The sequence below is a fragment of the Sphingomonas sp. Leaf10 genome (genome assembly GCF_001421245.1).
Taxonomy (GTDB): Bacteria; Pseudomonadota; Alphaproteobacteria; order Sphingomonadales; family Sphingomonadaceae; genus Sphingomonas.
The window spans coordinates 6252-55773 of sequence record NZ_LMKE01000003.1; the positions used below are offsets into that span (position 1 = coordinate 6252).

The 49522-nt window shown below is 61.9% G+C and carries 43 protein-coding genes, 2 tRNA genes and 3 pseudogenes; 29 read left to right on the forward strand and 19 right to left on the reverse strand.

The features are described 5' to 3' along the window. Complete coding sequence (locus ASE59_RS05860) at positions 1-735, reverse strand: MauE/DoxX family redox-associated membrane protein (RefSeq protein ID WP_056453597.1); 735 nt, start codon at positions 733-735, stop codon at positions 1-3. A gap of 383 nt (positions 736-1118) precedes the next feature. Continuing rightward, positions 1119-3794 (reverse strand): phosphoenolpyruvate carboxylase, encoded by a 2676-nt coding sequence (gene ppc, locus ASE59_RS05865; protein WP_056453600.1) that lies wholly within the window; start codon positions 3792-3794, stop codon positions 1119-1121. Positions 3795-3922: 128 nt separating this feature from the next. Between ppc and ASE59_RS05870 the strand changes: the two genes are divergently transcribed. Further along, positions 3923-4366, forward strand: coding sequence for a hypothetical protein (locus ASE59_RS05870; protein ID WP_056453603.1), 444 nt, complete (start codon positions 3923-3925; stop codon positions 4364-4366). 103 nt (positions 4367-4469) lie between these two features. Here ASE59_RS05870 and ASE59_RS05875 read toward each other — a convergent pair whose 3' ends face one another. Further along, a complete protein-coding gene (locus ASE59_RS05875) occupies positions 4470-5150 on the reverse strand; it encodes an HAD family hydrolase (protein WP_056453606.1) in 681 nt (226 codons plus the stop codon). Between the two features lie 56 nt (positions 5151-5206). Between ASE59_RS05875 and ASE59_RS05880 the strand changes: the two genes are divergently transcribed. Genes ASE59_RS05880 through ASE59_RS05900 form a run of 5 tightly spaced genes read left to right on the forward strand, consistent with a single transcriptional unit; the run spans position 5207 to position 9352 of the window. After that, positions 5207-6316, forward strand: a complete 1110-nt coding sequence (locus ASE59_RS05880) for an ABC transporter permease (protein ID WP_056453609.1) — start codon at positions 5207-5209, stop codon at positions 6314-6316. After that, entirely contained in the window at positions 6298-7158 is an 861-nt protein-coding gene (locus tag ASE59_RS05885; protein ID WP_056453612.1) for an ABC transporter ATP-binding protein, read from the forward strand. The genes ASE59_RS05880 and ASE59_RS05885 overlap by 19 nt, the downstream gene beginning before the upstream one ends. After that, positions 7158-8123, forward strand: coding sequence for an MlaD family protein (locus tag ASE59_RS05890; RefSeq protein WP_056453616.1), 966 nt, complete (start codon positions 7158-7160; stop codon positions 8121-8123). The genes ASE59_RS05885 and ASE59_RS05890 overlap by 1 nt, the downstream gene beginning before the upstream one ends. Before the next feature lie 23 nt (positions 8124-8146). After that, on the forward strand, positions 8147-8725 hold the full coding sequence (locus tag ASE59_RS05895; RefSeq protein WP_235515660.1) for an ABC-type transport auxiliary lipoprotein family protein: 579 nt from the start codon (positions 8147-8149) through the stop codon (positions 8723-8725). Between the two features lie 12 nt (positions 8726-8737). Then, entirely contained in the window at positions 8738-9352 is a 615-nt protein-coding gene (locus ASE59_RS05900) for a LysE family translocator (RefSeq protein WP_056453621.1), read from the forward strand. A gap of 3 nt (positions 9353-9355) precedes the next feature. Here the strand turns inward: ASE59_RS05900 and ASE59_RS05905 are convergent, their stop codons facing one another. After that, positions 9356-10228 carry a peptidylprolyl isomerase gene (locus ASE59_RS05905; protein ID WP_056453625.1) on the reverse strand — a complete coding sequence of 291 codons (873 nt, stop codon included), beginning with the start codon at positions 10226-10228 and terminating at the stop codon, positions 9356-9358. Between the two features lie 90 nt (positions 10229-10318). Here ASE59_RS05905 and ASE59_RS05910 point away from each other — a divergent pair. The 3 genes from ASE59_RS05910 to ASE59_RS05920 all read left to right on the forward strand — a co-directional run bounded on the left by ASE59_RS05910 (position 10319) and on the right by ASE59_RS05920 (position 12341). Then, positions 10319-10409, forward strand: a tRNA-Ser gene (locus tag ASE59_RS05910). Positions 10410-10737: 328 nt separating this feature from the next. Continuing rightward, entirely contained in the window at positions 10738-11475 is a 738-nt protein-coding gene (locus ASE59_RS05915; RefSeq protein ID WP_056453628.1) for an HNH endonuclease signature motif containing protein, read from the forward strand. 29 nt (positions 11476-11504) lie between these two features. Next, the gene (locus ASE59_RS05920) at positions 11505-12341 is read left to right on the forward strand and encodes a putative phage abortive infection protein (RefSeq protein ID WP_056453631.1); all 837 of its coding nucleotides are present in this window, start codon (positions 11505-11507) and stop codon (positions 12339-12341) included. Positions 12342-12356: 15 nt separating this feature from the next. On the opposite strand, the gene ASE59_RS19020 is transcribed toward ASE59_RS05920, so the two are convergent. The 5 genes and pseudogenes from ASE59_RS19020 to ASE59_RS05945 all read right to left on the reverse strand — a co-directional run bounded on the left by ASE59_RS19020 (position 12357) and on the right by ASE59_RS05945 (position 16419). Beyond that, complete coding sequence (locus ASE59_RS19020; RefSeq protein ID WP_200913166.1) at positions 12357-13586, reverse strand: type II restriction endonuclease; 1230 nt, start codon at positions 13584-13586, stop codon at positions 12357-12359. Then, the gene (locus ASE59_RS05930; protein WP_082458131.1) at positions 13579-14049 is read right to left on the reverse strand and encodes a very short patch repair endonuclease; all 471 of its coding nucleotides are present in this window, start codon (positions 14047-14049) and stop codon (positions 13579-13581) included. Before ASE59_RS05930 ends, ASE59_RS19020 begins: the two co-directional genes overlap by 8 nt. Beyond that, a complete protein-coding gene (dcm, locus tag ASE59_RS05935) occupies positions 14039-15301 on the reverse strand; it encodes a DNA (cytosine-5-)-methyltransferase (protein ID WP_056453634.1) in 1263 nt (420 codons plus the stop codon). The genes ASE59_RS05930 and dcm overlap by 11 nt, the downstream gene beginning before the upstream one ends. Positions 15302-15810: 509 nt before the next feature. After that, positions 15811-16011 (reverse strand): annotated as a pseudogene (locus ASE59_RS20975) (conjugal transfer protein TraG); the annotation flags it as partial. 108 nt (positions 16012-16119) lie between these two features. Continuing rightward, positions 16120-16419 (reverse strand): DNA -binding domain-containing protein, encoded by a 300-nt coding sequence (locus tag ASE59_RS05945; RefSeq protein ID WP_056453733.1) that lies wholly within the window; start codon positions 16417-16419, stop codon positions 16120-16122. 103 nt (positions 16420-16522) lie between these two features. Between ASE59_RS05945 and ASE59_RS05950 the strand changes: the two genes are divergently transcribed. Continuing rightward, a complete protein-coding gene (locus ASE59_RS05950) occupies positions 16523-16774 on the forward strand; it encodes a helix-turn-helix domain-containing protein (protein ID WP_056453641.1) in 252 nt (83 codons plus the stop codon). On the opposite strand, the gene ASE59_RS05955 is transcribed toward ASE59_RS05950, so the two are convergent. Next, positions 16746-17681 (reverse strand): LysR family transcriptional regulator, encoded by a 936-nt coding sequence (locus ASE59_RS05955; RefSeq protein ID WP_056453644.1) that lies wholly within the window; start codon positions 17679-17681, stop codon positions 16746-16748. The two genes, ASE59_RS05950 and ASE59_RS05955, sit on opposite strands and share 29 nt — an antisense overlap. A gap of 175 nt (positions 17682-17856) precedes the next feature. Between ASE59_RS05955 and ASE59_RS19025 the strand changes: the two genes are divergently transcribed. From ASE59_RS19025 to ASE59_RS19030, 8 genes are all read left to right on the forward strand, one after another. Continuing rightward, on the forward strand, positions 17857-18447 hold the full coding sequence (locus tag ASE59_RS19025) for a TetR/AcrR family transcriptional regulator (protein WP_082458132.1): 591 nt from the start codon (positions 17857-17859) through the stop codon (positions 18445-18447). 11 nt (positions 18448-18458) lie between these two features. Next, on the forward strand, positions 18459-19166 hold the full coding sequence (locus ASE59_RS05965) for a DUF4336 domain-containing protein (RefSeq protein WP_056453650.1): 708 nt from the start codon (positions 18459-18461) through the stop codon (positions 19164-19166). A 233-nt stretch (positions 19167-19399) separates the two neighbouring features. Further along, positions 19400-20560, forward strand: coding sequence for an ABC-three component system protein (locus tag ASE59_RS05970; RefSeq protein ID WP_056453652.1), 1161 nt, complete (start codon positions 19400-19402; stop codon positions 20558-20560). Further along, on the forward strand, positions 20557-21063 hold the full coding sequence (locus tag ASE59_RS19510) for a three component ABC system middle component (protein WP_156359895.1): 507 nt from the start codon (positions 20557-20559) through the stop codon (positions 21061-21063). The genes ASE59_RS05970 and ASE59_RS19510 overlap by 4 nt, the downstream gene beginning before the upstream one ends. After that, positions 21060-22997: a DUF3732 domain-containing protein gene (locus ASE59_RS05980; RefSeq protein WP_082458133.1), complete on the forward strand. Its 1938-nt coding sequence runs from the start codon at positions 21060-21062 to the stop codon at positions 22995-22997. Before ASE59_RS19510 ends, ASE59_RS05980 begins: the two co-directional genes overlap by 4 nt. Before the next feature lie 227 nt (positions 22998-23224). After that, a complete protein-coding gene (locus tag ASE59_RS05985) occupies positions 23225-23662 on the forward strand; it encodes a DNA-binding protein (protein ID WP_235515661.1) in 438 nt (145 codons plus the stop codon). Positions 23663-23693: 31 nt separating this feature from the next. After that, entirely contained in the window at positions 23694-25769 is a 2076-nt protein-coding gene (locus ASE59_RS05990; protein ID WP_056453664.1) for a RecQ family ATP-dependent DNA helicase, read from the forward strand. After that, positions 25766-27049, forward strand: coding sequence for a DNA-processing protein DprA (locus ASE59_RS19030; protein WP_082458134.1), 1284 nt, complete (start codon positions 25766-25768; stop codon positions 27047-27049). The genes ASE59_RS05990 and ASE59_RS19030 overlap by 4 nt, the downstream gene beginning before the upstream one ends. A 53-nt stretch (positions 27050-27102) precedes the next feature. Here the strand turns inward: ASE59_RS19030 and ASE59_RS06000 are convergent, their stop codons facing one another. After that, entirely contained in the window at positions 27103-28308 is a 1206-nt protein-coding gene (locus ASE59_RS06000) for a recombinase family protein (protein WP_082458135.1), read from the reverse strand. Between the two features lie 142 nt (positions 28309-28450). Between ASE59_RS06000 and ASE59_RS06005 the strand changes: the two genes are divergently transcribed. The 3 genes and pseudogenes from ASE59_RS06005 to ASE59_RS21020 all read left to right on the forward strand — a co-directional run. Next, entirely contained in the window at positions 28451-28837 is a 387-nt protein-coding gene (locus ASE59_RS06005; RefSeq protein WP_056453671.1) for a homeobox domain-containing protein, read from the forward strand. 649 nt (positions 28838-29486) lie between these two features. Beyond that, positions 29487-29560, forward strand: a tRNA-Gly gene (locus ASE59_RS06010). A gap of 144 nt (positions 29561-29704) precedes the next feature. Next, a pseudogene (locus ASE59_RS21020) lies at positions 29705-29857 on the forward strand (hypothetical protein); the annotation flags it as partial. 344 nt (positions 29858-30201) lie between these two features. Here the strand turns inward: ASE59_RS21020 and ASE59_RS06020 are convergent. The 5 genes and pseudogenes from ASE59_RS06020 to ASE59_RS06035 form a co-directional block, all read right to left on the reverse strand. Continuing rightward, positions 30202-30488: pseudogene (locus ASE59_RS06020) on the reverse strand (transposase); the annotation flags it as partial. A gap of 135 nt (positions 30489-30623) precedes the next feature. Continuing rightward, positions 30624-32117, reverse strand: coding sequence for a serine hydrolase domain-containing protein (locus tag ASE59_RS06025; protein WP_082458136.1), 1494 nt, complete (start codon positions 32115-32117; stop codon positions 30624-30626). An 81-nt stretch (positions 32118-32198) separates the two neighbouring features. Further along, the gene (locus ASE59_RS06030; protein WP_056453683.1) at positions 32199-32753 is read right to left on the reverse strand and encodes a hypothetical protein; all 555 of its coding nucleotides are present in this window, start codon (positions 32751-32753) and stop codon (positions 32199-32201) included. Between the two features lie 77 nt (positions 32754-32830). Continuing rightward, a complete protein-coding gene (locus ASE59_RS19035) occupies positions 32831-33103 on the reverse strand; it encodes a PadR family transcriptional regulator (protein WP_082458137.1) in 273 nt (90 codons plus the stop codon). Positions 33104-33403: 300 nt separating this feature from the next. Beyond that, positions 33404-34291, reverse strand: a complete 888-nt coding sequence (locus tag ASE59_RS06035; protein ID WP_056453685.1) for a LysR family transcriptional regulator — start codon at positions 34289-34291, stop codon at positions 33404-33406. A gap of 95 nt (positions 34292-34386) precedes the next feature. Here ASE59_RS06035 and ASE59_RS06040 point away from each other — a divergent pair, with 95 nt between their 5' ends. The 5 genes from ASE59_RS06040 (at position 34387) to ASE59_RS19040 (ending at position 42228) form a co-directional block, all read left to right on the forward strand. Next, on the forward strand, positions 34387-35490 hold the full coding sequence (locus ASE59_RS06040; RefSeq protein WP_056453689.1) for an aldo/keto reductase: 1104 nt from the start codon (positions 34387-34389) through the stop codon (positions 35488-35490). Positions 35491-35618: 128 nt separating this feature from the next. Next, positions 35619-36563, forward strand: a complete 945-nt coding sequence (locus ASE59_RS06045) for an NAD(P)/FAD-dependent oxidoreductase (RefSeq protein WP_056453690.1) — start codon at positions 35619-35621, stop codon at positions 36561-36563. Positions 36564-36836: 273 nt separating this feature from the next. Continuing rightward, a complete protein-coding gene (locus tag ASE59_RS06050; RefSeq protein ID WP_056453693.1) occupies positions 36837-39590 on the forward strand; it encodes a TonB-dependent receptor in 2754 nt (917 codons plus the stop codon). A gap of 47 nt (positions 39591-39637) precedes the next feature. Further along, positions 39638-41197 (forward strand): sulfatase, encoded by a 1560-nt coding sequence (locus tag ASE59_RS06055; RefSeq protein ID WP_056453696.1) that lies wholly within the window; start codon positions 39638-39640, stop codon positions 41195-41197. A gap of 279 nt (positions 41198-41476) precedes the next feature. Continuing rightward, positions 41477-42228 (forward strand): IS5 family transposase gene (locus ASE59_RS19040; RefSeq protein ID WP_156359897.1). Its coding sequence is split into 2 segments (ribosomal slippage): positions 41477-41807 and positions 41807-42228, totalling 753 coding nucleotides; the frame shifts between segments, so codons are not numbered across the junction. Between the two features lie 597 nt (positions 42229-42825). On the opposite strand, the gene ASE59_RS06070 is transcribed toward ASE59_RS19040, so the two are convergent. After that, positions 42826-43296 (reverse strand): group I truncated hemoglobin, encoded by a 471-nt coding sequence (locus ASE59_RS06070; RefSeq protein WP_056453705.1) that lies wholly within the window; start codon positions 43294-43296, stop codon positions 42826-42828. A gap of 1 nt (position 43297) precedes the next feature. Next, on the reverse strand, positions 43298-44170 hold the full coding sequence (locus ASE59_RS06075; protein ID WP_056453707.1) for a DUF3034 family protein: 873 nt from the start codon (positions 44168-44170) through the stop codon (positions 43298-43300). Between the two features lie 140 nt (positions 44171-44310). On the opposite strand from ASE59_RS06075, the gene ASE59_RS06080 reads away from it, so the two are divergent. After that, positions 44311-44844 (forward strand): methylamine utilization protein, encoded by a 534-nt coding sequence (locus ASE59_RS06080; protein WP_235515662.1) that lies wholly within the window; start codon positions 44311-44313, stop codon positions 44842-44844. Further along, complete coding sequence (locus tag ASE59_RS06085) at positions 44841-47150, forward strand: putative bifunctional diguanylate cyclase/phosphodiesterase (RefSeq protein ID WP_082458139.1); 2310 nt, start codon at positions 44841-44843, stop codon at positions 47148-47150. Before ASE59_RS06080 ends, ASE59_RS06085 begins: the two co-directional genes overlap by 4 nt. A gap of 110 nt (positions 47151-47260) precedes the next feature. On the opposite strand, the gene ASE59_RS06090 is transcribed toward ASE59_RS06085, so the two are convergent. Then, positions 47261-48127, reverse strand: coding sequence for an NAD(P)H-binding protein (locus ASE59_RS06090; protein ID WP_056453710.1), 867 nt, complete (start codon positions 48125-48127; stop codon positions 47261-47263). 86 nt (positions 48128-48213) lie between these two features. On the opposite strand from ASE59_RS06090, the gene ASE59_RS06095 reads away from it, so the two are divergent. Continuing rightward, a complete protein-coding gene (locus tag ASE59_RS06095; RefSeq protein ID WP_056453713.1) occupies positions 48214-49125 on the forward strand; it encodes a LysR family transcriptional regulator in 912 nt (303 codons plus the stop codon). Positions 49126-49522 lie beyond the last annotated feature (397 nt).

A 49522-nucleotide genomic window follows, 5' to 3' on the forward strand; every position in this document is an offset into this window, starting at 1 on the left:
TTAGATCCGCACCAGCATCCACAGCGCCATCGCCACCATCAGCAGATTCTCGGTCAGCGACACGAACCCAAGCGGCACGTTGCTGTTGCCACCCACGCACGCGCATTTGAGCGAGCGCTTGTCGATATAGACCGCCTTCACCACCGACACCGCGCCGACCGTCCCGATGACCAGCGCGACGGGAATCGCGATCCACAACAACGCCCCGGCGATCATCAGCACGCCCGCCAGCCCCTCCGCCCACGGATAGACCCACGCATAGCGCACGACTCGCTGCGCCAGCAGGTCATAGCCGAGAAAGCCATTGGCGAAGCCATCGATGTCACGCAGCTTCTGCAACGATAACAGGCACATGGCGATACCGACGAACCACTCCCCCGCCCGCATGGTCAGCGCGTCGCCGAACGCCGAATGGCTCGCCGCCAGCGCGATCGCCGCCGCCATGCCAAAGATTGCCGCGACCGGGGCATAGGTCGTCGCCCTGGGATCGGCGACCTTCAGCCCAAAGAAGCGCCGCAGATCGTCATGCCCGCCGATCCGCTGCCCGTCGATAAAGGTCTGCGGCGTCGTCCTGACGCCATGCTCGGCCTTGAACGCATCGACCTCTGCGCGCGTCGTCAGGTGCCGATCCTCGACCGCAAATCCATGCCGCCGAAGCAGATCGAGCGCCCGCCGCCCGAACGGGCAGACATGGTCGGGCATCACCATGCGGTACAGGGTAGCGGTCTTGGCCATCGCGGCTCCTTTCGCCCGCTATATGGGGAGGCGAGACACGCGCCGCACGCCCGGCTTTCCTACAGCCGGGACGGATGCCATGCTCGGCAGGTTCTTTGACATGGTCCGGCCAGCGGAACGTCGCCGGTAACCATCGTAACCCGGGCAGGCGGGAACCCTGCAAAAGTCACGCCTTCCATCCAAACGTCATCGTACCCCGGCGGAGGCCGGGGTCCAGTTGCCGAGGCTGTTCAGAAAATTACGAACGTCCCCCAACCGGGCCGCGGCCTTCGCCGGGGCACGGGAAAACAGTTTCGCCGAGGTCGCGCGCAGCCGAGGGTTCGGACTGACAGAAATGCAAACCGCACAAATAGCGCACGAGTGTGAACTTCGTGAACTTTGGCCTAGCCGCTGTTGCGCAGCGCCGTCGCTATGGCATTGATCGACAACAATATTCCCTCGCCGATCCGTGCATCGGCCTCGCCCGCGCGGTGCCGCTTGAGCAATTCGATCTGGAGCAGGTTCAGCGGCTCGATATAGGGCGTGCGCAGCCGGATCGACGCCTCGAGTGCCGGGCTTTTCTCCAGCAACCGCGTCTGGCGGGTCACCGACAGCAACCCGTCATGCGTCGCCCGCCAGCCGTCGCGAATCCGGCCGAAGATCGCCTCCGACAGCGCCTTGTCCTCGACAAGGCCCGCATAGCGCGCCGCGACGTCCATGTCGGACTTTGCGAGCACCATTTCCATATTGGCGAGCGTCGCGGCGAACAGCGGCCATGCGCTCGCCATCTCGCGCAGCAACCCCTTATCCTCGAACGATTGCAACGCCGCGCCGACCCCGTACCAGCCCGGCAGCATGATCCGCGCCTGTGCCCAGCTGAACACCCAGGGAATCGCGCGCAGATCCTCGATCGCGTCGGACTTCTTTCGGCTCGCCGGGCGCGACCCGATCTTCAGGCCGGCGATCTCGGCGATCGGCGTCGCCTGTCGGAAGAAAGTGGTGAAGCCGTCGGTGCCGTAGACGAGGCCGCGATAGGTCTTGAACGCCGTATCCGACAGCGCGTCCATCGCGGCGGCGAAGCGTGCGGCATCGGCGGGGTTCAGCGAATCGGGTTCGAGGCTGGCGAGCAACGTCGCCGAGGTCATCGCCTCCAGATTCGTCACCGCGCTGTCGCGCGTGCCGTATTTCGCCGCGATCACCTCACCCTGTTCGGTGATGCGGATGCGGCCCTGCACCGTGTCGTGCGGCTGCGCCCGGATCGCGGCGAAGGACGACCCGCCGCCACGCCCGACCGCGCCGCCGCGCCCGTGGAACAACTGCATCCCGATGCCGGCCTCTTCGAACACCGGCGCCAGCGCCGTTGACCCCTTCGACAATTGCCATGTCGAGGTCAGGTAGCCGCCATCCTTGTTCGAATCGGAATAGCCGATCATCACTTCCTGATGGCCGCGTGCCTGCGCGATGGCCGCCACTTCGGGCAGCGCCAGCCAGCGGGTCATGATCGCGGGCGCGGCCTCCAGATCGGCGACCGTCTCGAACAGCGGGATCGCCATGATATGCGCCTGTGGCGGCTCGCCCGGCACGTACAGGCCCGATTCCTTGAGCAGCAGATGCACTTCGAGCAGGTCGGACACCGACTGCGCCATCGACACGATATAGTGGCGGATGCATTCGCGGCCGTAGCGGACATGGGCGTCGGCGGCGGCGCGCAGGATCGCCAGTTCGGACGCGGTCTGCTCCGAATACTCGGCATAGGGGCTGGTGAGCGGGCGTGGGCTCTCCAGTTCGCGCCGCAGCAGCTCGACCCGCGCCTCCTCGTCCAGCGCCGTATAGTCCGCCTCGACCCCGGCGACCTTGAGCAGTTCGGCGACGACGCTCTCATGGATCACGCTGTTCTGACGCATGTCGAGCGTGGCGAGGTGGAAGCCGAACGTCTCGACCGCGCGGATCAGCCGGCCGAGCGCGCCGCCGGTCGACAGCGGGCCGTTGCCCTGCTGCACCAGCCCGCGCGCCAGTGTGGCGAGGTCGGCGCGGAACGCCGCCGGATCGGCATAGGGTTCGCCGGTCAGGTTGCCGGGGCGCGGCGCGACCTTCCCGGTCAGTTTCTGGTGGGTAGCGGCAAGGCGCGCATAGATGCCGCTGATCGCGCGGCGGAACGGTTCGTCGGCACGGGATGCGGCATTGTCGCCGCTCTTGTCGGCCAGCGCCGCGATCGCTTCGTCGACCGCGACATGCTCTGTCGAGATCGAGAGTTCCGCGCCGAGGCTGTGGAGCTGGTCGAGGTAATAGCCGAGCACCGCCTCGGCCGCCTTCGCCAGCGCCAGCCGCATCGCGTCGGCATCGACGAACGGATTGCCGTCGCGGTCGCCGCCGATCCAGCTGCCGGGCTTCAGGAACGAGGGCGGGCGCTGACCCAGCACCCGCTCCCACCGTGCGTAGAGCGCGGGCAGCGTCGGCAGGAACACGTCGCGCAGGTAGCTCAAGGCGGTCTCGACCTCGTCGGCGACGTACAGCCGCTCGCGCCGCAGGACGCGGGTCTGCCACAGCAAGGCGATCTGGCGCAGGATCGCCTCATCGACGCGGTCGCCCTCGGGCGTTTCGTCGGCGCCCTGATCCTTCAACAGCATCAGGTCGGCGATGCGGTTCTTGTGGTCGATCATCGACTTGCGTCGCACCTCGGTCGGGTGCGCGGTCAGCACCGGTGCGATCAGCGCATCGTCGAGCAGCGCCAGCACCGCGTCGCGACCGATGCCTTCGGCCTGAAGTTTCTCGATCGCGGTCGCGACATCGGCGCCCGGTTCGGCGGCGATGCCCTGCCGATCCTCGGCCAGATTGGCGAGCATCGAAAACATCATGAACCCGCGCACGAACGCGATGGTGTCGTCGAGGCTGAGGCTGTCGAGCCCGAGGTCGATCGTGTCGGCCCCCGCCACCCCGCGATGCCGGTCGACCGAGGTCGAACGGATATGCTCGATTCGTTTAAACAGTGCCTCCCCGCCATAGGTGCGGATGACGTCACCGAGCAGCCGGCCGAGAAAGCGGATGTCGGGATTGTTCGTGATCGGGGGCAGAGTCGTCATGGAAACACTTGCTGCAATGCGGCAGGATGCGGGTCAAGGCACGATGACACGCATGGTATAAAGACCTGCCATCGCGTAAGGGGCACGCGCTGCACCCGATCGCGGCGGACCGTTTGAAGGAAACACCGATGACGACGCCGATGACCCTGTGGTGGCAGATGTGGACCGACGCCGCGCAGACCGGACTGAGACTGTGGGAAACCATGGCCGCCTCCGCCGTGGTGATCGACCGGCGGATGCCGATGATCGATGCCGGGATGCGCAATCCATGGACCGCCGATCATGTCGAACTGACCGGCATGGTCACCGAAAAGGCGCAGGCGTTTTCGAAGGCCGGCGATTCGCTGGCAAAGGACATGGCGGCGATGCAGGGCATGTGGATGCAGGCGATGCAGGACGCATGGTCGCTCGGCACCGCCGGCCGCATGCCCTCCGCCCGCCGGATCGCCGCCGGACAGGACCGGGCGATGCGGCTGACGGCGGGCATGATCGGCGCGGGCGGCCGGGCACTGACGCCGATTCATGCCAAGGCGACCGCCAATGCCAAGCGGCTGGGCAGCCCGAAAAGATAGTCGGTACGAAATCGGCGTTGAACCGTTCGCCGCGCGTAACGTTTATCCCGGCGAACCGTCTTTCAGGACCATCGCCGTCATCTTGACCCAATCCGCCCCAGCGTCAGTTGCGCCAGTCGAGTACCGGCCAGCCCCGTTTGCGCGCCAGCGCCTTCAGCGGGGCGTGGGCGTTGACCGGAAACGGTTCGTCGGCCCAGTCGAACACCGGCGCGTCGGAGACATGGTCGCTGTAGAAGCGGACCGCGACGTCGCCGCGCGCGATTCCCTGTTCGGCAGTCCACGCCTCGATCGCGCGCAGCTTGGCCGCGCCATAGCAATTCTCGCCATCGATCCGCGCCAGCACGTTCCCGCCATTTTCCTCGGCGCAGTTGGTGGCAATGACTGCATCGAAGCCAAGCAACGCGGCGATCTCCTGCGCATAGAAACGATAGGATGCGGTGGCGAGTACCAGCATCCGCCCTTCGGCCCGGTCCGCCTCGATCCGCGCCCGCGCACCGTCCAGCAGCCCGGTCGCGACCGTCGCCCGCGCAAAGGCACGCGCGGTATCGGCCAGCCGCTCGCCCGGCACCGCGCGGCCCAGCACCAGCCGGTGGGTCATCTCCTTCAACCGGTCGCGACCATACAGGCGCAGGACATAGCCGGTGACCGCCACCCCCGCGATCGGCAACAGCCACAATGGACCCCGTCCGCGCTCCTTCAACGCATGGCGCAGGAACGGCGTCCAGGTCGCGACGCGGGTGATGGTCTTGTCCATGTCATAGATGGCGAGATCGCGGTGGCGCATGGCCCAAGCGCGTACCACCTTGCCGCGACGCCGCAAATCGCCGATGGATGTGCGCGATGAGCGCTTCCGCCGATTTTTCGCACGACCGGGCCGATGGCGGCGGCGTGCTGCGCTTCACCGGCAATCTGTCGCTCGCCCATGTCGGCGACCTGCCCGAACGACTGGGCGAGGTCGACGGACCGGTCAGCCGCATTGATCTGTCGCAGGTCGACCGCATCGACACGGTCGGCGCGTGGCTGGTGCACCGCTTCGCCCGCGACCGCGACGTCGCGATCGAGGGGCTGAACCCCGACAGCCAGCATCTCTTCGATCAGGTCGCTGCCGCCGACGATCCCATCGTCCGAAAGCAGAAGGCGCTCAGCCCGCCGCTTCGCGTGCTGGAGGAAATCGGCGACGCGGTATCGGGCAGCGCCCGGCAGATGGTCGGCCTGCTCGGCTTCATGGGCGCGACCGTCCTCGCCTTCATCAACGTCCTGCGCCACCCGCGCCGCTTCCGCTTCAACGCGACGGTACAGCGGTTCGAGGTGGTCGGCGTCTCGGCGCTCGGCATCATCGGATTGATGAGCTTCCTGATCGGCATGGTCATTGCGCAGCAGGGCGCGGTGCAGCTGCGCCAGTTCGGCGCGGAGGTGTTCACGATCAACCTGATCGGGCGCCTGACTTTCCGCGAGCTGGGCGTGCTGATGACCGCGATCATGGTCGCGGGCCGCTCCGGTTCGGCGTTCGCGGCCCAACTCGGCACGATGAAGCTGACCGAGGAGATCGATGCGATGCGCACGATCGGCGTGTCGCCGATGGAGGCGCTGGTCCTGCCACGCGTCATCGCCGCGATCGTGATGATGCTGTTGCTCGGCTTCTATGCATCGATCATCGCGATTATCGGCGGCGGCCTGCTCAGCTGGGCACAGCTCGGCATTCCGCCGATCACTTTCGTCACCCGCATCCGCGAAGTCGTGCCGATCACCGACCTGTATATCGGCCTCATCAAGGCGCCGGTGTTCGGCGCGATCATCGGCATGGCAGGCTGTTTCCACGGCATGCAGGTCGAAAGCGATGCCGAACAGGTCGGCAGCCGCACGACGGCGGCGGTGGTGCAGGCGATCTTCCTCGTGATCGTGCTCGACGCGTTCTTCGCGATCTTCTTCGCATGGATCGGCTGGATATGAGCGAGCGCGAATCCCTCATCCGCGTCCGTGGTCTCAAGAACCAGTTCGGCGATCAGGTCATTCACGAGAACCTGGACCTCGACGTGCGTCGCGGCGAGATCCTCGGCGTGGTCGGCGGATCGGGTACCGGCAAATCGGTGTTGATGCGATCGATCATCGGGCTTCAAACCCCGGCCGCCGGCACGATCGAGGTGTTCGGTGAAAACACGATCGGCCGCGAGGAAACCGAAGCGACCGAAATCCGCAAGAAATGGGGCGTGCTGTTCCAGGGCGGCGCGCTGTTCTCGACGCTGACTGTCGCCGAGAATGTGCAGGTGCCGCTGAAGGAATTCTACCCCAAGCTCAAGCCTGCACTGCTCGACGAGATTGCCGGGTACAAGGTCGTGATGACCGGCCTGCCCGCAAATGCTGGACCCAAATACCCGTCCGAATTGTCGGGCGGCATGAAGAAGCGGGCCGGTCTCGCCCGCGCCCTCGCGCTCGATCCGCAATTGCTGTTCCTCGACGAACCGACCGCCGGTCTCGATCCGATCGGCGCGGCGGCGTTCGACGATCTGACCGCGTCGCTGCAGAAGACTCTGGGGCTGACCGTCTTCCTCATCACCCATGACCTCGACACGCTGCACGCCATTTGCGACCGCGTGGCCGTGCTGGCGGACAAGAAGGTCATTGCCGTCGGTACGATCGACGAACTGCTCGCGCTGGACCATCCGTGGATCCAGGAATATTTCAACGGACCGCGTGGCCGCGCCGCGACAGATGCGCAGGAACGCATCGCCGCCCGTGACCACGACCGCGACGCCGGTGCAGACCCGGCCTCGCTGCAAGCCCAGAGGCGCTGATGGAAACCCGGTCGAACCATGTCCTTGTCGGCGCGGTGGTGCTGATCCTGCTGGTCATGCTGGCGCTATTCACCGTGTGGCTGGCCCGCGTCGGCGGTGGCCGCGAAAAGGAATATGACGTCTTCTTCAAACAGGCCGTCGACGGTCTGGCCAAGGGGTCGCCGGTATCCTTTTCGGGCGTACCCTCGGGTCAGGTCGAGGATATCGCGCTGTGGCCGAAGGATCCGCAATTCGTCCGCGTCCGCATCAAGGTGAAGGACGAGACCCCGGTTCTGCTCGGTACGACCGCGACGATCGTCGGCAGCTTCACCGGCGTTTCGACGATCACGCTCGACGGCGCGGTCAAGGGCGCCCCGCCGATCACTTGTCCGGAAACGAATGCCGAACAGTCATGTCCGATGGGCGTGCCGGTGATCCCGCCCAAGGCCGGCGGCGTCGCTGCGCTGCTCAGCTCGGCGCCGCAGCTCCTTGAACGCGTCACCACGTTGACCGAGCGGCTGGCGGACGTGCTGTCCGACCGCAACCAGAATTCGATCGCGGCGATCCTCGACAGCACCAACCGGCTGACCGATGCGCTCGCCGATCGCGGCCCCGAAATCGCCGCGACGCTGGCCGAGACGCGGGTCGCCATCCAGCGCGCGGGCATCGCGTCGCAACAGATCGGCGAACTGGCGGCGACGACCAACGGGGTGCTGGCCAATGATATCCAGCCGACGATCCAGCAATTGAACCGCACCATCGCCAGCGCGCAGAAGAGCGCCGACACGCTGAACGAAGCGATCGGCGATGCCAAGCCCGGGCTGCAGGCGTTCAGCAAGCAGACCATCCCGCAGGTCAACCAGCTGGTCGGCGATCTGCGCGCGATGACCGGCGCGCTCGCCTCGGTCGCGGAAAAGGTCGATCAGGGTGGCGCGACCGCATTGGTCGGCCGTTCGAAGCTGCCCGACTACGACCCCAAGAAGTGATGCGGAAGACAAGGATGCTCCCCATGAAGAAGCTGACGGTTCTGCTGCTCCTGCCGCTTGCCGGGTGCATCCGCTTCGGCGCCGAGCCGCCGCCTGCGCTGTTGACGCTGGCGCCGGCCGCCCCGATCGCCGCCGGTGCGACGCAGAGTTCGGCGCAGGCGCGCTCGATCACCGTACAGGTGCCGGTCGTGCCGCAGGAACTGGCCGTGACCCGCGTGCCGGTGCAATCGAGCGCGACCAGCATCGCCTATGTCAAGGAAGCGCAATGGGTCGAGCCACCCGCGCGCCTCTTCGCCCGGTTGCTGTCCGACACGCTGACATCGCGCGCGAATATGGTGGTGCTCAACACGCGGCAGGGCTTCGTCGATCCGGGTGCGCAACTGTCGGGCGAATTGCGTGAGTTCGGCATCGACGCCGGCCGCAGCGAAGCGGTCGTCGTCTATGACGCGACCCTGCAACGCGCCGGATCGACCGCGTTCGAAAAGCGCCGCTTCGAAGCACGCACCCCTGTGGCAACGATCGACGCGAACACCGTCGGCCCCGCGATCAACCAGGCCGCGAACACCATCGCTACGGCGGTTGCCGACTGGGTCCGAGGCTGATCGCCCACGGTCATGGCACTGCATAGCTGGCTGTTGTTCGTCGCGGCGGTCGTCATACTGTGCGGCACACCCGGCCCGAACATGTTGCACGTCCTTACCCGCAGCGTCTCCATAGGATGGCGGGGCGCCCTGCCGGCGATGGCGGGCTGCCTGACCGCACTGGTCGGGGTGCTTGCGGCATCGGCGGCGGGATTGGCGGCGCTGCTGACGGCGGTGCCGGGTCTGTTCGACGTGCTGCGCTATGCCGGGGCCGCCTATCTGGCTTGGCTCGGTTTCCGCGCACTCACCGCGCGGTCGGCACCGATCGATGTTGCCCCCGACGCCATATCGTCACGGCACCTGTTCCGGGGCGGCTTTCTGGTTGGGATCAGCAACCCCAAGCTGTTGCTGTTCGCCACCGCGTTTCTGCCGCAGTTCGTCGATCCGAACGGGGCGCAGCCGGTGCAGTTCGCGATCCTTGTCGCGACCTTCACGCTGGTCGAATGCCTGTGGTACGCCGCCTATGCAATCGGCGGGCGGTCGCTTGCCCGCTATTTGACCCACCCGCGCGTCCGCCGCTGGTTCGACCGTGTGACCGGTGGCATCTTCATCGGCTTCGGCGCGGCGCTGCTGGTATCGCGCGCCTGACCCTTATCTGGCGGGGGCGCGCCGGACCGGCGGCATCGCGTTGCAGATATCCGCCCCGCCCGCCGGCACCTCGAAAAAGGGCGGCTCGCGATTCTCGCGCCCCTTCACCCATGCCACATAGCGGGCATTGTCGGCGGCCCGGACCTCGAAATGCGGACGCTCGGTCGCCGGGATGTCGCTCGCCAGCCGCACCGACACGATCGGCGTCGGCGTCTGATCGGGCGCGTAGAAGCCCATATTGCCGGTGCCGCGCGGCAAGGACGAGAGATATTCCATCCCCTCGACCACCCGCCCCACCAACGCGATATTGCGGTCGAGATGGCGCGGGCCATGGCCGATCACCGCATAGAGTTCGGCGCCGCTCCCCGTACTCGGCGCCATGTCGCGCCCGACTCCGACCATCGCATAGCAATGGGTCAGCCACGCCCCCTTGCCATTACTCGCCACCGGCCAGCCATCGGCGCTATGCCCGCTTTTCGTCGCATAGGGATCGCGACGCGTCATCTGCGTGACCGCGTCGTAGCGGCCGGTGAGATATTCGGCTGGCGGATTGGCAACGACACCCGCAGGCAACGGCTTCTTCTCAGTCACGTCGCCCCATTGCGCGACATAATTATCCTGCACCCGGTACACCGAAGTACCGTCCCACCAATGCGCCCGCGCCAGTTTGCGCAGATTATCGACATGGACCGGCGCATAACGCGGCGCCAGCCGGATCACGACGCGCTTGTCCGCCGCCAGCGTCATCACCAGCAGCTCGTCGTCAGGGATCATCCGCCAATCGCTGTCGATCGCATCAGCCGGCGTCGGCGGGGCAGCGGGAGTTGCGGGGGCGGCGGCCTGAAGCAGCGCCGCGATCAGCGTGACGAAATGCATGGCCCATCCTGCCACGCGCCCCCTCGCCCCCGCAACTCCCGCTTGCACGAAACCCCGCCGGGCCGTAGGGAACCCACCTTCCGGCAATGCGGAGCGGTGGCCGAGTGGTCGAAGGCGCTCGCCTGGAAAGTGAGTATACGGCAAAACCGTATCGAGGGTTCGAATCCCTCCCGCTCCGCCACTTACACTGCCTAAGTGTTTGTAAATGCAGCCAATTGTAGCGCGCCTTGGCCGCTAGACCCACACTTAGCCCCACAGTCGCACGCCGCCGGCCTGTCGCGCGTACGGTCAGACGTGCCCGGCAAGGGTAACACCCTTTTCTGGGGGTGGAATCCAGCTCTAATGCAATTATCCCATCGCCGGTCCGCGCATATTTTTTGAGCTTTTTGGCTTCGCCAAGGACTCGCTGTCTCACCAGTCGTATGCTCTGATGCGAGCGACCAATGGGCGGCTTTCTCTGAGGGTAGTCAGGCCGTGCCGCGCGTTAAACCTTACGGCAGGGAACTGGAATGGCTTTCGACTGGTCGATGATATTCGATAATTTCGGGATCAAAAAGGTCGGCTCTACTGACAAGAGCAAAAGTGCTTACGTTCCCAATGAGGATCAGAAAGTCGCTTTGGCGGCCGCGGGGAAGGATCCCAGCTTACGCGCTACGTTCGCAATCGAAGTACTTTTCGATGCTTCTAATACATCCCTTCTTTCGAGCTACTATAACTCTAAACGCAAGAAGCTTGGGCGCACGCCTGAAGCACGTATTGGCCGCGGCCTCGTTCACTGGGCGCAAGTGGGCGATGAAATTGTCATCGGCAACAAGGGCACGCGGGTCATTGCCTGCAAGGTAAGCGCATCCCCGTCGATTGCGTCAGAGGCAGGCCGGCAGCTCGCAAAGAACGGTAACAAAAAGAATATACTTGCTCGGGCGAAGCAGGCGACCGGCAAGCCCGCTCAAGCGCAGAGTAAGGTGACGGTGTTTGTCCGCAACCCTTACGTTGTCGCGGCCGCGCTGATCCGCGCGGACGGTTCGTGTGAGGTGCCGGCGTGCACACGGCGATTGTTCAAGCGCGATGATGGCTCGGTTTTCCTTGAGGTCCATCATATCGTCCCCCTCGCGGAGGGCGGAGAAGACACTCTGGCCAATGCGGCGGCGATCTGCCCTGCGTGTCATCGAGAGGCGCATCACGGCAGAAAACGAGCGAAGCTGCGCACGGCATTGGCGGCGGAAATTGCGGCAAAGCCTCTGCCTTGATGTCGAGCGACGGATTTCTAGGAGGGGGTATGATGGAGCGTTGGGGAGTTCGAGTTGTAGCGGGGTCGGCCCTCGCATGGGTAGTAGTCGTGCTACTATCTGGTGGGGGCTTCAACCTCACAGGCGTTGAGTGGAGCTTTGAGCGCACTGGCCAGCTCGGTGACTCGTTCGGCGTTCTAAGCTCACTCATGGCCGGGGTGGCAGCCTATTTCGCTTACAACACCTATCGATCAGCCATCGAAGAAGGGGTGAAGGTCGAGCGACGTGCTGCGGAAACCTCCTTCCTGAATCTCTTTGAACGTCGTTTCGATGTGCTCGCCCATGTCGGCTTTACGGAGCAGCGAGTGCTTGGGACTGACCTGACTGAAATAACGATAGCTGGCCAATCGGCAATCGAGACAATCGCAACAAGGATGCGGGGCGCGAGGGCTGAGCCAAGCAAGCAGCTTCGACAAATCTACAATGACTCGGTTCGGGGCGTATCCGGGGTGCCAAGCCTGTTAAGATTTACATACCATATAGTTGCACTGATCGATCGCCAATTCCCGCAAAAGGAGGGGGCCATTGTGGTCGACAAAGGCAGTCAAGCCTACCAGTATATCAGGCTCCTTCGTGCTCAGCTTTCAGATGCTGAGCTGCTACTCATCGCCCTGAACTGTGTAGTCGGCAAGGGGTACGGCAAATTTCGCCCCTTGGTTGAAAAGTACGCGCTTCTACATAATCTGCCCTACAAAGATCGTAGAGACTTCGGACTGAATGAATTCTTTGTAAAAACCGCGTTCGGTCTAGATAAGGAAGACCGGCAAGCATCGAATGACTCTCCCCCAAAAGAATGGCTGGAGGCGATGCGCCCCGGAAATCAGTAGCGCCGAAGTAATCAATTAAAGATCAAGGAGACGAGTGTCTGCAATAAAGCTCTCGAGTGATTGAAGATGGGGCTGGATGGATTTTGGAAACTTCTCGGTTAATCCTGTTGGTACAACCAGCCTGACGCCAGCGTGGGTCATTTCCCTGAACTGATTTTCCGACACGCCCTCCTGCAATGTCAGCAGATGCTTCACGGGTATGCGGTCGGCTTCATTGAGTATCTGCCGCCAGCGGTCCTTGCATGTGGTTTTGACTGCCAGCATCCTCAGTCGATCTGATGGAAAGCTGCCATCGCGGTAGGCGGTGACCGATGGGAACAGAAAATCGGGACGCTTGCCTGGCTCAGACTCTGGCTGATGCGCGAAGTGAGTGCCTTCGATCAGGCGCTCTTCGATGAATATCGCCCGGGCATGCAGCTCCAGCGAGTGTCCAGAGCGAGCCTTCCGACGTTGAAGGATTGTCTGAGCGCGAGCTATGAAATCGTCCACTGTGGCGAAGCCCGCTTTGATGTGCGGTAGCTCGATAGCCTGTTCGACGCTTCGGAAGATTTCATACTCGCATTCGCGACGGCGCATCAGGCGCCTGTCGGGATCAAGGCTGGAGTCCGGTCGAAGCTCAACAGCCTTCCGGATGATCTCCGCTCCGGTCGGGAACTTGCTACGCCATTGCGACGGGATTTCTGTGTCGCCTAGCCAGCAGCTCGCTCGCACTGGGGCCGCTTGCAAGAGGCCGAGTAATCCTTCCTGCGTCGGCGGCCACAACAGCCATTTGCCCGGCTCCACCGGCCCGACGCGATCCTCGACAAGGTCCTCCTCCGTTTCATGGCGGCAGACCCAGACGTGGCACTGCGGGATTTCCGGCGGCTGGACACGGTCGAAGGCGAAGATGGTCAAAGCGCCAGTGCTGTCTGGATCAAGCAGCGCTGAGGCGTTTCCTCCGAAGTTGGTCAGGCGCGTCTCGTTACGCCCACCTTTCGGATTGCCGTGCAACTTGTTGTTGTACCAGATCGCCCTGACTTGCTGATGATCGGAGTGAGAGTCGACATAAAGATCAAACCAGACGTCGGGGTTCTTTACGGTCGGCTGGTTCAGGGTTGGAAGGAAGCCAAACAGGACCTCGCGCGGAATGTAGGGGCCAGCTTGATGGCTCTCGTTGGCCAGCGTGTCGTTGCCCGACAGGCGTTTGACGTACCAGATGAAGCCCGGCCCGCCGTATTCGTCCAGCCACTCGATCAAGTCACTCACCGGCATGGTCCGTCCCCCTGATCTCGCCTTCGCGCTGTTCGGAGCGAAGCCAGTCGGCCGCAAGAGGCATGACAGCATCAGCCCCGATCCGGCCGGGGCCTTTCATCGAGCATTCCCAGATTTTGAGCACGCGCCATTCCGCATGGTCAAGCGCGGCTTCCACCTCGACATCACGCTCTCGATTGCGTCCAATTTTCTGCCGCCAGAAATCTTGGCGAGTGCCGGGCCAGCGGAACAGCGAGCAATCGTGTCCGTGCCAGAAACATCCATGAATGAAGATGACCGCACGCCAGCGCGGCAGCACCATATCGGGCTTACCGGGCAAGCGGCGATCGTGAAGCACGAACCTGAATCCCAAGGCGTGCAGGCCACGGCGTACCACCAGCTCAGGCTTGGTGTTCTTCCCTTTTATACCGGACATCATCCGGCTCCGGGTAGCCGGATCGACTACATCACCCGGCAAGGGCCATGATCCGCTCCGGTTGCTCAGGCTCCGCGTCAGCGCCGTCGAGTAGCCACGGCAACATATGCGCGGCCACCGCCTTCACAACGGGCACGACAACAGCGTTGCCGAACTGACGGTAAGCTTGGGTATCGGAGACAGGGATGACAAATTCGCGCGCGCCGGGTTCATCGAATCCCATCAGCCGCGCGCATTCCCGTGGAGTCAGACGACGGGGGTTCTTGCCCTTCTGCTCAACGAGGATTTCCGATCCGTCCTTATAGTAGCGGGCCGATAGTGTGCGAGCGACATCGTTCGGCCCGACCAGCCCGAAACCGAAGCCATTGCCCGCCGCCTTGTGCTTCTCCGCATAGCCTTGAAGATAGCGCCACAGATGATCGGTCAGCGTGTATTTGTCCGAAACAGATGCGATATTGCCGCGAGTGTACGGGGGGTCCAGTTCCTCGGTGCCATCCTCAGGATGCAGGATCGTACCCAAACGTGGCCCAGCAAATAGATCGGGCAGTTCAAGATCGGCAAACGTGAAGTCGTTGGCATCGCGGAAGCCTACGATAAAAATTCGCTCACGCTGCTGGGGCACGAACGCCTTGGAGTTGATAACCTTCCAGTGGACCTGATAACCCAGTTCCTGCGTCAACGTGCGGTGTATGACCTCAAAGGTCCGGCCCTTATCGTGATTGACGAGATTTTTGACGTTCTCCAGCAGGAACGCGCGCGGCCGATGATGCTGAATGATCTTCGCTACATTGAAGAACAATGTGCCTTGGGTCTCGTCTGCGAAACCGTGCGGCCGGTTCAGCGCGTTCTTCTTCGACACGCCTGCGATTGAGAAGGGCTGACATGGGAAGCCTGCCAGCAGAAGGTCATGCGCCGGAATGCTTTCTACCGGCACCTGCGTAATATCTCCGGCTACCTCGTGCTGGCAGTCGTAGTTGGCGAGGTAAGTCTTCTGCGAGTAGCGGTCCCACTCACTGGTGAACACACATTCGCCCCACTCATCGAAACCACGCCTCAGTCCGCCAATACCTGCGAACAGGTCGATAAAGCGGAACGCCTTGCCCTGCGGCTTGGCGGTGCGGCTGTCCCGGATCATCCCGTCCAATAGCTTGAGGGCTGCGCGACGCGGGGGAACATCGCCCTTTTCCCACCGATAGACCGTTCGCCGGGAGAACCCTGATGTAGCAGCAAACGCCTCAACGCTGATGCCAGCGCTTGTACGAAGTCTGGAAAATTCGGAGTTGGTCGAACGCAAAACGGCACCTCTGGGAAGATTTGTGCCACAGTGGCCCGGTGATTCCCTAGAATCAAGAACAAACTGGGAATCTTCGTGAAGGTTTACGCGAGCCGAACTTTGGCCCGCCAAAAGCCGCTGAGACTCTTCAGGAGCGCTGATCGGCGACGGTCGGGCAAGTCGGGGCCGGTCGGGGCGTGATGCCGCTGTACGATCTTCCTAAACGGCCTCACGGCCATTCACCGTTCCAGCCCACTGCCGAAGGACCGTTGACCTCGAAATCGTCTGGCGCCCAGTTCCCGTCCCTGTCTTGGAAGCACATGGCGATAAGCCTGCCCTGTCGGTCAAGAGCGGTATCCCAAAGCCCCACGCTCTTATGCCCCGGCAAGCGCTCCTTGTGTCGTGGACTCAGAAGGTGGTCGGCTGTGCCAGAGGCCTTCTTGATATCGGCCTTAGTTGGCTTCGTCTTTAGTAGGAGCCGGCCCCCTCCCTTCAGCAAGAGCCAGTCGGACAGAACGGTGTTGCGCCCCATAGGCGTCATAGAAGTACCACCACCAGAAGAAGAGCGGCGGATGGTAGACCGGCCGGCCGGCGACCTCGAACCACGGCGGGCCGAGCTGGGGCTGGAAGCCGAGGCGCCATGCCGTCCACTGCGTCGCCGTCCAGATGGTGGCGACTACGATCGCGAGAACGAGGGCAACCTGCCCCCAAAGTATCTGGCCTCCGCGCATACCGGCTCCGTCGAAAGGGAGCCGATCAGAGAATGCACCGATGCGTCACCGGCAACGGAAATCGCCGGCGAGCGTGCTGCCGGATACCATAGCGAAAAAAAGGGACGGTCAGTGCGACCTGTTCTGCGCTTCGGTGACGGCACGTTCGAGCAGATGGCGGTATCCGGTATGTGTCATCCATCGCGCGCGGGCGAGATGGCTTTCCCAGCATGCGCGTGTGCGGCGCTCCTCTACGACAGGATCACGGTGCAGAACGATCGTCGCAACCTCGCGCCAATCGGCTCCGGCCGATTCCGCGTCGAGCAAGCGCATGTACGTCACGAAATGCCGCTCGTCGTAGATCGTGACCTTCGGCTCGCTGGGCGCCGAGTCGTCGACCTCTGGATCAAGCTCCGGCTTCGTCGTCATCGCATGGCAGTCCTTCAGACCTCCACCCATTCTAATCCTGAAATGGGATAATCCCAAGTCGGGATTAGCGGACCGGCTCCCCTTGATCGGAGAGCCGGGTCGAATGCAGAAGTCCTTGCGCACGCCTCGACAGATGCTGCTGCAATCGCTCCTCGTCGAAGCGCGCAAGAGTAAAGGCCTGACTCAGGCGGAGCTGGCTGTCCTGTTGAATAAGCCGCAATCTTTCGTCGCCAAGTATGAAAATGGTGAACGTCGGATCGATGTCATTGAGCTTGTAGATATCAGCGCTGCCTTGAAGATCGCAGCAAGCGATATTCTCGGCAAGATCAAGCCGGAGGTAGGATCGGAGCAGTAAAGTCGATGTGGCTGGATGGGAGAAAAGACTTCTTCTTCTCCAATTCAGCGGCAATATCGAGCAAATTGAGAAGCGCCGGACTGCGGTTGTTCGGCGACCAGATGGCGCTGAAACGGGCCTGTTCGGTCTCATCATGGATCGGTCGGAAGGCGACGCCTGGCCAGGGCGTGTGTCGTGCCGCATCGCTAGTCAGCGTGACGCCGTCGCTGCTGGCTATCATATGCATCAGCGTGTCCCGGCTTACATCGCAGCGCCGAACATGCGGGGAGTGTCCTCGCTCGGCCATGCGCCGCACGACATGCTCGAAGAGCTGCGGACCGCCGCCTGCGTTGGAGATCAGGAAGGATTCGGTTGCAAGATCAGACCACGACACAGCGTCGGCCAGTGCCAGCGCATGTGCAACCGGCACCGCAATGAGGAACGGTTCGGCCCACAGGGGCCGCGAATGGCAATCGGGCGCTTCCACGGGCTCGAGCACCAGCGCTAGGTCGAGCTTGCCGTCGCGGACCAGCGCGATCGTCTGCGCTGACGTGCCTTCCATCACGATCTGTTCGACATCAGGATAGGCGTCGCGGAAGCGGCTGCGCAGTGCAGCCAGACTGCCGCCAGCTATAGAGGAATTCAGACCGATCGCGATCTGCCCGGTCGCGCCGGACGATGCCGTTCCTGCCGTCCGCACGGCGTTATCGAGATGTCCGATCCCGGCGGCGACTTCGGCGACGAACCGGCAACCGGCTTCAGTCAACCGGACTCCGCGAGGGCGGCGCTCGAATAGCAGGATGCCCAGCGTCTCCTCCAACGCCTTTATCCGGGCACTTACGCACGACTGCGAGGTTCCGAGCACATTCGCAGCGTGATGAAAGTTCAGATATTCAGCAACCGTCAGCGTCTGAATCAGCGAGGTCATTGGGATGCGACCACTGAATAGTGGCGACAACTTAATCAGCTCTGAATTACCTCTTCGTCGCCTCCGCATTTCCCACACCCAGACTCGGAGCGGACCTACGCACCGACGACCGCGCTTGAAGCCGCAGCCAACATCCAAACTTTACAGGAGTGTAAAAATACACAATGGTGTACCTATGGCAAGCCTGAAGCGGACAGAGCGATCTCGTCAACTCATACTCGATGCCGCCGATGCGGCGTTTCGAGAGCTGGGGTTTTCGAACGCGGCCGTAGAAGAGATCGCTGCGCGCGCGGGACTTACCCGCAAGACGGTCTACAACCTGTTCAGCTCCAAAGAAGAAATAGCGCTGCAACTCATAGCCCGAGTGGAAGCCGGTGATGAGACTTATCGCTCGCGGATCAATGCGAACGAAGATGTCGTCAAATTGCTGGAAAGCGTGTTTCTAGACAGCGCGGGCTGGTGCCTAGCTAATCCTTCCCTAGCCAGGTTTGCCCTCGCACCTGCGGAGCGGCCAAGTCTCGAACCGCCTTCCCATCGTCCCACGTTCCAACGGCTCGTCCGTGACCTTCTCGTTCTCGGCCAGCAGCAAGGCGTCATCCGCAAGGATGACGATCCCAATTTCATGTCGCTCGTTCTGCTCGGCATCTACGCGCAAGCGATGCTCACTGCCCTTTCTGGCGGTCCATTCAGCAATGACGATGTCAAACGCCTCATCCATATCGTTATCGATGGCATCGGCGAGCGGTCCCGATCTTCCGCAATCTAGAGAGTTTCCCAATGCCCGAGTCGGTAGCGTTGAAAGAATTCGGACCTGATATATGGACCATCGACGGCCCTAAGGTTGTTGCTGCACTAGGATTTCACTATCCGACCCGGATGGCTGTCATAAAGCTATCCGATGACCGACTTTTTATATGGTCGGCAATCGCCTTGACCGACGGCGTTCGAGCCGAGATTGGCGCCATTGGGGAGGTCGCTTTTCTAATCGCGCCCAACTCTCTGCATCATCTATTTATTTCGGATTGGAAGCACGCATATCCAAGCGCCCGGCTCTATGCTGCCCCTGGCTTGCGAGATAAGCGCAAGGACTTAGTTATGGAAGACGATCTAGACGGCATACATACTCTACCGTGGTCCGAGGAAATAGACCACGTTCTGGTGGAGGGAAATGCGATAACGAGTGAAGTGGTCTTTTTTCATCGGAAGAGCGGGACGGCAATATTCACTGATCTTATCCAGCAGATGCCTGTCGGCTGGTTTTCTGGTTGGCGCGCGATAGTCGCGAAGCTCGACCTCATGGTCGGCCCGGAACCATCAGTGCCTCGCAAGTTCCGTGTGGCCTTCACCGATCGTGCGCGGGCGCGCGCGGCTCTGAAAATTATCTTGGCTTGGCCGACCGATAAAGTGCTGATGGCGCACGGGACGCCTGTCGAGAGGAATGGTCAGGCATTCTTGCGGCGTGCGTTCAGATGGCTGGTAAACTGACACGCTCCTGCCGGTCTTCACGGTCACCGGCTCGGACGAGCGCCAGCGATCCCTTGACCCGCGCGTGGGGCAGAGCCCCTAGCGCCGAGGCCTGCGAATCAGGCAGGCCGCTTTACAGGATACTGGCAACGCAATACTTCTCTGAAAACCTACGCCTCCGGCAAAGGGGTTGCGCTGGAAGGGATCGCAGGGGGAGCTACGCTATCGCCTCTAAGTTCAATGCGACCGGCTCGATGCTCGGCTATCTCTACCAGTGTCGCGAGGCACTGCTGCTGGCTATCGTCGAATCTAAATCACATCCAGCGCTTGCCATTTCGATCGAGCGCTTCGACGATGTCGCATTCGAACAGGGCGGAAGTCCGACCGAGCAGGTTCAGCTCAAGCATCATGTAAATGCCGCGAGCCTTACCGACCTGAGCGTCGACCTCTGGAAGACGATACGCATTTGGTCGGAACAGACCGCCGATGATCCGCAAACGCCGTTCGAACGACGATTTTCGATCGTAACGACCGCGACTGCACCTGCGGGATCTGCTGCGGAACTACTGCGCGCTACGCGCCCAACTGACGATGCCGAGGAAGACGCGCTCAAGCTGCTGCTTGCTGCCGCAACGAACTCCACCAATCAGGAATCGGCGGCTGGACGTACCGCATTTCTTACGTTGCCGTCGACGAGCCAGCGCAACCTGCTGGCGGCTATCCGCGTCTACGACAACGCGCCCAACATCACCAACGCCCGTGGCGAGATAGAGGAGATGTTGTCGTTCGCGGTCCCTGTCGAGAAGGTCGAGAGCTTGGTCGATCACCTCGAAGGTTGGTGGTTCGCACAGGTCGTCCATTCTCTGAGCGTGGCTACAGCGCCCGCCATATCGCTGCTGACGCTGCGCCAGAAGATCGACGAGATTGCGAGTGCTTTCCGAACGGGAGACCTATTGATAACCCCCGCAGCACTCGCGGTGACCGACGGAGACTTGACCGCCTCGGACACCCGTATCTTCGTCGAGCAGATGCGCTGTATCGGGTTGGCAGCAAACGCAATCGAGCTTGCCAAGCGAGATTTCTATCGGGCAACCGCACAACGATCAGCATGGGCACGGGAAAATGCCCTGCTGGATGGAGAGTCGGTGCGATATGACGCCGACCTTGTTGACCGCTGGATGCGCGAACGATTGGCGCGAGAAAGCGATGCCGCGCCGTCTAGTGCCGACGAAAAGACGAAATTCGGCCGCGACCTGTTCCACTGGGCGAGCCGTGCTCAACAGCCTTTTCGCAATCGGCACGAACAATGGCTCTGCTCGGGTTCGTATCAGATATTGGCTGACGGCGTGACGGTGGGCTGGCATCCCGACCACGCGAGCATGTTTGGAATTCCGGCACGGGGGAAGGCAGCGTGAGCTTGCCGATCTGGGACAGGCGGCCACGCGAAGAAGCCTATCTCTTCAATCCGGCATTTTGCGGCGTCGTTCTTCACGAATTTACGAAGGAGTATGTGAAGGCCAAAGCTGCCCCGTGCTCCTTGGCGTTGCTGTTTTGTGTTTTGCCGATAGCACTGCATAGTAAAACCAGATTCGCTCTACCGGGTTCGACATTGACTTCGCTCTACTCGTGGCGAGAGCGCAATCCCGAAGTACTGATCGGCTTCGCCGAACGTGCACGGTCTCTGCGTCCGGTGGCGCAAGAAGCCTTGCGCTTCGGCTTGGATCGCTCAGTCTTTCAACTGACTGAGGAAGGCGACCTGCTGCTTGGCGACAAGCCACTCGCGGTTGGCAAAAAATTTGAGGAAGGACTGTCCGAAGATGCGCGAGACTGCATCGTGACCGCACGATTGCTCGGCCGATGGTTCGCTAAAGCGGGGACAACGTCAACGATCATGGCGGTTTGGGGGATCAAGCCATGAGCATGAGTATCGGCGCGATTATTCTTTACTCCCATAGTGGGGCGCAACGCGAGCTGACCTTCAAGACCAGCGGTCTGAATATTATCACGGGAGACTCGAAGACCGGGAAGTCGGCAATCATTGATATCATCGACTACTGCCTCGGCCGCAGCAGTTGCAATGTCGCAGAAGGGGTTATTCGTCGCGGTGTTTCATGGTTCGCCGTTCGCCTCCTAAACGATGATGACGAGCTTCTTGTAGCGCGCCGCAATCCTGGTCCAGGTTCTGATAGCGGAGGCGAGATTTACGTCCGCAGGGGCAGCTACCCAACGCCGCCCCCGTTCGACGACCTCGCTCGCAATATGGTCGAGACGGATCTCATCTCGCTGCTTTCGCGCTTCGTCGGCATTTCTGAAAATGAGCATCGGCCACAGTCCGGCACCCGGCTGCCGCTACAGGCGACCATTCGACACGCGCTATTCCTTTGCTTCCAGAAACAGGATGAGATCGACAACCGCGATAGGCTTTTCCATCGTCAGGGCGATCAGTTCATCCCTCAGGCAATCAAGGACACCATTCCGTATTTCATCGGGGCCGTCGACGAGCAGCATTTTCTTCGTCAACATGAATTGGACATGGCGCGCGATGCTCTGCGGGAATTGGAGGTCCGTGCCCAACGCCAGCGCGAACAGCGCAACGTGGATGTGGGTCGCATCCGGCGGCTTGTGACTGATGGTAAGCGAGTCGGCCTGATCGTTCCTGAGTACGAGCCGGTCGAAACGGACATTGCGCTTGAGGTTCTCGATCGTGCCGCTCGGACGGATTTGGGTTCGGCCAACACCCTTCCGGATTTTGGCGACTCGATCGCTCGGTTGCGTGGTGAGCAGGGGACGCTGCGAGCCAGCCTTGAGCGTGTAACTGACGAGGTTCGAGCGTCACGGCTGATGATGTCCGAACAGAGTACGTATACTCGCGAAAGCCATGAACAGCGCGCGCGGCTATCCTCCATTGGGCTCTATAAGGTGGACGCCGAAGGTCATCACTGCCCCGTCTGCGACTCTGAACTTGCCGTACCAACGCCGGCGGCGGCGCAGGTTGCAAATGCTCTACGTACTGTCACCACGCAGCTCGCGGCCGTCGAAGTCGAGCAACCGCATCTGCAAAGCCATATCGAAGGACTGGAACAGCGCCGCGGCAAGCTGGAACGCGATCTTGTCGAGGCGCAGACAGCGCTAAATCGCTTGATCGCGGACGATGCTCGGGCGCGGGCGCAGCAGGACTTGCTGGTCGATCAGGCGCGAGTAATCGGCCGCATCGGCGCGTTTCTCGACGCCTTGCGTCCGGGTGAAGGCGAAATAGACGTGACGCCGCTGATTGAAGCAGCAAGGCGACGTGTCGAGACAATGGAAGCGGCAGTCAACGCCGACGATGTCGCCCAGCGGCTCGACACCTATCTCAATCTCATCAGCAAGCAGATGTCGCGTTTCGCGGAGTCGCTGGACCTCGAACATAGCGGCAGTGAACTTCGGCTCGATCTCAAGAAGCTTACGGTCGTTGCTGACACGATCGACGGCCCGATCCCGCTCAACCGTATGGGTAGCGGTGAAAATTGGGTCGGCTACCACGTCCTAACCTATATCGCCCTGCACTGGTGGTTCCGGAAACGTGGTCGGCCGGTCCCCGCGACACTGATCTTCGACCAGCCGTCACAAGCGCATTATCCTGCTGAGCGGGACCAAGAGGGCAGCCTTGATCCCCTGGACGACAAGGATCGGCACGCGGTGCAGGCGCTGTTCGAATTGATGCATCAAGCCTGTCAGGAGATCGATGGGCTTCAACTGATCGTGCTCGACCATGCCCATCTGGCCGACAAATGGTTTGAGGAGGCGATTGTGGAGGAATGGCGTCGAGACCGCTTCTTAGTGCCGCCGTCTTGGGATGTGCGCGCACGGTAGAATGGCTTTGCGGTGGTTCTGCCCCTCGGCGAGAGCGGAGGTAGCAAGAGGCAAGGGCATCCGGACCGGAGGGGGATCGCCCGGCCTCCACGGAACGGCAGAACGACGTGGCGGAAGGCCGAGGATACCGGCCCGGACGAGCGCCAGCGATCCCTTGACCCGCGCGTGGGGCGGAGCCCCCTGCAGCGCAATAAAGCGAAGCCGTCGCTAGACGGGCGGTAACTTATATGTTACCCACCTTTTTTGATGTGCCCGAAAGTAGGCTGAGGGATGCCGGGGCGTTGCGAGTTTCGAATGCAAGGTTGCGGCTAGAAAGCGAAGAAGCAATGGCGCTGACACGCGGATTTACGGAGACGATGAAGAAGCGCATGGCGCGCGATCCTGCCTTGGCGAAGGCGCTGCTTGATGAAGCGGCGACGTTGTTCTTGAATGGTGAGCCGCAGGCTGCACGCCTGATCCTGCGCGATCTCATCAATGCCTCGGTCGGGTTTGAAGCATTGTCTGAAGAGACGGCCAGGCCGAGCAAAAGCCTTCACCGGATGTTATCCGAGAATGGCAATCCTAGTATGGACAATCTTGCCGCTATATTTAAAGCCGTTCGCAATAGAATGGGCGTAAGCCTTGAAGTTCGCACGGCAAGACTGAGTGAAGATGTAAGTAATTAAGTCAGCTGTACCCTCCACATTGGACACACCTATGTTTGATCGAAATCGGGCGCTCTCCCTTCTCCGCACGGGATCTCAACGTCAGGACGCTGATTTCCGGGATGATCAGGAAGAGGCTATCCGCCATTTGGTTGAAGGGAACGGGCGTCTCCTCGTGGTCCAAAAGACCGGATGGGGAAAAAGCTTCGTCTACTTCATAGCCGCACGATTATTGCGCGAACAGGGCTTTGGCCCGTCTCTCTTAATCTCTCCGCTGCTGTCACTGATGCGCAACCAGATCGCGGCTGCCGAACGCATGGGCGTTCGCGCGGTCACCCTCCATTCGGGCAACGTCGCGGAATGGCCTGAGATCGAGGCTCGTATCGCTCAGGACGACGTCGATATCATCCTAGTTTCGCCGGAGCGTCTGGCGAACGAGCATTTCCAGACTGAGGTGATGGCGGGAATCGCACCACGGATCGCAATGCTGGTGATTGATGAGGCGCATTGCATCTCTGACTGGGGGCATGACTTCCGACCACAGTATCGCCTCATCGAACGGATGGTACGCAGACTTCCCACCAATCTTCGCTTGCTGGCGACGACCGCTACGGCGAACGATCGCGTGCTGCGCGATCTCACCGAAGTTCTCGGCCCCGACATCGCCGTCTCCCGTGGTGACCTGAACCGTCCCTCGCTCACCCTCCAAACGATCCGCCTGCCGGGGCAGGCCGAACGACTGGCATGGTTGGCCGATCAACTTGAGACTCTGCCTGGGCACGGGATCATCTATACGCTGACGATCCGTGACGCGGAGATGGTCGCGGCGTGGTTACGGTCCCGCAATTTCGCCGTAGCCGCCTATACCGGAGAAAGTGGTGAGCAGCGCGAGGCATTAGAACAGGACTTGCTGCACAATCGGGTCAAGGCGCTTGTCGCCACCACGGCGCTGGGCATGGGATACGACAAACCCGATCTGGCTTTTGTGATTCATTATCAGGTGCCGGGATCGGCCGTCGCTTATTACCAGCAGGTTGGGCGGGCGGGCCGTGGGCTTGATGCAGCTTACGGTGTGCTGCTCAGCGGCGAGGAAGAAGGTAGGATCACCGACTGGTTTATCGACAGCGCTTTCCCGAAGCCTGATGAGGTCGAGCAGATCATCGCCGCTTTGGACGCGGCGCCGGAGGGATTGTCGATCCCTGAGATGCAGAGCGTTGTTAATCTGAGCGTAGGGCGCATCACGCACGCCATTCAGTTACTGTCGCTGGAGTCACCTGCGCCCCTCGCAAAGCAGGGCGCGCGGTGGCAGCTCACCGCGGCACCATTGGGCAATGACTTCTGGTCCCGAGCGGAACGGCTGACCAGCCTACGTAAAGACGAGCAGCGACAGATGGAGGAGTATGTCGCCTTGCCGTTCGGCACACACATGCCCTTCCTGGTAGCTGCGCTCGATGGCGATCCGAGCGGCATCGCGCCGCCTTCGCTACCTCAGTTGCCAACAGCGCCGGATGCCGCCACCGTGCGAGATGCTGTCACGTTCCTTCGCCGAACGGACCTGCCGATCGAGCCTCGCAAACAATGGCCCGGCGGTGGACTGCCGCGCTATGGCCTGAGCGGCAGGGTTGCAGCCGAACGCCAAGCAGAGGCGGGTAAGGCGCTGTCTGTTTGGGGCGATGCAGGCTGGGGAAGCCTCGTCAGGGCCGGCAAGTACCAGAATGGTCGTTTCGATGAAGAACTGGTCCACGCTTGCAGAAAAATGGTGATCGACTGGAACCCGCAACCGTGTCCTGAGTGGGTGACGTGCATTCCTTCTTCCCGAAACCCGGATCTTGTGCCCGACTTCGCCAGGCGCCTGGCAATCGAGTTGGGCCTGCCGTTTCTTCCCGTACTCCGTAAGGCCGAAGATCGACCGGAACAGAAGGCGATGGCGAACAGCGTCCAGCAAGCCCGCAATGTAGATGGGTCGCTGGCGATTGATGAAGGGTCGGTTCCGCACGGTCCCGTTCTGCTGATCGATGACATGGTCGATTCGAGATGGACGTTGACGGTGGCAGCTTGGCTTCTGCGGGAGGCGGGTAGCGGTGAGGTTTGGCCGCTGGCCCTATCAAAGACGGGGCATGGGGAATGAGCGAAACCATCTCTCCAAATACACAGGCCATTCTCCTGCTTACCGCTCCCCTGATCGCGCGGGGCGGAGATACATCGGCGGACCTTCTGCCATTAGGCCTATACAAAAAGCTGGCGCGGCGGTTGCGCGAGCTAAACTTCCAGCCGGCTGATCTCCTGACTTCAGACTCAGCCAACGTTATCAGGTCGTGCGAAGAAGTAGTCGAGCCTGACAGGCTCAAGCGCTTGCTTGATCGCGGATTTTTACTGAGTCAGGTGATCGAGCGTTGGCAGGCGCGAGCAATCTGGGTCATCAGTCGGGCCGACCAGTCATACCCAAAGCGATTGAAGCGGTCGCTTCGCGAGGATGCCCCTGCTGTCCTGTACGGATGTGGAGCGGTCGAGCGGCTCGATGATGGCGGGCTAGCCATCGTAGGCTCTCGCCATGTCGATGATGATCTGGTCTGTTATACCGAGGCAGTAGGAGCGATGGCCGCAGGGTCGCATTATCCGGTGGTGTCGGGAGGTGCCAAGGGAATCGATCAAGCTGCGATGCGGGGAGCTGCGGAAGCCGGAGGTCAAGTCGTCGGGGTATTGGGGGATGGTCTGGAGAAGGCTGCTATGCTGCGCGAGCATCGCGCACCGTTGATGGACGGGCGGCTCGTGCTCGTGTCGCCCTATGATCCAAGCGCTCGCTTCAATGTCGGCCATGCGATGCAGCGGAACAAGCTGATCTACGCATTTGCTGATGCAGCCCTCGTAGTGAGTTCGGATGTTGGTAGAGGTGGAACCTGGGCTGGTGCAACAGAGCAGCTAGACAGGTATCGTTTTGTGCCCATCTACGTTCGGCAATCGGGCGGCGTGTCGGAAGGCTTGGACGCACTCCGGCGCCAAGGAGCACGGGTATGGCCGGAACCGAAGGATAGAGACGAATTCGCATCCATTTTTGAGCACGACGCTAAAGACGAACCCTCTGCGGATAATTCACTCTCGACGCAGTATGAATATATTGGAACATCCGCCCCTGAAGTGGATACTTCACCATTAGCTACCGAGCCGCTCCAGCCGGTTGCGGCGGAGATCCCCCCTCCTGCGGATCGACTTTGGGGTGTGGTTCGCCCTGTCTTGGCGGATTTACTGACAACCCCTCGCGGCGAAACTGCCGTGGCAGAAGCGCTCGATGTATCTAAAGTGCAAGCCCGTGCTTGGTTGGCTCGGCTTACGTCAGAGGGAGCGGCCAACAAAGACAAGTCCAACCGATACGTTGTTGTCCGAGATGGTCTATTTGAATTTGCTCGCTAGCTGGGCGCATTAGTGATTAGCTAAAGTTGTGCTCGGGGATTACGGATTGTGGATTACCGAGCGACACGTCTAATCTCTTTGACGAGTATTGGCGACAGATTGTAAGCCTCAAGCTGCGCATTCTTTAACCAAGCCTGCGCTTCAGAGGCAGTCATGCTCTTGTTCACCGCCGCATCGTTCAAGATTGCGGCGGTGACGCGCGAAAGGCCTAGGCTCATGAAGCTGATCATCGAACGGTCCGAGGCTCCAACTTCAAGATAAAGAGCAAGTGTTGGGATGGACTTTGATAGCTCAGGATAGCCTATTTCGTCGAAGACGCGGGAGAGCACCGCGCAGTAGCACGATATGAGCCGGACGACCTCAAAGCGGATAACCTTTTCAATTGTGTCAAGCGTATCACGGATCACACGACGAGTATTCTGCTGCCGCTTCTGGTTAATCGCGCTATCAATTATCTGCGGAAGGGGCTTCACCACCCGCTTCTTCTTCAGCTTGAAGGAGACGCGATTGTAGACGTTGTTGCCAACATATTTTTCGTTGCTCAGAATCTGGTGAACGGCGCTTCGCGTCCACGGTCTGCCGAGATCCGTTCTCTGCCCCTCCTCGTTGAGGATCACAGCGATCTCGCGCTCGGAACGACGCTCCTCAACGAACAGGCGGTAGATTCGCCGGACCGTCTCCAGTTCATGCGGTGGACCCGGCACCAGCACGACGCGATCGGTCTGGAGGCTCTTCTGCTCGCCGGCCCGAAGCTCTGTCTTCGGCGGCCCCTTCTCGTCGACGAGTTGCCGGCGCAATCCATACCCGGCAGGTCCGCCCTGACGATAGCCCAGCGTGACGAGGCGGCATTGGCCGGCAAAGACCTTCGTGGAGAGGTCGCGGCTGAACTCCCCCGCCATGACGCGGCGCACGCTCTTCATGATCGTCGAGCTGGGACTTCCGTCGTTCTCGAAAGGTTCGGCGCAGTAGTGGACGGTGATGCCGGCCTCGCGGCACACGAACTCGTAATAGCCGCTCTCGTCGGCGTCCTGAAAACGACCCCAGCGACTGATGTCGTAGACGAGGATCGCCGTGAAATCGGTGCGGCCGTTACGAACATCGTCGATCAGCAACTTCAGAGATTCGCGGCCAGCGATGTTGAGGCCGCTGCGCCCCTCATCGGCGTAGGTACGCACGATATCAAAGCCACGCCGAGTTGCATATTCGCTGATCGCGTCTGCCTGGTTCTCGGTCGAGTAGCGTTGATGATCGGTGGACATGCGGACGTAGCGCGCGGCCCGCGTCCTGGCCGGCGGCGCACTATCGAGACTTTCAGACCGCTCCGCTGCTGCCACGAGAATGTAGCTCTGCTGTGTTGAATTGGGTCAGCCGTATCCCGTGCAAGAGGGGATGTCTTGGTCCATGAAGGCGCGAACTTTTCAGTCCCACCGTGATGGGGCGCCACATTCGACGCTTGATGCCGCGATGTTCGCGCGCGAGATCGCTGCCGCGCTCGCTGCCGAATTTGGCGACCGGCCGCATAAGGTGAAGGAGGTCGCTCGAATCACAGGTTGCAGCGAGCGCACCGTCAAGAACTGGTTCCAGGCGCGCAATGGCCCCAGCGGCGAGTGCCTCATCACTTTGATGCGCCATTCCGATCAGGTGCTTCGGCTTGTCCTCCGCCATGCAGACCGCGACGATCTTCTGCGAGTGATCGACGTGTCCGAGGCGAAGGCACGGCTGGCCGAGGCCGTCACCACCTTGGACGGCCTGCTAGACGGTCGCGAAGAGGGGTTTAGAGGGATATAGCGTAGACGTAGTGCTCATCCGGGTCTGGCGCGGCCCGCCAACTTCCCCGAAATCGATCAAGCTTATTTACATAGAAGGGTATCGCTGGCTCCAACCAACAACCCGGTCAACATCATCTGCTGCAAACTGCATAGTGCTGTTAGCGAGCTATTCGGATGCTTCGTAATATCCAAGAATGGCCAGCGTGCGACGATCATCTGGTCTGCCAAGGAAAGCGCAGAGCCGCGTTCGTGCCACTGGGCTCGGCCTAGTGTGCATTACTGGACAGAATTCTGCCCCGGCGGCGTGATGATCTGGGCACAGTGCAGGCACATTGCTTCGGCCGGTCGTGGACGCCTGACGGGTTGAGCAGTACCGTCGTGTTGGGGGGTCAATCCCCTCGACATCCCTGAGCGCCATGGCAGCGACGAGCATCTCCACGATCTGCGCGGCACCTTCACGACAGCGCTGTTCGAAGCCGATACTCCAACGAGCACGCAACGAAGATTCTCGCACGGTCGCCATCTTACGTGGCAGGCATTCGGCGCTATTATGTTGACCGCGACCGCCACATCATGGCAATGGCGATGCAGCTGATGCCCGCCCTTTTAAAACTGGTTGCAACACTGGTGATGGCGGGATAGCCGGAGTAGCGGTTTTTCGCTACTTTGCGGGTGTAGCTCAATGGTAGAGCAGAAGCTTCCCAAGCTTACGACGAGGGTTCGATTCCCTTCACCCGCTCCACATTCGCGCTGAACCCACATAAATCCGCCATTCCGGCGTCCGGCCGCGCCTTGCGGGACACTGGATTGTGCACCAATCTGTGCACACGATGGTATCGTCCGCCCGCATGAGAGGTCCGCGCCGGCGTCCGGGCGAGACGTGGATGTGGCCTCGATTTCCTATCTATGGCGGCGCGGCGCGCGCTATCACTATCGCCGCAGGCTGTACCTGCGGAAAATCGTCAACCGTCCTATAACGGTCCCTTTGGCCACCGCAGATCCGGCCGAGGCACGTCGTCTCGCCACCCGGCTCTCGGCGAAATGGGAGGTGTTGACGATGCAGATGTTCGATCGTGCCGGTCGCGGCTTTCTGAAAGCGGGAGAGTTGGAAAGCGTGTTCCGGGCGGGTCTGGACGAGGAGCTGGGGCTGGCGATGGCCTCCCGGCTCGACGGCGGCGTGGCGGCGGGGCTCGACCAGCGTCCGCTCCGCGTCCTGGAGGCGACCTATCGGATCGCGGCGCGCCTGCCGGTCGATTCCGACAGCGTGCCGTCCGACCTGATCGACGAGCTGACCGACGGCTTCTCCGCACAGGACCGCGCCGCCGTCGTGCTCATGCTCAAGTCGCTCGCACCGCACCGAAGCGCGCGGCGGGACGCCGAGCATGCGGGGCTCAGAAGTTTCCCTTTGCCGCCTCCTGCAAGATGAGCTTGTCCAGCGTCAGGTCCGAGATCGCGCGCCGCAACCGGGCGTTCTCCTTCTCCAGATCCTTCATTCGCCGAGCCTGATCCGTCTTCAGGCCGCCATATTCCTTGCGCCAGCGATAGTAGGTCTGCTCGCTGACCGCGATCCGACGGCAAGCCTCAGCGGTCGTGCCGCCCTGACCCAGCATGATCTCAACCTCACGCAGCTTCCCGATGATCTCCTCGGGCTTGTGCTTCTTCGCAGGCATTCGTCGTCCCTTCCTTGGTCCAGACTGTCATAGTCGATAGACCACTCAAAAGGGGGCAGCTCACTAAGTGGTTTGAGGGCTGCCCAACTTCGCCCATTCGTTCATGTGCGATATGCGGGCAAAAGGCAGGGTGTGTTAGTGCGGCATTGGCTCGTTACTGCTCTTGAGTACCAGTTGACGCTCGAACCGGATGGGCGGCCCACCTTCGATGATATCGAAATGGTCCGCCCCGGCGGCGAACCGGATGACGATTCCCATGCCGCTTGCGAAGAACCGGTCGCCGGGTAGCGCGATCAAACGTTCGGGAGCGGGGCCGCCGGTATGCGCGTATAGTCCGTCACCGCGCGCCTCGAACGACACCGACAGACCGCCCCCTTCGAACCGTCCCACCCTGTTCGACAATGCGGTCGCGGACAGATGCTGTTCCGTTGCGGCCGGCGCAGCGATTTCGCTCCAGCCATACTCAGTTGCGACCGCCCGGACGATCTCGTCCATCAGCCGCCGCCCCTGTCCGCCATTGGTAAGGATCACGATGCCTTCGCTCCTGTCGGCATAGGCCAGCATCGACGACTGATACCCTTCGTTCAGCCCGTCATGCCCGAAACGCTTCGCCCCATCTGTGTAGAGGACCGGGCCAAGACCCCAATTGTCACGCACTGGCGTCAGCATCGTCGCGGTCATGTGAGGGGACAATCGGTGGCCCGGCTGACCCGCCGCCGATGTCTGTACGTCGATCAGCAACCGCGCAAGGTCGCTCGCAGTCGTCCACAGACCGGCGGGGCCGAGTTCAGGATAGAAGTGGTAGTTGCCCGCAATCGGTCGCCCGTTCGCATGACCGAAAGCGAGATCGTTGCCGATTGCCGGAGCGGACGCCAGCGAGAAGCTACTGCGCGTCATCCCGAGCGGGCGTAATATCTCGCGGTCGGCTAGCTCGGCGAACGACAGGCCGCTCACATCCGACAAGGCCCGTTGCGCCACGACATAGCCGCCACCCGAATAGCGCCACTGCCCGCCTGCTGGCAGGATGCTGCGAACCGGTTCACTGTTGGCGGGTGGCTTGCCGTCGAGGATTTGTACCGTGTCGGGCAGCGTCGTCCCGGACGCATAGCCCGGAAAGCCGTGCACGCTCAGCCCGGCGGTATGGCTGAGCAACTGCCGCAGCGTCACACCCTGTGGCGCCAGTTTCGCATCCGGCGGCAGGTGCCAACTGCGCAATGCAGTGTTGATGTCTGCATCGAGCGCGATCTTGCCCTGCTCGACCAACCGCAACGCCAGCATGGCCGTCACGACCTTGCTGATCGAAGCCGCCTGAAACACGGTGTTCGGCGTCACCGGCGCGCAAAGCGCAGCGTCCCTGACCCCCCAGCCCCGCGCCCATGCAATCCTGCCGCCGTGAATGACCGCCACGCTGACGCCCGGCACGCCATGGGCCCGCATCCGTTCGATCAGGGTGGACGGTCGCTCGCCCGGCACCCGTACCGGCCGACGCAGGTTGGCCATGACGGTGCGAACGCGAGCGTCGACCGGTCCGCCGGCAGCTTCGTCGAGGATGGGACAATCCCGCACTTCCGCCCGCGCCGGACCAGCAATCGACATACCAAGGAACAGCAGCGTCAGGACCATTCGCATGACCGGATTTCTCCTGTGAAACGGACGAGCGACACCGTTGCGTCACCCAAGGACGCAGCGACGTTCGCAATCTTCAGAACATCAGTCGGCCGTCTCGCCGACCATATCAGGTTCGGACAACTCGCTGTGCCAGCGCGCCATCGCTTGCAGAATGACCAGTTCGACGATCAGGATCGCCGACTGCAACATTAGTTGCGTCAGATCGAGGTAGAGCAGCACCATCACCGGAAGGACAGTTACGGTCGCCGCCAACGTCAGCGACGCCGTCTTCACCACGCGCGGCCAGTCCCGTTCGAGGATCAACCATGCCATGCGCAGATGCCCGACACCCAGCACCAGCAACAGCCCGATGAGCGAAGGCACCACCATCCGATATGCGCTGACGGTCAACGGATTCTGTTGCGCGATCAGGTCGATGACACCGGCATCCGGCACGAAGAACGGAAAGTCGAGTACGGCGCAACCAATCTGCAACGCCGCCAGCGGGACCATCAGCCCGAGCGCCAAGACATGCGCGGTCAGGGTGAAGCGCCCTTCCGCGTGAACCGGCAACCGCAGAACGGTCGCGAGGAAGCAGCCCAGCGCGAAGCGCAGCGCACCGCCGACCTCGATCGCAACCTCAAGCTCCGCTTGCATGGCGAGACCCCAAGGGCGACGACGTTCCTCCATGCAGGCGATTGCCAACGTCATCAAGGAGCGTGCCAAAAATGCCTTCATGCCTGCACTACTCCCCCGCCCGGAAAACCCGCCGGATCGATTACTTCGTGCGCCAGCGCCGCCCCTGTCGCAGTCAGGCGGTAGGCGTGCCGCGCCGGACGTCCTGGCCGCTCAGGGGGATGCCATTCTGCCTCGACTAGTCCTTGATCGGTCATCCGCATCAGCAGCGGGTATAGCGTCCCCGATTGCAGACCGGTTTCCTTCATCAGGTCATAGCCATAGCGCCACTGCTGCGTACGCGTGGAAAGCGCAGCGAGCAGCGTAAGCATCTGTCTGGAAGGGCGACGGCTTCTAGGCATACGCAAAAGTCACATATGTAGATTTATCCGTCAAGCCTGTTCATTCAACGAGAATGACCGGTCATATTTGCTGCCGTCACAAGCTGGCGTTGGGCGATAGGCGGTCTGTCACGACCCACTTCCAGACGTTCGGGCCAGCCTTCCCGTTTCCCAACTCCGGACACTCATTCATGCCCTCGGGTCTTCGAAGGCTGACGGCGACGTCCCCAACGAAACGCTCCATGGTCTTGATCATCAAACGCCTTTAATCTTGGCAAAGCACGCTTGCTCTCAGACGCGCATCGCCGCCACGAACGCCTGGAAAGCAGCAGTCGGTTGGCGGCGGCTCGGATAATAGAGGTAGTTCGGCGCCAGTATGGGTGCCCAACCGGCGAGCACTTCGACCAGCGTACCATCGGCCAGTGCTTGCGCGGCGTGCGGTAGCGGCAGGCAAGTCACTCCTAGCCCTGCCACCGCGGCGTCGCGCATCACGTCGATATCGTTGGTGATGAAGTCGCCGCGGACCGAGCGTTCCACCGTGCGGCCATCGCGCTCGAATTCCCACCGGTGTACGACGCCGGACGACGTGTACCGGTAACACAGGCACCGATGCGCGACGAGATCGTCGGGATCGGCGGGCGCGGGACGGTCGGCGAGGTAGGCCGGGGCGGCAACGAAGACGAGTGGGACGGTCGCGCTAATCCGCACCGATATCATGTCGGCCTGCAGCGTCTGCGCGTGCCGGACCCCGCAGTCGAAACGCTCCGAGACGATGTCGACGAACCCGTCATCCACTACCAGTTCAACGGCGATGTCGGGATAGGCGCGCGCAAAGTCGGCCAGCCGCGGCAAGATGGCGTAGAGCGCCGCGACCCGGTGCGCGCTGACCCGGATCCGCCCCGCCGGTCGTTCGCGGGCATTGTCCAGGTCGGCCAGCGCGTCCGCGACCGAAGCGATCGCCGGTCTCAACCGCGCCAGCAGTTCCTCACCTGCAAGCGTCGGCGCCAGCGACCGGGTAGTACGGTCGAGCAGCCGGACGCCCAGTTTCGTTTCGAGCGACCGCATCGCATGACTCAAAGCCGAGGCGGACAATCCAAGCCGCGTCGCCGCTCGCGCGAAGCTGCCGGCCTCGACGATCGTCTCGAACACCGCCAGACCGGACCAGAGATCGCGATCCATTCCTGAACATCCTTCAGCAACCCATGCGCCCTAGATGATCTAATCCTCGCGCCGTCCGGCGTCCATCTGGAGACGACACACTGCAGGATGCGATCATGAAACTCGACACCTATCGCCCGCTCGGCCGCTCCGGCCTTCTCGTCAGCCCGCTGGCACTCGGTACGATGACCTTCGGGACGCCGCGATGGGGGCTGGACGAGCGCGGAAGCCGCGCAGTGTTCGACCGCTACACCGATCTGGGCGGCAATTTCATCGACACCGCCGACGTCTATGCAGGCGGACGATCGGAAGAGATGGTCGGTAGTTTCGTCGCCACGCAATCGTCGCGCGACCGGCTGGTGATCGCGACGAAATCGGGGTTTGCGACCGGCCGCGGCTATCACGCAGGCGGCAATGGCGCGCGCCACATCCTTGCGGCCGTCGACGGATCACTCCGCCGACTCCGGACGGACTTCATCGACCTGTACTGGGTACATGTCTGGGACGGCATCACCCCGCCCGAGGAACTGCTGCGGACAATGACCGCGCTCGTCGCAGTGGGCAAGATCCGCTACTGGGGTATATCCAACACCCCGGCCTGGTACGTCGCCGAACTCGCGACGCTGGCACGGGTCCAGGGCGATCCGGCGCCGATCGGCCTGCAATATTTCTATTCGCTGGTCGAACGCGCTGTCGAGGCCGAGCACCTGCCGCTCGCGCGATCGGCGGGTATGGGTCTCGTGCCCTGGAGCCCCCTCGCCTATGGCCTGCTCACCGGCAAATACGACCGCGCGACCGTCGAGGCAGGTCCGAAGCGCATGGGCGGCGTCCCCAACCAAGCCGGGGAGGACGATACGGCGCGGCCCGCCAACGACAAGCGGCTCGATGGCGACAATCCGTTCGGCGACACACTGTTCACCGAGCGCAACTGGCAGATCCTTGACGAACTGAAACGCGTCGCCGCAGAGGTTGACGAGACGCCTGCGCGGGTCGCGCTATCCTGGGTGGTCGGACAGCCTGGCGTCACATCGACGCTGATGGGCGTGAGCCGCGCGGAGCAGGTAACCGACAATGTCGCTACCCTCGGCCTTACCCTATCACCCGATCACCGTGCGGCGCTCGATGCGGTGAGCGGTGGCAACCTTTCGTTTCTATACGGCCTGTTCTCCCCCGCCATGCGCAACCAGGTCGTCTTCGGCGGCGGAGACGTTCGAAGCTGAACCGTCATCCTGGAGCCGCTCGCCAAAGACGAAATCTGCGCGTGGGCGGCTCCAATCGACAAACTCCACGTTTGAAGCTGTACGGTCGGCAGCATGTTCGTTTGCCGAACGCCGGCACGGGGATAGTCATGCGGATCGGAATCATCGGGGCGGGAATGGCGGGCCTGTCCTGCGCGCAGACGCTTCGTCATCAGGGTCACAACGTCATCGTGTTCGACAAGGGGCGCGGACCGGGTGGCCGCATGTCGACCCGCCGCATCGACACCCCGCTGGGGGAAGCCGCATTCGATCACGGCGCGCAATATCTGACGGCACGCGATCCCGCGTTCGTCGCGCAGGTCGAGCGCTGGGCGCAAGACGGCCATGTCGCGCGCTGGTCGCCCGCCGGCCCGGGTGCATGGGTCGGGACACCGGCGATGAACGCGCCGATCCGCTCGATGGCGAGTGGCGGTGACGTCCGCTGGAACACGGCCATCCAAACCATGACCTATGACGGCAAATGGCGGATCCGTAACGAGCGGTTCGACGCGGCGATCGTCGCGGTGCCCGCCGAACAGGTCGCGCCTTTGGTCACCGCCCACGATGTCGCATTGGCCGATGCAGCCCGTTCTGCGGTGTCCGATCCGTGCTGGACCGTCATGGCGGCATTCGACGGCACCGTACCGATCGATCGCGATCGGCTCACGGATCTCGGCATCATCGGATCCGCCGTTCGCAACTCGGCCAAGCCAGCCCGGACTGGACCGGAGGCCTGGGTGCTCCAGGCCAGTGCCGATTGGTCGCGCGCGCATCTTGAGGACGATCCAAAAATGGTGCAACGCGCGCTTCTCGCGGCGTTCGCAGACCATATCGGCACCGGGTCGCCTGCCGTCATCGCGACCAGCGTCCATCGCTGGCGGTATGCGAAGGTCGACGCGTCGAACCACGGCGCGATCTGGAACGCTGATATCCGGCTAGGCGCCTGCGGCGACTGGCTTCTCGGACCACGGATCGAAGCTGCCTGGCTGTCGGGACAGCATCTCGCGGAGTTCGTCGGATCGACAAATCGGGCTGTTTCCAAACAGCATCTCTGATGCTGAGACCCAATTGCGGTCATTCGTGGCCACTCCACAGCTTCCCAACTTCTGCCATTCGTTCACCTCGTCGATATTGGAATAGTGCGGCGGATGGCTCGGAAGGCGCTGTCAAATGGATCGGCCGAATACCCCCGGACGGAGTGCTACTCCGGTCAGTCTGGTAAACGAGCGACGTACCCCGTCGAAAGCAAAGTTTGCTGGAATCCCCATTCGTTCGATAGGATAACGCCGCCAACAGCAAATGGGGGCGAAATGGGCTTTCGAGTTAATATGTTGGCTGGAACGTCCTTGTGGCTGGCGCTCGCCACGAGCGGCAGCGCATGTGCGCAAACTGCGCCGACTGACGCGGGAGAAGCGTCAAACCCGTCCGCGGCGGCAGAGCAAAGCGAACAGGATATCGTCGTCACCGGCATTCGTGGCGGCATCGAACAGGCGGTACGGATCAAGCGCAACGCGCCGAGCATCGTCGACGTGATCAGTGCCGACGACATCGGCCGCTATCCCGACGTCAACGTCGCGGAATCGGTCCAGCGCATCTCTGGCGTCCAGATCAACCGGACGCGTGGCGAAGGCCGCAGCGTCAACATTCGCGGTCTGCCCGACACATTCACGCTCGTGACACTGAACGGGCGGGCCGTTCCGAACGCGATCAACGACCTGTTCACCGGCTTCTCCCGCTCGTTCGACTTCTCGACGCTGCCGCCGGAATTCGTCCGCACGCTGGAGGTCTACAAGTCGCCTACTCCCGACCTGGAGGATGGCGGCCTGTCCGGCACCGTCAATATCCGCACCCCGCGCGCACTGGACCTCGGTCGCAGGATCGTGACGGTCGCGGCGCAGGCCGAGTATGAAAGCAATTCGGGCAAGGCCGCGCCGCGCGTATCGGCACTGTTCGCCGACCGCTTCCTCGACAACCGGTTAGGCATTACCATCGGCGCGTCCTACACTCAGCGCCGACCGCAGACGCATCAGATCGAGACCGGCTGGAACACGGTGACCGAAGGTCAGGGCGTACCGGCCGGCGGAGGCGCTGACGACCTGAATGGTGACGGGCGGATCGACCCGACCCGCCTTGTTCGCATTCCCGGCGTCGTGATCCAGGACATGTTCACCGAGGACAACCGCCGCCTGAGCGGGATCGCCTCACTGCAATTCCGTCCCGACGACCGGTTCGAAGTCTATGTCGACGGCCTGTACACCCGTGTCGACGTCGATGCCGTGCGCCAGGAAAACTTCCACAATTTCGCCGGATCGGGTGGTGTGGTCGCGTCGCGGAGCGAAGTTCTCGATGGCGTCGACACCGCGACCGACTTCACGGTCAGCAACCTCGATCTGCGCGACGGCGGGCGCTATCAGGATCGCAGCGGTTACATCCGCTCGCTGGTCGGCGGGTTCAAGTTCGACGACGGCGGATGGCACCTGCTGGTCGAGGGATCGGCGCAGAAATCGCGCCAGACCCGCAACACGCTCAATATCGCGGACAGCATCAACGGCACGGCGCGCATCGTCGCGCGGCCCGGCGACGTCGTGCCGAGCATCACCTATCTCGGCGATCTCGATACGCGACGCCTGAACCCGAACAGCTTTCGCTTGCTCAGTTTGAACGGTGAACTTGACCGGGTAACGAGCGACCGACTGCGCGACGTCAAGATCGACGTCCGGCGCGATTTAGGCGAACAAGGACTGACCGCCCTGCTCCTCGGCGCAAAGGCGACCGATCGGGCGATCTATGCTGACAACAAGGTGCTGACGGTTACCGCTGCCGGCGTGTCGCGCCTCTATGGCGGCCTCCCAGTGGGTCCGCTGCCGGGTTCGTTCAGTGCCGCGCCGTTCATGATTCCGATCGCACCCGGATCAGGTGCGTTCCTCGGCAGCTACGATGGCGACGCCACCTTCCCTACGCGATGGCTGGGTTCCGATGCGCGCAGCTTCGTCAGCCGCCTCCGTCCGGCGCAGTTGATTGCCGCCGGCACCTACACCAACGATGCCACCGGCATCCTCGATGTCGAGGAACAGCTGCTTGCTTTCTACGGACGCGGGGACATCGCGTTCGGGCGTCTCACCGGCAATGTCGGGTTGCGTGCGGTCCGTACCAGTCAGACAACGACCGGCGTCAGCCCGGACCTCAACGGCATTTCGGTCGAGGTCGAAACCGGAATGACCACCCGCGTTCCCGCCGCCGCGCCATTGCAGGTATCGCGGCGCTACTGGGACTATCTGCCCAGCCTGAACCTGAAATACGAGGCGACCGACGCGTTGCAGTTCCGCTTTTCGGCGTCACGTACGATTGCCCGACCCAACCTCGGCGACATTTCACCAACGACGACCGCCAATGGCAACGCCCTGACCGTCACCCGCAACAACCCCTATCTCGACCCGTTCCGATCGAACAATCTCGACGCGACGATCGAATATTATTTCGCTCGTGACGCGCTGGTCGGCGCATCCTTCTTCTACAAAAATCTGGAAAGCCTGATCCGACGTCAGATCACGGTACAGTCACTTCCCATCGCCTATATCCGGACGACGGGGACGACCCGGGTGCAGACCGACTTTACCGTCAGCCAGCTCGTCAACGGATCCGGCGTCGATCTGAAGGGGGTCGAACTATATTTTCAACAGGCCTTCACCGGCCTGCCCGCCCCGTTCGACGGTTTGGGGACGATCGCCAACTACACCTTCATCGACAATAGCGATCCCAACCAGCTGACCGCCGCATCGAAGCACAATTACAACCTCATCGGCTATTACGAAAAGGGACCGGTCGCCGCCCGTGTGTCCTATTCGTGGCGCAGCAGCTTCCTTGCCGCGGCGGCGGTCGCCCCGGCACAGGGGCGCGAGAACCGCACGTTCGGCACGCTCGACGCCAGCATCAGCGTCAAGATCACGCCGGAGGCGTCGCTGGTGCTCGAAGCGGTAAACCTGCTCGACCGCGATGAGGTCGTCGAATTCACCACCGGGCTGCCCGCCAACTATCTCGATGCCGGTCGCCGCGTGTTCGGCGGGCTGCGCCTCAGCCTCTAACCCCCTCATCCACGCGACAGCGTGAACGGTCTCGAAAAGGAACCATCATGGCCAACACCGTCGATCGCCGCGGCGTCCTGCTCGCCGGAACGGGCGGCGCCTTCGGCTTGTACAGCTGGGCAGCGGAAGCAACCGCGCAACAGCCGGCCAAGCGCAACCTGCGCCTGCGGCGACAGGGCACCGCCAAGCCGAAAAACATCCTGTTCGTGCTGACCGACGATCATCGTTACGACGCCATGGGCTTCATGAAGGCGCAGTCGTTCGGCGAGACGCCGACCCTCGACCGTCTCGCGCGGGAAGGCGCGCATTTCCGCAACGCGTTCGTCACGACCGCGCTTTGCTCGCCCAGTCGCGCATCGATCCTGACCGGGTTGTATGCGCATCAGCACAAGGTGGTGGACAACAACCATCCGATCCCGCCGGGGCTGATCTATTATCCCGAGTATCTGCAGCAGGCCGGCTACGACACGGCGTTCATCGGCAAATGGCATATGGGCGATACCGGTGACGAGCCGCAGCCGGGTTTCGACCACTGGGTCAGCTTCAAGGGGCAAGGCAGCTACCTCCCCAGCGCCGACGGACTGAACGTCGATGGCCGTCGCGTGCCGCAGAAAGGCTATATCACCGACGAACTGACCGACTACGCGATCGACTGGATCAACAAGCGCGACGCCAAGCGGCCATGGATGATGCACCTTGCGCACAAGGCGGTGCATTCCGAATTCATCCCGGCCGAACGCCACAAGGGCCGCTACGCGAACGAGACGTTCCGGTATCCCGAAAACATGCGCAAGGGCGTGCCCGGTCGGCCGATGTGGGTCGAAAACCAGCGCAACAGTTGGCACGGCGTCGACTATGCGTATCACGGCAATCTCGACATCGCCGACTATTACAAGCGCTATATGGAAACGCTGCTGGCGGTCGACGAAGGCCTGGGCCGCATTCTCGATCTGCTCGAACAGCGCGGTGAACTGGACGACACGCTGATCCTGTACATGGGCGACAACGGCTTCATGTTCGGCGAGCACGGACTGATCGACAAGCGGACGGCATATGAGGAATCGATGCGCGTGCCGATGCTGGCGCGCTGTCCGTCGCTGTTTGCCCCGGGCAGTCAGGTCGATGCGGTGGTCGCCAATATCGACATCGCCCCGACGATGCTCACAGCGGCCGGGTTGCAGCCGCCCGCGCATATGGCCGGGTCCAACATGCTGCCGATCGCGCGCGACAAGGCCGCTCCCTGGCGAAAGGAACTGCTCTACGAATATTATTGGGAACGCAATTTCCCGCAGACGCCGACCGTCCATGCGATCCGCGAGGACCGGTACAAGTATATGCACTTCCACGGTATCTGGGACCTCGACGAACTGTACGACCTTGCCACCGACCCGCATGAGAACGACAACCTGCTGGCGCGTCCGGGGCACGAGGATCTGGCAGAGCGATTAAGCGGTAGGCTGTTCACGCTGCTGGAACAGACCGACGGTATGCAAATCCCACTAAGTGCTGATGCCGGCTATCGCGCGAACCTGCGCAAACCAAGCGCGTCGGGCCAGGCTCCGTTTCCGCCAAGCTTTTTCCAACCGCCGACTCGCAGATCGCGATGATCTTCGAGCACTGAGAAACTGCGTAATCGCGTAGGACGACCCAGAACCAGCCATTCTAAGCCCTCCGCTCGTTACCCAACTTCTTCCATTCGTTCATGTGCTACATGCAAGCGCATGGCAGGTTGCGTCAGCACGGCATTGGCTTTCCGCCGCTTTCTGGCGGTTAATACCGCTCTCATGTACGTCAGCGTACCTAGAAATTAGGATATTAAATTTCTGTTTTTTCCACTAGGGGCTGTGGGGATTCACAGAGTGTGATGGATGTGATTCACGCTACGGATGGATCGAGACATACTGACGGACGTCCAGTGGGCGAAGATCGAGCCGCATTGTCTGGGCAAGCGGAGTGACCCTGGCCGAAGTGGTCGGGACAATCGGTTGTTTTTGGAGGCGGTGTTGTGGATCGCGCGCACGGGTAGCCCGTGGCGTGATCTGCCGGAGCGTTTCGGCAACTGGAGCACGGCCTTCCGGCGCTTCCGCGACTGGCGGGAAGCCAATGTCTTCAGGCGGATTTTCGACGCGCTGTCGGACGAACCCGACCTCGAATATGCCATGGTCGATGCGACGATCGTGAAGGTCCGCCGCCACGGTCAGGGCGCAAAAGGGGGACTCAGAGCCAGGCCATTGGTCGCTCCAAAGGTGGCATGACGACCAAGATCCTCGCGTTGACCGATGCACTGGGCAACCTCGTGCGCTTCCACCTGATGCCGGGACATCGCTTTGACACCGTCGGCGTTCCGCCATTGATCGACGGGATCGCCTTCGATGGCCTGATCGCGGACAAGGCGTTCGACAGCAACGCCATCATCGCCGATCTCGACGAGCGTGGAGCGGCGATGATCATCTCGCAGCACCCACGGCGCATCGGCGCACGAAAGATCGACCCGGCCATCTATGCGTGGCGGCACCTCATTAAGAACTTCTTTTGCAAGCTCAAGGAGTTCAAACGCGTCGCCATGCGCGCCTGCAAAACCGATCGCAGCTTCGAGGCCATGATCTACCTCGCCGCCGCGATTATCACTTCACGATGAATCCCCACAAGCCCTAGTTAGCCCGATAACGCTGTCAATTTGGTCGGTTAGCGAATGGTGGGTCTTCCATATATTATTGGGGCCTACCTGCGAGAGCAGTTGGCGATGAACCTTGAAGCAAGTGTTCATCTAGCTGGCTTGCTTGGATATGCTGAGGTTCAAGCGTTGCTACGGCAAGCTGCACAACTACTCGTCGAAAATCGGAAATCCTAGCTACTCAGATACGACGTTTGACCCATAGTATTCCGACAGGAGCGCCTGAATGAGGCGATAGTATCATTGGCAGGCATGACTCGGAAGCGGTCGTTGGAGGACAAAATCGAATATCCTGGAGCCAATGCTCGTTCCCGTTCATCATGGCGGCAATCCGGCTCGATGTCACTTGAGATGCAGTGGATTTGCCTTTCCGCCACGGATGCTTGGACTGCGGCGCCTTGGTCGGTCCGCCACGACGTGCTGGAACGGATGCCGAAGCAGCGTGGCAGCGCCTCTTCAGTGCAGATGTCGGCCGCGCGCATTCTGACCCAACGAGCCATAGGCAGGTCTTGGAAGACGCGAAGCTCTGACATTGTCATAAATCAACCGCGGTGATGGGGATCACCGTTCCACGATGTCCCGGTGCATGGGGGCGAGCTTGGACAACAGACGGTTTTGTGCGGCGAATGGCACATGCTCGGTGCGCATGGCGGCCTGCAGATTCTCGACCAAAGCGGCCATGTCAGCGCGCTGGATACCCATATCCTTATGCGCCCCTTTCATGTCCCGGCCGGTATAGGTACATCCGCCGGCGAGGATGAAGCAAAATTGCTCCTTCAGGGTCCGGCGCAGACGAACCATATCCTGGTTCCGGAAGATATCACTGATCCGTGCATCCTTTTCGCTGCGCGCGACGAGGTCGTCGACGATCCGCGAGACACCGGCACTGCCGTTAAACGCCTGCCACAGGCGGTCGTCCGGGAACGGCTTCGCACCCGCGTTCCCGTCGGATTGCATATAAGGCGCGACCGGCTCCTCGCCGGCCGGCACAGCGGCGACCATCTGGAGCAGTATGACGGCGACAGTCAGCATGTCAGAACGATCCCTGTACCGATAGAAAAGCACCGCGCTGACGGCGGACGGTAGCGATGTCGCCAAGGTCCACAAAGGCGGCGGTGAGCGATAAGTTGCGGGCAGGCGCCCAGACTGCGAACGCGTCCATCGCCCTCTGCTCGCGCGCGAAACCGAGATTGTTCGGTTTCGTCCGGCCCTCAACACCAATCACGAAACGCGGCGAGATCATGAGTCCGGCGGAACCCTCGAACTGCGGTCGGTAGCGATTATGGCGGTCGCCGCCGAAACCCAGCAAGCCGAACTGGTTCGCCTTGGTCGCGCGCATCGTGGCGTTGAGTACCAGGCTGCGTGACAGCACCACTTTGGTCGCCGCGACATAGAAGTCGGTGCCGCTGTCGTGCCTGCCGCCGATCGCACGGATGATTGCGCCACGGTTCGCGCGCTTGTGCTGCACGCCGATCGCGATCTGCGGCAGCCAGCTATCCTGTTCCCACACCGCATCGCCCATCAGACGCATCTTTACGCCATAGATGCTCTGTCGGAAGGTGAAGCCGCGACCCAGGCCAAGCGCCGCGCCCTTGGCCCGCGTGTCGAAACTCTGATTGGAATAGGACAGTTCGATGCGGTCGTTCGCCCCGATGGCCGCGCCATAGCTTTCGAGGTCGAAGTCCGGAAGTGCGACGAGCGTCGCACTCGCCTTGCCACCGATGCCGTCGCGCGTCTCGTTCCCCGCCACCACCGCCCATGTCGCCAGCCCACCACCGGCGGCACCTTCCACGGAAGTGACACCGTTGGTCAGCAGGAGTTTGCCGCCGGCGCGACGGTCCCGCGCCGACGCAGGCTGGGCGACGAACAGCAGCGCGATCGCCGCAACCGAACAATAGCGGATCATGCACGAATAGTACCGATCGAACCGACAATAGTTTATTAACGCCGATGTTCACAGGTTCGAAACCATCGCGCGCATACGTCTTTTCGATGCGAATTATCTATGCTTTCGCGCTTGCGAGTGTCGCCATATCGTCCGCCGGCATGGCCGCACCGGTCACCATTCAGGTGATGGGTACCGACGGACGTCCGCTTGCCGGCGCAGTGGTCGTCGTCACCATGCCCGGCGACAAACCGCCGGCTTCGAAGGGCCTTTATACGGTGGCGCAGCGTGACATCCAGTTCGACCCCCAGGTGCTGATCGTTCCCGTCGGCGGAACCGTCAGCTTTCCGAATCTCGACCGGGTACGGCACCATGTCTATTCCTTCTCGAAAACGAAGAAATTCGAGCTGAAACTGTTCGGCCGTGACGAAAGCCGGACGGTCACCTTCGACAAGCCGGGTGCCGTGGCGCTCGGCTGCAACATCCATGACGGCATGAATGGCGTGATCTACGTGACCGCCAGTCCCAACACCGCGCTGACCGACGCCAGCGGCCGGGTGCGGATGAATGTTGCCGCCGGTACCGGCCGGGTCGCGGTGTGGCATCCGACGATCCGCGCGCCCGGCAATACGCTCGAGCAACCGGCGTCGATCACGGCGGCGGGGCTGGCGACTGTTTTGCAGCTGCGTCGATGAAACCGCTGCTGCCGTCATTCCGTACCCTGCGTACCCGCATGACGGTCCTCTATGCCGGGCTGTTCACCATTGGCCTGATCGCGCTCTCGATCTTTGCGCAGGTGATGATCGAGCGGAGCGCGCGCAACTCGGCGACCGATGAGCTTGCGACCAGCGCCTCGGTCTATGATCGGTTGTGGCAGGAGCGGGAACGCTCGCTCGCCGGGGCGGCCGACGTCGTCGCCCGCGATTTCGGATTCCGCAGCGCGGTCGCCAGCAACGATAACGGCACGATTGAATCCGCGCTCGATAGCCTGCGGACGCGCGCCGGGGTGCCGCATGCCTTGCTCGTTACCAACGAGGGCGCAGTGATCGGCGATGCGGGGGAAATGGGAAGCGGGGTGACGGGCATCGTCGGCGGATTGCACAGTGACCTGCGCGACGCCGTGGTCGCCATCGGGAACAGGGTCTATCGCATTGTTACCGCGCCGATCATGGCACCGAACGAAATCGGGCGTATCGTGTTCGCGGTCCCACTCGATGCATCCGAGATGCGTGGCCTTGAAAAACTGTTCGCGATTCCGCTGACTGCGGAAATACTGACCCGGACGCGTACCGGGGTCTGGAGCAACGGGCAGATCACCCTACCAACCGATATGGGGCCAGCGGTGACGAACATCGCCACCCCTGCCGGACCGAGCTTCGCGATCGTCCGCCCCCTCGCTGCACCCAATGGCGACGCCCAAGCGGCGCTGCTGCTGCGCTATCCTATGGCCCGCGCAATGCAGTCGTACCGTTCGATCCAGTTGGGACTGGTAGCGGCCGGACTCGCGTGGCTGGTGATCATCATCATCGGCACCGGGCGACTGGCAAGCGGTATCGCCAAACCTATCGCCGCCCTCGACGACGCGGCACGACGTCTGGAGCAGGGTGACCGGTACGAGGTGCCGGTCGAGAGCGACGATGAGGTCGGGCGGCTCGCGCTGTCGTTCAACCGCATGTCGCTCGGCATCAAGCAACGCGAGCAACGCATCTCGCACCTCGCCTTTCATGACGGGCTGACCGATCTGCCCAACCGCGTCTTCTTCCAGCAATCGCTGGATCAGGCGGTGGCCCGCAGTCGGCGGCTGCACGAGCAAGTCGGCGTGCTGTGTCTCGACCTCGACGGTTTCAAAAGCATCAACGATACCTTCGGCCACCCGGTTGGCGACGCACTGCTTCGCCATGTCGCCCAACTCCTGTTGCAGATCGCCGATGGTGCGATGGTGGCCCGCCTCGGCGGCGATGAATTCGCGATCATTGTGCCCGAAGCGGGCGACCTAGGCCGCTCCCGCCGTCTGGCGCAAGCGATCGTCGACATATTTTCCGAACCGTTGCAGGTCGAGGATCGGATGATCGCGACCGGGACCAGCATCGGCATCTCGATGTATCCGGCGGACGGGCGCGACGCGACGGCATTGCTGAAGAACGCCGACCTCGCACTGTACCGCGCCAAACAGGAAGGACGCGGCAAGTTCCGCTTTTTCGAACAGTCGCTCGACGAGGCAGCGCGCAAACGGCGACAGATCGAGACCGACCTGCGCGTCGCGATACACAATGGACAGCTGCAACTGGCCTTTCAGCCGATTGTCGCCAGCGATGGTGAAGTCATCAAGGGGTTCGAGGCGCTGCTGCGCTGGCCGCACCCCGAACGCGGGATGATCCCGCCGGTCGAGTTCATTCCCGTCGCGGAAGAAACGGGGCTGATCATCCAGGTCGGCGAATGGGTCATGCACGAGGCCTGCCGCGTAGCGGCGACATGGCCCGAACATGTGCGGGTCGCGGTCAACGTATCACCGCTGCAATTCCGCGCGCAGGGTTTCGGCTCGATCGTGCTTCAGGCGCTGTCGGCCAGCGGCCTAGCCCCCAACCGGCTCGAGATCGAGATCACGGAATCGGTGTTCCTCGAAGGCGAGATGGGAGTGCTGCAAATCCTGCACATGCTGCGCGCACTGGGCGTACGCGTGGCGCTCGACGATTTCGGCACGGGCTATTCGTCGCTCAGCTATCTGCGCTCCTTCCCCTTCGACAAGATCAAGATCGATCGATCGTTCGTCACGAATGTGGCAAGCGACGTCAGCGCGGCGGCGATCGTCAAGGCCATCGTCGACCTTGCCACGGCGCTGAGCATGGAAACGACCGCCGAAGGGGTCGAAGACGAGAGCCAACATGCGCAGCTGCAGGCGCAGGGATGCAGCACGCTTCAGGGTTATCTTTTCAGCCGACCGATCGATGCGAAGGCGGCAGCGCAATTGCTGGCATCGACCAGGATCGCGCGTGCGGCCTGATAATTAGTCCGAAATTGTGAAGTAAGACGGCAAACTCGACCCAATAGCGGTCACTGGCAGTCATCTTGACTATTTCCAGAACCGGACGCTCGTTCATGTGAAGCTCACAGTCACTGTGGCAGGTGATGTTGGAGGAATGCCCTGATCGGAACTGGCGCACGGCCGAGAATGTGGGCGAGTGTCGTATCGACCCTTGCGAACTCACCCGCTTCTGCGGCTTGAAAATAGCCCAGCATGATCGCCCGAGTGCTTGCAGGAACACCGCTCTGGCGGGCTCGGGCATCAAGATGCTCCAAGCTGATCATCGTGCGTGAGGTTGCCTTTCCCATCCCCTCACCCGCCACTTGGGCGATGTCGGACAGATTCATGGCTTCGGACCCGGTCAGTGGCGGGGTTGGCCCGTCGATGACTCGGTCGCCTGCGAGCAGTGCCGCGTCGGCTGCAGCGAGGTCGTCATGGCTCGTCCATGCAACTGGGCCGTCGACAGGTGCGGTGATCGTGCCGCTCGCAAAGCCTTGCGCCTGCATGGCCAGCAGGCTCTGCGCATAAAAGCCATGACGAAGCGCCGTCCATGCGATCCCGGAATGTGCCAGCAGCTCTTCGGTGGCTGCATGGTCGCGTCCGGGCGGGAATAACGAGGTGGGTGAGGCGGAGACTTGGCTGGTGTAGAAGATGCGTGAAACGCCCAGTTCTTTGGCGATGGCGATTGCGTTGACATGCTGGGCGATAGGATCCCGGCCGCTAGCCGCGGCGTTGGACGAAACCAGCAACAGTTGCTCTGCCCCCTCCCATGCGTGCCGTAGGCTTTCCGGCCGATCATAATCGCCCTGTCGGACCCGAACGCCGCAGGCGGCGAGATCGCTGGCCTTCTCCGGCGAGCGGACACTGACGCTGACTCGCTCAGGAGGCACGCGCCCGAGCAGTTCAGCGACGATCCGCCTCCCAAGCTGTCCTGTCGCTCCGGTAACGATGATCATGATTGTCTCCGGCTGATGATGTGGTCAGGAGATGATCGATCTTCGGGCCAACGATAAGCGGCGTAAATTGAAACAGGGCGTTCGCGATGCAGAACAATATCAGCGCTGACGATCTCCTCGTCTTCCTCGCCGTACTTCGCGAAGGTGGCTTTCGCGCAGCAGCACAGCGCCTGGGTATCGCGGCGTCTAGGGTCAGCACCACGGTGTCGCGGCTAGAGCGGAAGCTTGGCACGCCTCTTATGCTGCGGACCACCCGCAGCATCAGGGCAACCGAACAAGGCGAAGCGCTTGCTGAGCGGATCATTCCGCTTTTCGCAGAGATCGACCAAGCCTGTGCGGACGCGACTGGCAGCGCCAATCACGTTCGCGGGCGGCTGAAGCTCAACGTGCCAGGCGCGATCGTGCCGGACATCCTTCCGCCCCTACTAGTCGCCTACCGGGAACGGTACCCGGACGTCGTGGTCGAAGTCCACGTCGAGAATGAGCTCGTCGACATCGTTGCCGATGGCTGCGATGCTGGCGTCCGCTACGGCGATGCGCTGCAAGAGGGCATGGTCTCGGTACCGATCGGCCCGCGGCGACAAGAGGTCGGGTTGGCAGCTTCGCCTGTTTATCTCGCACGTAGGGGCATGCCGGGCTCGCTGGAGGAACTAACCAGGCATGACGCGATCCGCTACCGACTGCCGAATGGCTCCATAATCCCGTGGCGATTACGGCAAGGCGATCAAGCCGTCGAAGTCACGCCTTTTACGAAGCTAGTGCTCGGCGTGAACGCCCTCAATTCGGGATTGGCCTATGCTCGAGCAGGCCTGGGTATTATCGGCATGTTCCGTAACTGGATGGAGGAGGATTTAGCGCTTGGAACGCTTGTTGCAGTGTTGCCCGAACTCTGGCCGCAATTTGACGGACCGCGACTTTACTACCCCAACAGACTGGCATCGCCGCCTTTACGTGCCTTCATCGCGATGTGCGGGGAGCCGAACATAGACGCACGCTAAGCCATCAGAGAATCTTTCGGTTTACGATCCGGCGGGCGTTCCGTTTTGCTTTGACCCACAATCGGTGATTGGGTGCGCCTCATCAGCTTCCCGTATTCTGCCATTCGTTCATATTGGAAACAGTGCATCCTACGCCGCCGCGCTGGTCGAAGAACGTCCGGCGTGGGTGGAAAGCTGACTACAGGGTCCCATCGCATCGGACCGATTGGGGGACAAGAATGACGGATCCGGTAAAATCTTGGGATGCGGCATTGGTCCGCAAATGGCTGGAACGCCGTTACGAGGCATCGCGACTGGATCAAGCCGCGGCTGATAGGCGCGGCTACGAAGCTCGGTATGATTTCGACAAGGCCGCGGCCGAGGCATGGGCGTGCCGCACGCTCAAAAGCGCGGACTG

What these genes read in the sequence shown, in the direction of transcription:
- ASE59_RS05885 (WP_056453612.1), top strand. Translation starts at nt 6,298, where the DNA reads ATGGATCGGCTGGATATGAGCGAGCGCGAATCCCTCATCCGCGTCCGT.
- ASE59_RS06035 (WP_056453685.1), bottom strand. Translation starts at nt 34,291, where the DNA reads ATGGATCGCGATCTCTGGTCCGGTCTGGCGGTGTTCGAGACGATCGTC.
- ASE59_RS06090 (WP_056453710.1), bottom strand. Translation starts at nt 48,127, where the DNA reads ATGATCATCGTTACCGGAGCGACAGGACAGCTTGGGAGGCGGATCGTC.
- ASE59_RS05890 (WP_056453616.1), top strand. Translation starts at nt 7,158, where the DNA reads ATGGAAACCCGGTCGAACCATGTCCTTGTCGGCGCGGTGGTGCTGATC.
- ASE59_RS05860 (WP_056453597.1), bottom strand. Translation starts at nt 735, where the DNA reads ATGGCCAAGACCGCTACCCTGTACCGCATGGTGATGCCCGACCATGTC.
- ASE59_RS05945 (WP_056453733.1), bottom strand. Translation starts at nt 16,419, where the DNA reads ATGACGACGAAGCCGGAGCTTGATCCAGAGGTCGACGACTCGGCGCCC.
- ASE59_RS05870 (WP_056453603.1), top strand. Translation starts at nt 3,923, where the DNA reads ATGACGACGCCGATGACCCTGTGGTGGCAGATGTGGACCGACGCCGCG.
- ASE59_RS05970 (WP_056453652.1), top strand. Translation starts at nt 19,400, where the DNA reads ATGCTCGGCTATCTCTACCAGTGTCGCGAGGCACTGCTGCTGGCTATC.
- ASE59_RS05990 (WP_056453664.1), top strand. Translation starts at nt 23,694, where the DNA reads ATGTTTGATCGAAATCGGGCGCTCTCCCTTCTCCGCACGGGATCTCAA.
- ASE59_RS06080 (WP_235515662.1), top strand. Translation starts at nt 44,311, where the DNA reads ATGGCCGCACCGGTCACCATTCAGGTGATGGGTACCGACGGACGTCCG.
- ASE59_RS05880 (WP_056453609.1), top strand. Translation starts at nt 5,207, where the DNA reads ATGAGCGCTTCCGCCGATTTTTCGCACGACCGGGCCGATGGCGGCGGC.
- ASE59_RS05985 (WP_235515661.1), top strand. Translation starts at nt 23,225, where the DNA reads ATGTTACCCACCTTTTTTGATGTGCCCGAAAGTAGGCTGAGGGATGCC.
- ASE59_RS05965 (WP_056453650.1), top strand. Translation starts at nt 18,459, where the DNA reads ATGCCCGAGTCGGTAGCGTTGAAAGAATTCGGACCTGATATATGGACC.
- ASE59_RS06055 (WP_056453696.1), top strand. Translation starts at nt 39,638, where the DNA reads ATGGCCAACACCGTCGATCGCCGCGGCGTCCTGCTCGCCGGAACGGGC.
- ASE59_RS05895 (WP_235515660.1), top strand. Translation starts at nt 8,147, where the DNA reads ATGAAGAAGCTGACGGTTCTGCTGCTCCTGCCGCTTGCCGGGTGCATC.
- ASE59_RS19035 (WP_082458137.1), bottom strand. Translation starts at nt 33,103, where the DNA reads ATGCTTACGCTGCTCGCTGCGCTTTCCACGCGTACGCAGCAGTGGCGC.
- ASE59_RS06000 (WP_082458135.1), bottom strand. Translation starts at nt 28,308, where the DNA reads ATGTCCACCGATCATCAACGCTACTCGACCGAGAACCAGGCAGACGCG.
- ASE59_RS06075 (WP_056453707.1), bottom strand. Translation starts at nt 44,170, where the DNA reads ATGATCCGCTATTGTTCGGTTGCGGCGATCGCGCTGCTGTTCGTCGCC.
- ASE59_RS05875 (WP_056453606.1), bottom strand. Translation starts at nt 5,150, where the DNA reads ATGCGCCACCGCGATCTCGCCATCTATGACATGGACAAGACCATCACC.
- ASE59_RS06085 (WP_082458139.1), top strand. Translation starts at nt 44,841, where the DNA reads ATGAAACCGCTGCTGCCGTCATTCCGTACCCTGCGTACCCGCATGACG.
- ASE59_RS06005 (WP_056453671.1), top strand. Translation starts at nt 28,451, where the DNA reads ATGAAGGCGCGAACTTTTCAGTCCCACCGTGATGGGGCGCCACATTCG.
- ASE59_RS05950 (WP_056453641.1), top strand. Translation starts at nt 16,523, where the DNA reads ATGCAGAAGTCCTTGCGCACGCCTCGACAGATGCTGCTGCAATCGCTC.
- ASE59_RS05920 (WP_056453631.1), top strand. Translation starts at nt 11,505, where the DNA reads ATGATGGAGCGTTGGGGAGTTCGAGTTGTAGCGGGGTCGGCCCTCGCA.
- ASE59_RS06095 (WP_056453713.1), top strand. Translation starts at nt 48,214, where the DNA reads ATGCAGAACAATATCAGCGCTGACGATCTCCTCGTCTTCCTCGCCGTA.
- ppc (WP_056453600.1), bottom strand. Translation starts at nt 3,794, where the DNA reads ATGACGACTCTGCCCCCGATCACGAACAATCCCGACATCCGCTTTCTC.
- ASE59_RS05900 (WP_056453621.1), top strand. Translation starts at nt 8,738, where the DNA reads ATGGCACTGCATAGCTGGCTGTTGTTCGTCGCGGCGGTCGTCATACTG.
- ASE59_RS06045 (WP_056453690.1), top strand. Translation starts at nt 35,619, where the DNA reads ATGCGGATCGGAATCATCGGGGCGGGAATGGCGGGCCTGTCCTGCGCG.
- ASE59_RS19030 (WP_082458134.1), top strand. Translation starts at nt 25,766, where the DNA reads ATGAGCGAAACCATCTCTCCAAATACACAGGCCATTCTCCTGCTTACC.
- ASE59_RS06070 (WP_056453705.1), bottom strand. Translation starts at nt 43,296, where the DNA reads ATGCTGACTGTCGCCGTCATACTGCTCCAGATGGTCGCCGCTGTGCCG.
- ASE59_RS06040 (WP_056453689.1), top strand. Translation starts at nt 34,387, where the DNA reads ATGAAACTCGACACCTATCGCCCGCTCGGCCGCTCCGGCCTTCTCGTC.
- ASE59_RS05915 (WP_056453628.1), top strand. Translation starts at nt 10,738, where the DNA reads ATGGCTTTCGACTGGTCGATGATATTCGATAATTTCGGGATCAAAAAG.
- ASE59_RS05905 (WP_056453625.1), bottom strand. Translation starts at nt 10,228, where the DNA reads ATGCATTTCGTCACGCTGATCGCGGCGCTGCTTCAGGCCGCCGCCCCC.
- ASE59_RS05980 (WP_082458133.1), top strand. Translation starts at nt 21,060, where the DNA reads ATGAGCATGAGTATCGGCGCGATTATTCTTTACTCCCATAGTGGGGCG.
- ASE59_RS19025 (WP_082458132.1), top strand. Translation starts at nt 17,857, where the DNA reads ATGGCAAGCCTGAAGCGGACAGAGCGATCTCGTCAACTCATACTCGAT.
- ASE59_RS06025 (WP_082458136.1), bottom strand. Translation starts at nt 32,117, where the DNA reads ATGCGAATGGTCCTGACGCTGCTGTTCCTTGGTATGTCGATTGCTGGT.
- ASE59_RS06050 (WP_056453693.1), top strand. Translation starts at nt 36,837, where the DNA reads ATGTTGGCTGGAACGTCCTTGTGGCTGGCGCTCGCCACGAGCGGCAGC.
- ASE59_RS05955 (WP_056453644.1), bottom strand. Translation starts at nt 17,681, where the DNA reads ATGACCTCGCTGATTCAGACGCTGACGGTTGCTGAATATCTGAACTTT.
- ASE59_RS06030 (WP_056453683.1), bottom strand. Translation starts at nt 32,753, where the DNA reads ATGCAAGCGGAGCTTGAGGTTGCGATCGAGGTCGGCGGTGCGCTGCGC.